The 45,711-nt window shown below is 60.7% G+C and carries 47 protein-coding genes and 1 tRNA gene; 27 read left to right on the top strand and 21 right to left on the bottom strand.

From position 1 onward, the window contains the following. Nucleotides 1-8: 8 nt before the first annotated feature. Nucleotides 9-85 (top strand) — tRNA-Asp (locus ACB042_RS19520). A 264-nt stretch (nt 86-349) separates the two neighbouring features. Here ACB042_RS19520 and ACB042_RS19515 read toward each other — a convergent pair. Both ACB042_RS19515 and ACB042_RS19510 read right to left on the bottom strand, forming a co-directional pair. Next, a complete protein-coding gene (locus ACB042_RS19515) occupies nt 350-2,932 on the bottom strand; it encodes a GNAT family N-acetyltransferase (protein WP_371178960.1) in 2,583 nt (860 codons plus the stop codon). A gap of 73 nt (nt 2,933-3,005) precedes the next feature. Then, a complete protein-coding gene (locus ACB042_RS19510; RefSeq protein ID WP_005339486.1) occupies nt 3,006-3,197 on the bottom strand; it encodes a hypothetical protein in 192 nt (63 codons plus the stop codon). 180 nt (nt 3,198-3,377) lie between these two features. Here ACB042_RS19510 and ACB042_RS19505 point away from each other — a divergent pair, with 180 nt between their 5' ends. Beyond that, nucleotides 3,378-4,238 (top strand): hypothetical protein, encoded by an 861-nt coding sequence (locus ACB042_RS19505; protein WP_371178959.1) that lies wholly within the window; start codon nt 3,378-3,380, stop codon nt 4,236-4,238. Here ACB042_RS19505 and ilvY read toward each other — a convergent pair. After that, nucleotides 4,227-5,120: an HTH-type transcriptional activator IlvY gene (gene ilvY / locus ACB042_RS19500; protein ID WP_110304577.1), complete on the bottom strand. Its 894-nt coding sequence runs from the start codon at nt 5,118-5,120 to the stop codon at nt 4,227-4,229. The genes ACB042_RS19505 and ilvY overlap by 12 nt on opposite strands. Nucleotides 5,121-5,341: 221 nt before the next feature. Between ilvY and ilvC the strand changes: the two genes are divergently transcribed. After that, entirely contained in the window at nt 5,342-6,823 is a 1,482-nt protein-coding gene (gene ilvC / locus ACB042_RS19495; protein ID WP_041210772.1) for a ketol-acid reductoisomerase, read from the top strand. A 156-nt stretch (nt 6,824-6,979) separates the two neighbouring features. Here ilvC and pgi read toward each other — a convergent pair whose 3' ends face one another. The 5 genes from pgi to coaBC all read right to left on the bottom strand — a co-directional run bounded on the left by pgi (nt 6,980) and on the right by coaBC (nt 12,387). Beyond that, on the bottom strand, nt 6,980-8,629 hold the full coding sequence (gene pgi, locus ACB042_RS19490; RefSeq protein WP_123174042.1) for a glucose-6-phosphate isomerase: 1,650 nt from the start codon (nt 8,627-8,629) through the stop codon (nt 6,980-6,982). Nucleotides 8,630-8,976: 347 nt separating this feature from the next. After that, nucleotides 8,977-9,813: a mechanosensitive ion channel domain-containing protein gene (locus tag ACB042_RS19485; RefSeq protein WP_005339493.1), complete on the bottom strand. Its 837-nt coding sequence runs from the start codon at nt 9,811-9,813 to the stop codon at nt 8,977-8,979. A 165-nt stretch (nt 9,814-9,978) separates the two neighbouring features. Then, nucleotides 9,979-10,575, bottom strand: a complete 597-nt coding sequence (gene slmA / locus ACB042_RS19480) for a nucleoid occlusion factor SlmA (protein WP_005339495.1) — start codon at nt 10,573-10,575, stop codon at nt 9,979-9,981. Nucleotides 10,576-10,644: 69 nt separating this feature from the next. After that, entirely contained in the window at nt 10,645-11,103 is a 459-nt protein-coding gene (gene dut, locus ACB042_RS19475; RefSeq protein WP_005339498.1) for a dUTP diphosphatase, read from the bottom strand. 81 nt (nt 11,104-11,184) lie between these two features. Continuing rightward, nucleotides 11,185-12,387, bottom strand: a complete 1,203-nt coding sequence (gene coaBC / locus ACB042_RS19470; RefSeq protein WP_042030379.1) for a bifunctional phosphopantothenoylcysteine decarboxylase/phosphopantothenate--cysteine ligase CoaBC — start codon at nt 12,385-12,387, stop codon at nt 11,185-11,187. Nucleotides 12,388-12,445: 58 nt separating this feature from the next. Between coaBC and radC the strand changes: the two genes are divergently transcribed. The 6 genes from radC to ACB042_RS19440 all read left to right on the top strand — a co-directional run bounded on the left by radC (nt 12,446) and on the right by ACB042_RS19440 (nt 16,120). Continuing rightward, the gene (gene radC / locus ACB042_RS19465) at nt 12,446-13,132 is read left to right on the top strand and encodes a DNA repair protein RadC (RefSeq protein ID WP_371178958.1); all 687 of its coding nucleotides are present in this window, start codon (nt 12,446-12,448) and stop codon (nt 13,130-13,132) included. Nucleotides 13,133-13,268: 136 nt separating this feature from the next. Next, nucleotides 13,269-13,505 carry a 50S ribosomal protein L28 gene (gene rpmB / locus ACB042_RS19460; protein WP_005307492.1) on the top strand — a complete coding sequence of 79 codons (237 nt, stop codon included), beginning with the start codon at nt 13,269-13,271 and terminating at the stop codon, nt 13,503-13,505. An 11-nt stretch (nt 13,506-13,516) separates the two neighbouring features. Then, entirely contained in the window at nt 13,517-13,684 is a 168-nt protein-coding gene (gene rpmG, locus ACB042_RS19455; protein WP_005307500.1) for a 50S ribosomal protein L33, read from the top strand. 93 nt (nt 13,685-13,777) lie between these two features. Continuing rightward, the gene (locus tag ACB042_RS19450; protein ID WP_371178957.1) at nt 13,778-14,233 is read left to right on the top strand and encodes a hypothetical protein; all 456 of its coding nucleotides are present in this window, start codon (nt 13,778-13,780) and stop codon (nt 14,231-14,233) included. Between the two features lie 24 nt (nt 14,234-14,257). Then, nucleotides 14,258-15,070 (top strand): bifunctional DNA-formamidopyrimidine glycosylase/DNA-(apurinic or apyrimidinic site) lyase, encoded by an 813-nt coding sequence (gene mutM, locus ACB042_RS19445; protein ID WP_021231536.1) that lies wholly within the window; start codon nt 14,258-14,260, stop codon nt 15,068-15,070. A 114-nt stretch (nt 15,071-15,184) separates the two neighbouring features. Beyond that, nucleotides 15,185-16,120, top strand: a complete 936-nt coding sequence (locus ACB042_RS19440) for a VirK/YbjX family protein (RefSeq protein ID WP_236368483.1) — start codon at nt 15,185-15,187, stop codon at nt 16,118-16,120. 105 nt (nt 16,121-16,225) lie between these two features. Here the strand turns inward: ACB042_RS19440 and coaD are convergent, their stop codons facing one another. After that, entirely contained in the window at nt 16,226-16,708 is a 483-nt protein-coding gene (gene coaD / locus ACB042_RS19435; protein WP_040069411.1) for a pantetheine-phosphate adenylyltransferase, read from the bottom strand. 134 nt (nt 16,709-16,842) lie between these two features. Here coaD and ACB042_RS19430 point away from each other — a divergent pair, with 134 nt between their 5' ends. Next, the gene (locus tag ACB042_RS19430) at nt 16,843-17,880 is read left to right on the top strand and encodes a glycosyltransferase family 9 protein (protein WP_371178956.1); all 1,038 of its coding nucleotides are present in this window, start codon (nt 16,843-16,845) and stop codon (nt 17,878-17,880) included. A gap of 51 nt (nt 17,881-17,931) precedes the next feature. On the opposite strand, the gene ACB042_RS19425 is transcribed toward ACB042_RS19430, so the two are convergent. Then, entirely contained in the window at nt 17,932-18,708 is a 777-nt protein-coding gene (locus ACB042_RS19425) for a glycosyltransferase family 2 protein (protein WP_371178955.1), read from the bottom strand. A gap of 276 nt (nt 18,709-18,984) precedes the next feature. Here ACB042_RS19425 and waaF point away from each other — a divergent pair, with 276 nt between their 5' ends. Beyond that, the gene (gene waaF, locus ACB042_RS19420) at nt 18,985-20,019 is read left to right on the top strand and encodes a lipopolysaccharide heptosyltransferase II (protein WP_371178954.1); all 1,035 of its coding nucleotides are present in this window, start codon (nt 18,985-18,987) and stop codon (nt 20,017-20,019) included. A 1-nt stretch (nt 20,020) separates the two neighbouring features. Further along, nucleotides 20,021-21,286, top strand: coding sequence for a lipid IV(A) 3-deoxy-D-manno-octulosonic acid transferase (waaA, locus tag ACB042_RS19415; protein WP_371178953.1), 1,266 nt, complete (start codon nt 20,021-20,023; stop codon nt 21,284-21,286). A 78-nt stretch (nt 21,287-21,364) separates the two neighbouring features. Here waaA and ACB042_RS19410 read toward each other — a convergent pair whose 3' ends face one another. The 3 genes from ACB042_RS19410 to ACB042_RS19400 are packed head-to-tail and all read right to left on the bottom strand — an operon-like array spanning nt 21,365 to nt 23,442. Continuing rightward, complete coding sequence (locus tag ACB042_RS19410; protein WP_005357405.1) at nt 21,365-22,624, bottom strand: PTS ascorbate transporter subunit IIC; 1,260 nt, start codon at nt 22,622-22,624, stop codon at nt 21,365-21,367. Between the two features lie 51 nt (nt 22,625-22,675). Then, nucleotides 22,676-22,963 carry a PTS sugar transporter subunit IIB gene (locus tag ACB042_RS19405; RefSeq protein WP_005356014.1) on the bottom strand — a complete coding sequence of 96 codons (288 nt, stop codon included), beginning with the start codon at nt 22,961-22,963 and terminating at the stop codon, nt 22,676-22,678. Between the two features lie 35 nt (nt 22,964-22,998). Next, nucleotides 22,999-23,442: a PTS sugar transporter subunit IIA gene (locus ACB042_RS19400; RefSeq protein WP_005356016.1), complete on the bottom strand. Its 444-nt coding sequence runs from the start codon at nt 23,440-23,442 to the stop codon at nt 22,999-23,001. A gap of 251 nt (nt 23,443-23,693) precedes the next feature. Here ACB042_RS19400 and ACB042_RS19395 point away from each other — a divergent pair, with 251 nt between their 5' ends. The 4 genes from ACB042_RS19395 to ACB042_RS19380 all read left to right on the top strand — a co-directional run bounded on the left by ACB042_RS19395 (nt 23,694) and on the right by ACB042_RS19380 (nt 26,399). Then, nucleotides 23,694-24,716 carry a LacI family DNA-binding transcriptional regulator gene (locus tag ACB042_RS19395; RefSeq protein ID WP_064339009.1) on the top strand — a complete coding sequence of 341 codons (1,023 nt, stop codon included), beginning with the start codon at nt 23,694-23,696 and terminating at the stop codon, nt 24,714-24,716. Between the two features lie 32 nt (nt 24,717-24,748). Next, nucleotides 24,749-25,729: an MDR family oxidoreductase gene (locus tag ACB042_RS19390; RefSeq protein WP_371178952.1), complete on the top strand. Its 981-nt coding sequence runs from the start codon at nt 24,749-24,751 to the stop codon at nt 25,727-25,729. Between the two features lie 74 nt (nt 25,730-25,803). Beyond that, on the top strand, nt 25,804-25,929 hold the full coding sequence (locus ACB042_RS19385; protein WP_005339521.1) for a hypothetical protein: 126 nt from the start codon (nt 25,804-25,806) through the stop codon (nt 25,927-25,929). 137 nt (nt 25,930-26,066) lie between these two features. After that, nucleotides 26,067-26,399, top strand: a complete 333-nt coding sequence (locus ACB042_RS19380) for a DUF2799 domain-containing protein (RefSeq protein WP_058057059.1) — start codon at nt 26,067-26,069, stop codon at nt 26,397-26,399. 18 nt (nt 26,400-26,417) lie between these two features. Here the strand turns inward: ACB042_RS19380 and ACB042_RS19375 are convergent, their stop codons facing one another. Both ACB042_RS19375 and ACB042_RS19370 read right to left on the bottom strand, forming a co-directional pair. Continuing rightward, nucleotides 26,418-26,582, bottom strand: coding sequence for a hypothetical protein (locus tag ACB042_RS19375; RefSeq protein ID WP_005339525.1), 165 nt, complete (start codon nt 26,580-26,582; stop codon nt 26,418-26,420). Between the two features lie 112 nt (nt 26,583-26,694). After that, entirely contained in the window at nt 26,695-27,129 is a 435-nt protein-coding gene (locus ACB042_RS19370) for a flagellar basal body-associated protein FliL (RefSeq protein WP_040069400.1), read from the bottom strand. A 145-nt stretch (nt 27,130-27,274) separates the two neighbouring features. Between ACB042_RS19370 and ACB042_RS19365 the strand changes: the two genes are divergently transcribed. Further along, nucleotides 27,275-27,811 carry a chorismate lyase gene (locus ACB042_RS19365; RefSeq protein ID WP_005339534.1) on the top strand — a complete coding sequence of 179 codons (537 nt, stop codon included), beginning with the start codon at nt 27,275-27,277 and terminating at the stop codon, nt 27,809-27,811. After that, nucleotides 27,808-28,677, top strand: coding sequence for a 4-hydroxybenzoate octaprenyltransferase (ubiA, locus tag ACB042_RS19360; protein WP_005339536.1), 870 nt, complete (start codon nt 27,808-27,810; stop codon nt 28,675-28,677). The genes ACB042_RS19365 and ubiA overlap by 4 nt, the downstream gene beginning before the upstream one ends. Nucleotides 28,678-28,746: 69 nt before the next feature. On the opposite strand, the gene plsB is transcribed toward ubiA, so the two are convergent. After that, nucleotides 28,747-31,170 carry a glycerol-3-phosphate 1-O-acyltransferase PlsB gene (gene plsB / locus ACB042_RS19355; protein WP_019446525.1) on the bottom strand — a complete coding sequence of 808 codons (2,424 nt, stop codon included), beginning with the start codon at nt 31,168-31,170 and terminating at the stop codon, nt 28,747-28,749. 204 nt (nt 31,171-31,374) lie between these two features. Between plsB and lexA the strand changes: the two genes are divergently transcribed. The 4 genes from lexA (at nt 31,375) to dinF (ending at nt 34,899) form a co-directional block, all read left to right on the top strand. After that, nucleotides 31,375-31,998 (top strand): transcriptional repressor LexA, encoded by a 624-nt coding sequence (gene lexA / locus ACB042_RS19350; RefSeq protein WP_005339540.1) that lies wholly within the window; start codon nt 31,375-31,377, stop codon nt 31,996-31,998. 484 nt (nt 31,999-32,482) lie between these two features. Further along, nucleotides 32,483-32,698, top strand: coding sequence for a hypothetical protein (locus ACB042_RS19345; RefSeq protein ID WP_019446524.1), 216 nt, complete (start codon nt 32,483-32,485; stop codon nt 32,696-32,698). 210 nt (nt 32,699-32,908) lie between these two features. Further along, complete coding sequence (locus tag ACB042_RS19340; protein WP_236269672.1) at nt 32,909-33,535, top strand: SCO family protein; 627 nt, start codon at nt 32,909-32,911, stop codon at nt 33,533-33,535. A gap of 2 nt (nt 33,536-33,537) precedes the next feature. Continuing rightward, complete coding sequence (gene dinF, locus ACB042_RS19335) at nt 33,538-34,899, top strand: MATE family efflux transporter DinF (RefSeq protein WP_371178951.1); 1,362 nt, start codon at nt 33,538-33,540, stop codon at nt 34,897-34,899. A gap of 13 nt (nt 34,900-34,912) precedes the next feature. On the opposite strand, the gene trmL is transcribed toward dinF, so the two are convergent. The 3 genes from trmL to ACB042_RS19320 all read right to left on the bottom strand — a co-directional run bounded on the left by trmL (nt 34,913) and on the right by ACB042_RS19320 (nt 37,499). Next, nucleotides 34,913-35,377: a tRNA (uridine(34)/cytosine(34)/5-carboxymethylaminomethyluridine(34)-2'-O)-methyltransferase TrmL gene (gene trmL, locus ACB042_RS19330; RefSeq protein WP_005339545.1), complete on the bottom strand. Its 465-nt coding sequence runs from the start codon at nt 35,375-35,377 to the stop codon at nt 34,913-34,915. Between the two features lie 74 nt (nt 35,378-35,451). Next, nucleotides 35,452-36,822, bottom strand: coding sequence for an ATP-binding protein (locus tag ACB042_RS19325; protein ID WP_040069397.1), 1,371 nt, complete (start codon nt 36,820-36,822; stop codon nt 35,452-35,454). Next, nucleotides 36,804-37,499: a response regulator gene (locus ACB042_RS19320; RefSeq protein ID WP_005339549.1), complete on the bottom strand. Its 696-nt coding sequence runs from the start codon at nt 37,497-37,499 to the stop codon at nt 36,804-36,806. The genes ACB042_RS19325 and ACB042_RS19320 overlap by 19 nt, the downstream gene beginning before the upstream one ends. A gap of 85 nt (nt 37,500-37,584) precedes the next feature. Here ACB042_RS19320 and ACB042_RS19315 point away from each other — a divergent pair, with 85 nt between their 5' ends. From ACB042_RS19315 to ACB042_RS19300, 4 genes are all read left to right on the top strand, one after another. Next, a complete protein-coding gene (locus tag ACB042_RS19315) occupies nt 37,585-38,496 on the top strand; it encodes a cation diffusion facilitator family transporter (protein ID WP_005339551.1) in 912 nt (303 codons plus the stop codon). A gap of 8 nt (nt 38,497-38,504) precedes the next feature. Further along, complete coding sequence (cysE, locus tag ACB042_RS19310; protein WP_371178950.1) at nt 38,505-39,284, top strand: serine O-acetyltransferase; 780 nt, start codon at nt 38,505-38,507, stop codon at nt 39,282-39,284. 20 nt (nt 39,285-39,304) lie between these two features. Next, on the top strand, nt 39,305-40,585 hold the full coding sequence (locus ACB042_RS19305; protein ID WP_371178949.1) for a hypothetical protein: 1,281 nt from the start codon (nt 39,305-39,307) through the stop codon (nt 40,583-40,585). A 246-nt stretch (nt 40,586-40,831) separates the two neighbouring features. After that, nucleotides 40,832-41,041, top strand: a complete 210-nt coding sequence (locus tag ACB042_RS19300) for a cell division protein ZapB (RefSeq protein ID WP_005339554.1) — start codon at nt 40,832-40,834, stop codon at nt 41,039-41,041. A gap of 72 nt (nt 41,042-41,113) precedes the next feature. Here the strand turns inward: ACB042_RS19300 and elbB are convergent, their stop codons facing one another. After that, on the bottom strand, nt 41,114-41,764 hold the full coding sequence (elbB, locus tag ACB042_RS19295) for an isoprenoid biosynthesis glyoxalase ElbB (RefSeq protein WP_371178948.1): 651 nt from the start codon (nt 41,762-41,764) through the stop codon (nt 41,114-41,116). 400 nt (nt 41,765-42,164) lie between these two features. Here elbB and polA point away from each other — a divergent pair, with 400 nt between their 5' ends. Next, entirely contained in the window at nt 42,165-44,930 is a 2,766-nt protein-coding gene (polA, locus tag ACB042_RS19290; RefSeq protein WP_371178947.1) for a DNA polymerase I, read from the top strand. 88 nt (nt 44,931-45,018) lie between these two features. Here polA and ACB042_RS19285 read toward each other — a convergent pair whose 3' ends face one another. Then, the gene (locus tag ACB042_RS19285; protein WP_371178946.1) at nt 45,019-45,558 is read right to left on the bottom strand and encodes a gamma carbonic anhydrase family protein; all 540 of its coding nucleotides are present in this window, start codon (nt 45,556-45,558) and stop codon (nt 45,019-45,021) included. Between the last annotated feature and the right edge of the window lie 153 nt (nt 45,559-45,711).

The following is a 45,711-nucleotide window of genomic DNA, read 5'->3' as shown; positions in this document are numbered from 1 at the left end:
CCGAATGCGGAGCGGTAGTTCAGTCGGTTAGAATACCGGCCTGTCACGCCGGGGGTCGCGGGTTCGAGTCCCGTCCGCTCCGCCACTAATATGAAGGCCTTCCCGAATTGGGAAGGCCTTTTTGCTATGGGCGATTTTTGCGCAGCGACTCACAGATTTGCACACCGGAGCCAACACGTAGCCCAGTCTGACGACTGGGCTATGGTGCTTTTAGAGTGTTGAATAGCCAATACTTGGCTTTTACCTGCCGGAAGAGAACTAAAAAGCCTGTTCTGCTCACCATTTTCTGGCTATATCCGAGCCTTATCAGTTATTTACTGCCATTTGAACGACCCTGCAGGTGGTCAAATCAGCCTTCTGCCGCCTGCTGGTTGCAGGGAAGTTCCATATTGACCACCCCCTCTTCCATTTGCACATCGATCTTGAAGCCAAGCCGTTTGGCGAGGTTGACCATGCCACGATTGCTGGGCATGGTCATGCCGGATAGCTGGCCAATCCCTTGCTCTTTGGCGTAACGGATGATCTTCTCCATCATCAGTTTGCCGAGGCCCACCCCTTTCAAGTCCGATCGCACCAGAATGGCAAACTCGGCATCGCTCAGGTCCGGAGTCGAGATAGCGCGTACCACGCCGAGGATCTGATCCTGCAGCTCGCCATCTTGCCCCACTGCCACGAAGGCCATCTCTCGGTCGTAATCGATCTGTGTCATGCGAGCCAGCTCTTCATGGCCCAGTTCGCCTACATCGGCGAAGAAGCGTTTGTACCTGTCTTCATCGGAGACCTGCAGCACGAACTGCTTGTGAGCCGGTTCATCTTCCGGCCGGATCGGGCGCAGCAGGATATGGCGCTGATCTTTAAGCCAGGCACCCTCCTCCAGTTCGGTAGGATAGGGGCGGATCGCCAGTCGGTTGCTGGCCGGGCTGGCGGGGTCAGCCAGCGTGAGGCTGGCATCCAGTACTACCATTTCGGCGTCGCACGCTTGTAGCGGGTGCAGGTCCAGTTCCTGAATCTCAGGAAAGGCGAGCAATAGCTCGGAGAGCTGGCAAAGCACTTGGCCCAAGGCATCGATATCCAGTCGTTCCGGCGTCGCCTGTTCGCGGATTTTACGGCTCTTGAGTGCACCGATGATCTGGTAACGGGCCAGCGCCTGATTGAGCGGCGGTAACGCTGCCACCATCTCCTGCGGTTCCGCACCAGATTCACCCAGCAGAATGACGGGGCCAAAGATGGCGTCTTGCTGGATACGTACCCGCAGCTCCAGGCCGCCGCTACGGCGAGCCATGCGCTGTACCAGCAGCCCTTCGATACGGGCGCCCGGATCATGCTGTTTGACCCTGTCCAGAATGGCATCTGCAGCTTGCGCCACTTCGGTCGAGGTGCGCAGATTGAGCACCACGCCGTGTACGGCAGACTTGTGCAGGATATCGGGCGAGCGCAGTTTTACCGCTACCGGATAGCCGATCTGCTCGGCGGTGAGGGTCGCCTCGATGGCGTCGGTGACGATCCAGGTTGGCAGGGTCGAGAGACCGGCGGCTTGTAAAATTGGGTGCACCAGATGGGTATCCAATCTTAGCTGTTTGCGCTCCTGCGCTTGGCGGATCAGCTGCTGGCACAGCTCGACATTGAGCTGGTTGCCATGTAGTGACGCCGGTGTCTCCATCAACTGCTTCTGGTTGCGGCGGTATTCCACCATGTGCATGAAGGCTGCCATGGCGCTTTCCGGTGTGCGGTAGGTCGGGAAGCCCGCTTCGGTAAAGAGTTTGCGCCCCTCCTGCGCCGAGTATTCACCCGCCCAGTTGGTGAGGATGTTGAAACGGCGCGCTCTGGGGTGCTGTTTCAGATGGGCAATAAGATGGCTGGCCAGTGGCGCGCTCGGTGCCGTGAGCGAGGGGGCGTGGATGATCAGGATGGCGTCGATACCATCCTCTTGCAACACGTTGTCCAGTGCCTCCTGATAGGTGGTGATGGTCGCATCGCTGCCGATATCGAGTGGCGGGCGAGCCAGCTTGCCGCCCCGCTCCAGCAGCACATCCACCGCCATATTGGCCAGCCCTCGGCCGTTGGAGATGATGGCGAGCCGCTCCCCCTTGAGGGTCATGGAGTGGCTGAGGGTTTCCACCGCGGCAAACAGTTCGTGGGTATCCCGTACCCGCAGCATGCCGGCACGGCGGATGGCGGCATCATAGACATTGTCGAGGCCGTGGGCCGGATCGTGGCGCCCGCTTTTTAGCACCAGGATCGGCTTGTTGCGCGAGGCTGCCCGCGCCGCCGAGAGAAAGTGGCGGGCGTCGTGCAACTTGTCCATGTAGATCAAGATGGCGCGGGTGACGCTGTCGCGGGAGAGTTGGTCCAGCAGCTGGCCGAAGTCGATATCGCAGTGATCCCCCAGGGAGATGAAGGCGGAGAAGCCCAGTTCATGCTGCTTGGCCCAATCCAGAATGGTGGTGCTGACGGCGGCGGATTGCGACAGAAAGGCGACCTGCCCCGGCTTGGCGGCAATGGGTGAAAAGCTGGCGTTAATCCCCTGGCCGGGCAGCAGCATCCCCATGCTGTTGGGGCCGAGCAGGCGAATGCCATATTGTTGGCAGACCCGTTTCAGCTCCAGCCGCTCCTCGGGGGAAAAGTCGGCGGCCAGTATGATGGCAGCCCCCGCGCCCTTTTGGCCGAGCGCTTCCAGCAATGGCAAGACTCGCTCCCGCCTGGTGCAGATGATGGCGAGATCCGGGGTCAGTGGCAGGCTGGCAATATCGGGATAGGCCAGCACGCCGGCGATGGACTTGTTGCGCGGGGTGACGGGGAGGATGGGCCCTTTGAACTGGCCTGCCAGCAGGTGGCGCACGATCACATGACCCGCCTTGAGCGGGTCGGTCGAGGCGCCGATCACGGCGATTGAGTGGGGTTTGAACAGCCGATCCAGACCGCTTGCTTTCATGGGCACTCCCGACAAAAGGGGGAAGATACCAGTCTAATACGCCTTTGCTGCGGGTTCTGTGACCGGATCCTGATCACCGTTTGTTCAGTGCATTGGCCCGCAGATAAAAGCGCAGTTCGCCTTGCACCCGACGAATGGCACCCAGGTGGCGTTCCTGCAGATAGATATCCTGCTCCCGATCGAGCGCCGTACTGGGCACGCCCATGCTTTGCAGATACTCGTCAAACAGGGTTGAACCCTTGATCTCTACCAGATGCTGTTTCATGGCTCTCCTCCCTGCGCCTTGGCGTTTGTTGATGAACGCTCAGTCTGCGATGACCTGTCGGGTTTGCCTATTGTCACTTTTGACACGAGAGCGCTCACACATCTTTCAGAGAGGGCGCCGTTGAGACGCTGGCTGGCGTTATAGTATGGCGAGGAGCACGAGGCACGGATGGTGCACAGGATGATCAGAGTTTGGTGGTGGTGCATGGCACTGTGGACGGTTGGCGTATCGGCAACCGAGCAGCCTATCCGCGCCTGGAATCTGCTGCTGGATCATCCCAACCCCGCCGTCGTCCAGTTGCTGCGCCTCTCTCTCGATCTCACCGTGCCCGAATATGGCCCTTACCAGCTGGTCTCCAGCCCGCAGATGGAGCAGGGGCGGGCGGTGAAGGAGCTGCGCAGCGGCGAGCTGGTTCAGATCGGTGTTTTTGCCCCCGATGGTGAGCGAGAACGGGAGTTGCTGGCAATCCACATTCCGCTGGCCAAGGGGCTGCTGGGATGGCGGGTGTGTCTGGTTCGGCAGGGGGATGAGGGGCGTTTTGCCGCGATCGGATCGTTGGCGGACTGGCATCGCGCCGGGCTCTCCATCGGCCAGCACAGATCCTGGCCAGACACCCAGTTGCTGCGGGCTAACGGCCTCAAGGTGACGGTGGGCAATCTTTATGAGGCGCTCTTCAACATGCTGCGCAAGAAGCGCTTTGACTGCTTCCTGCGCTCGGTCATCGAGGTCGAGGATGAGCTAAGGCAGCATCCCGATCTCGCCATCGAGCCCCGTCTGGTGTTTCGCTATCCGCTGGCGCTGCTCTTCTTTGTCTCGCCAAAATATCCGGAGCTGGCCCAGCGCATCGAGCTTGGCCTGCTGCGGGCGCGGCAGTCTGGTGCTTTTGACCGGGTCTTTGAAGAGGGATTTGGCAGCACCATTCGGCGGTTGAAACTGGATGAGCGGGTGCGCCTCGAGTTGCACAACCCCGACTTGCCGCAGCCCAGTCGCGTCATGATGGTCGATCCGGCCCTTATCTATAATCCGGTGTCAGCGCAGTGAGCCCTGATTCTGCGCGGTATCCCAGAAGGCGCGGATCAGCGGCTCCTCCAGCCGCTTCTTGAGCACCCCGATCCCCACATCAAATGGCTTGAAGGCGGGTTTGAGGTCGATGATCCGCACCTTGTCGCCGAGCGGGCTGTGGTCGATTACCGCCGCTGGCACCAATCCTACGCCACAGCCGAGCGCCACCATGGCGACGATTCCCTCGTTACCCGCCACTTCGGCATAGATGTTGGGCGCTATCCCCTTGTTGCGAAACCACTGATCGCTGCGTTTGCGGGCCAGCCCCTGCTCGGAGAGGATGACTGGCAACTGCTCCCAATCAGGTTCTCCCTGACGGAACCACTGGTTCAGTTGCGGGGCGTTGCGCGGCGCGATAAAGACCAGCGGCACCAGCTGCAGGCTGGCGAACTCCAACTTGGCGGGCAGGGCGTCGGGGCGGGCGGCGATGGCGAGATCGGCCTCGTCGGCCAGAATTTTGTCCACCGCCAGCGCCGGGTCACCGGTCTCCAGCTTGATCTCCAGCTGGGGATAGCGGCGGCGAAAGCGCTCCAGTACCTCGGGCAACAGAAAGTAACTGGCGGTGACCGAACAGAAGACCCGCAGACGACCTTGCAGCGGTTCATCGCTGCGTTTGAGCTCCTGCTTGAGCTGACGCCACTCCTGCAACAGGCCGCCGCCGAATTCGCGCAGCTTCTCGCCGGCGGGGGTGAGCCGCACCGAGCGGTTGTCCCGTTCGAACAGGGTGCAGCCTGTCTCCTGCTCCAGTCGCTGGATGGCGCGACTCAGGGTGGAGGGGCTGACCGCCATAGCATCGGCGCTTTTGCCGAAATGAAGGGAGTCGGCGAGGTGGAGAAACAGCTCGAGATTGCGAAGGTCCATCTTTCAGCTCCTGGCGCGGCTTGTGTGCCCGATATCCAGCGGTTGGCGGCTTATTTCTGCCATCTCGCGGTACATTCAGCAGGCAATTATGAAGGGTGAGCGTTTCAGTTATTGCAACGTACTATTTCGAATATATCAGTTCAGGCAATAAGTGTCCCGCGCTATAGTGGTTCAGACAACGCCGCTATCCGGCATGGAATCAATCGAACGGAGCAATCACCATGGCTAACTATTTCAACACCTTGAACCTGCGTCAGCAGTTGGCCCAGCTGGGCAAGTGTCGTTTCATGCAGCGCGAAGAGTTCGCGGACGGCTGCAACGTGCTGAAGGGCAAGAAGGTGGTGATTGTGGGCTGTGGTGCCCAGGGTCTGAACCAGGGTCTGAACATGCGTGACTCCGGGCTGGATATCTCCTACGCCCTGCGCAAGGCCGCCATCACCGAGAAGCGTGCCTCCTGGCAGAAAGCCACCGACAACGGCTTCGCGGTCGGCACCTATGAAGAGCTGATCCCGACCGCTGATCTGGTGCTGAACCTGACTCCGGACAAACAGCACTCCGACGTGGTGAAAACCGTGATGCCGCTGATGAAGCAGGGCGCCGCGCTGGGCTACTCCCACGGCTTCAACGTGGTGGAAGAGGGTCAACAGATCCGCTCCGACATCACGGTTGTGATGGTGGCGCCCAAGTGCCCGGGTACCGAAGTGCGTGAAGAGTACAAGCGTGGCTTTGGTGTGCCGACCCTGATCGCTGTTCACCCGGAAAATGACCCGAAAGGCGAAGGCATGGCCATCGCCAAGGCGTGGGCCTCTGCCACTGGCGGCGACCGTGCCGGGGTGCTGGAGTCCTCCTTCGTGGCGGAAGTGAAATCCGACCTGATGGGCGAGCAGACCATCCTCTGCGGCATGCTGCAGGCCGGTTCCCTGCTCTGCTACGACAAGCTGGTTGCCGAGGGCACAGACCCGGCCTACGCTGGCAAGCTGATCCAGTTCGGCTGGGAGACCATCACCGAAGCCCTGAAACAGGGTGGTATCAGCCTGATGATGGACCGCCTCTCCAACCCGGCCAAGCTGCGCGCCTTCGAGCTCTCCGAGCAGCTCAAGACCCTGATGCGCCCGCTGTTCGAGAAGCACATGGATGACATTATCGCCGGTGAGTTCTCCCGCGGCATGATGGCCGACTGGGCCGAAGACGATGCCAAGCTGTTCGGCTGGCGCGAAGAGACCGGCAAATCAGCCTTCGAAAATGCGCCGGCGTTTGCAGGCAAGATTGCCGAGCAGGAGTACTTCGACAATGGCGTGGTGATGGTGGCCATGGTCAAGGCGGGTGTGGAGCTTGCGTTCGAGACCATGGTGGCTTCCGGTATCTACGAGGAGTCCGCCTACTACGAATCCCTGCACGAGCTGCCGCTGATCGCCAACACAGTTGCTCGCAAGCGTCTGTACGAGATGAACGTGGTCATCTCCGATACCGCCGAGTACGGCAACTACCTGTTCGCCAACGCCGCCGTGCCCTTGCTGCGCGAGCACTTCATGCCGACCCTGAAGGCGGGTGATCTGGGTGCCAGCAAGGCGGAAGGGCAGAGCGTGGATAACCTGGCGCTGCTGGCGGCCAACGAAGCGACTCGCAACCACCCGATCGAGAAAATCGGCCAGGTACTGCGTGGTTATATGAAAGACATGAAGCGCATCGCCGTTGGCGGTTAAGCCCGCATCGGGCTGGAGGATGAAGGGGCGGGGATGACGATCCCCGTCGCCGGTCGGACTGGACACCCGCTCGGCCAGCCAGAAAACTCAGCCTGACAGTCATAAAAAAGCCCCGCTCATCGAGCGGGGCTTTTGCATTCAGAAAGGCTGGATAAATCAGGCTTTCCACGCTTTCCAGGTGTTGATCAGACCGTTGGTGGAGCAGTCGTGGCTGGTGACAGCCTCGTTGTTGCCCAGCTCCGGCAGGATCTTGTTGGCCAGCTGTTTGCCCAGCTCCACGCCCCACTGGTCGAAGCTGAAGATGTTCCAGATTGCGCCCTGTACGAAGATCTTGTGCTCGTACATGGCGATCAGGGCACCCAGGGTTTTCGGGGTCAGGCTCTTGAACAGGATGGAGTTGGTCGGGCGGTTGCCTTCGAACACCTTGAACGGCACCAGATCCTTGACCTGCTCCAGGGTTTTGCCAGCAGCCAGGAACTCGGCTTCGACCTCTTCCTTGCTCTTGCCGAAGGCCAGTGCCTCGGTCTGAGCGAAGAAGTTGGCCAGCAGTTTCGGGTGATGGTCACCGATCGGGTTGTGGCTGATGGCCGGCGCCAGGAAGTCGCAGGGGATCAGCTTGGTGCCTTGATGGATCAGCTGGTAGAAGGCGTGCTGGCCGTTGGTGCCCGGCTCACCCCAGATGATGGGGCCAGTCTGGTAGTCAACCGGCTTGCCGTTGCGATCCACGTACTTGCCGTTGGACTCCATGTTGCCCTGCTGGAAGTAGGCAGGGAAGCGGTGCATGTACTGATCGTACGGCAGAATGGCTTCGGACTCGGCACCGTAGAAGTTGTTGTACCACAGGCCGATCAGCGCCAGCAGTACCGGCACGTTCTGCTCATAGGAGGCAGTAGCGAAGTGCATGTCCATCTCGAAAGCGCCTTGCAGCAGGGCTTCGAAGTTCTCGAAACCGACAGACAGGGCGATGGGCATGCCGATGGCAGACCAGGAGGAGTAGCGGCCGCCAACCCAGTCCCAAAACTCGAACATGTTGTTGGTGTCGATGCCGAACTCGGCCACGGCCTTGCCGTTGGTGGAGAGGGCCGCGAAGTGCTTGGCAACGTGGGCCTTGTCACCGGCGATATTGATAAACCAGTCGCGGGCGGTCAGGGCGTTGGTCATGGTCTCCTGGGTGGTGAAGGTCTTGGAGGCCACCAGGAACAGGGTGGTTTCCGGATCGATCTTCTTCAGGGTCTCGGCGATGTGGGTGCCATCGACGTTGGAGACGAAGTGCATCTGCAGGTGGTTTTTGTAGGGACGCAGTGCCTCGGTGATCATCACCGGGCCGAGATCGGAGCCACCGATACCGATGTTGACCACGTGCTGGATCGCTTTACCGGTGTAGCCTTTCCACTCGCCGGAGATGATCTTCTCGCAGAAGCCCTTCATCTTGGCCAGTACGGCGTTCACTTCCGGCATCACGTCCTTGCCGTCGCACTCGATGGGGCGGTCGGAGCGGTTGCGCAGGGCCACGTGCAGTACGGAGCGCCCTTCGGTCATGTTGATCTTGTCGCCATTGAACATGGCATCGATCGCGCTGCGAAGATCGGTCTCTTTGGCCAGATCAATCAGCAACTTGAGGGTTTCTTCGGTGATCAGGTTCTTCGAGTAATCAACCAGGATGTCGCCGCCGAAGGTGAGGGAAAACTTGTCAAAGCGCTTCGGGTCCTGCGCGAACAGATCCTTGAGTCGGGTCTCTTTGTTTGCTGCAAAGTGGGCTTCCAGTGCCTGCCAGGCCTGGGTTTGGGTTGGATTGATATTTTTCATAGGATTCCTGAAATGCCAAGTTGTGTTTGAACCTTGCAGGCAAGGTCCCGCCAAACCTTATTATCCGAGCATTATAGCGAGCCGATCGGGCGGCCCGTGTAACAGATTTTTACCGATTGTCTTTTACCGCAATGGGTCACTGCCGGGAGCATACAACCAGAACATTGGGATTATGTGTCACGAAAGCAAGGCGGATCTTGCGCTTGCTCATGATTGGGGCCACCCCGATAGCCTGAAATTGTTTTCATCCGGTTGGCGTGGTTATGCATCGACATGGCCATGGGCTGGGGCCAGAAACGACAATGCCAGCCCGAAGGCTGGCATTGTCTGTTGCAGCAGAACCGCGATCACGCCTGCGGTTTTTGCATGTGCATCACCATCTGCGGGAAGGGGATCTCGATGCCTTCGGCATCAAAGGTCAGTTTCACCTTCTCGTGGAAGTCGAACCAGACACCCCAGTAGTCAGCGGTTTTCACCCAGGGGCGCACCACGATATTGACCGAGGAGTCGGCCAGCGCGGCAACGGCGATGGTGGCTGCCGGATCTTTCAGGATGCGCGGCTCTTCGCTTACCAGACGCTCGAGGATCTGTTTGGCCTTGCGCAGGTCAGAGCCGTAGCCGATGCCAAAGGTCATGTCGACGCGGCGGGTATCCATACGCGAGTAGTTGACGATGGTGCCGTTGAGGATGGCGGAGTTCGGGACTACTACCATCTTGTTGTCACCGGAGGTGAGGGTGGTGGTAAAGAGCTGAACGGACTGCACCACACCCGCGGTGCCCGCCACTTCGATAAACTCGCCCGCCTTGATGGGGCGGAAGATGATCAGCAGGAAACCGGCAGCGAAGTTGGAGAGCGAGCCTTGCAGCGCCAGACCGATGGCCAGACCGGCGGCACCGATAATGGCGACGAAGGAGGCTGTCTGCACGCCGACACGGCCCAGCGCGGCGATCACCACGAACACCAGAATGGCGTACTTGAGGATGCTGCCGACGAAGTGAGTGACGGTGGTGTCCAGCTTGCGGGCCTGCATCACCTTGACCACGCCACCGCTGATGAGGTTGGCAGCGATATAGCCGACCAGCAGGGTCAGCAGGGCGGCGGCGATATTGACGCCGTATTCGATCAGCAGTCCCTGATTATTGACCAGCCAGGTCTGCGCTTCGGTAATGATTTCGGGTTCCATAGGATGTCCTGTCAGGTTCTAAAAGGTTTATGGTGGATAAATCTAACACCGCAGCGCGACAGTACGGGTCGCATCTGGTACTTCTTTTCTGCCATAAAAACCTGACACAAAAAAGAAGGGAGGCCAAAGCCTCCCTTCTTTTTGCTAAATGATGCGAAAAAACCATCAGCTCTGCAGCAGTTGGCTGCGGATAAATTGCCACTGATCTTCGAAACCGGCGGTCGGCTTGAGCTTGAACTCGGAGCGCACGAACTGGCTGATACGGCCTTCGGTGTAGGCCAGCAGCAGATTGGCCAGCATGGTCTCGTCGAGCTGGAAGCCCTGACCCTCGCGTAGCCGCTTTTCGCGCAGTACCTGCTTGATCTGGGTCTCCAGCTTGTCAAACAGGATGCTGATGCGATCCCGCAGCCGATCGTGCTCACCCAGCAGGGCGTCGCCATTGAGGATGCGGGTGATGCCGGGATTGCGCTCGGCGAACACCAGCAGCAGCTGCAGGATGTGGTGGCAGCGCGCCATGGTGTCCTTCTCTTCCGCCATGATCAGATTGACCCGTGACAGCAGGGAATCCTCGATAAAGTCGATCAGCCCCTCGAACATCCGCGCCTTGCTGGGAAAATGTCGATAGAGGGCTGCTTCAGAGACGCCGACCTCGGCCGCCAGACGGGCCGTGGTGATGCGCTGACCCGGACTGGTTTCCAGCATATGGGCGAGCGCCTGCAGGATCTGATCGCGCCGACTCTGTTTCTGATTACTGCTTGCCATGGATTCCCCTAAAAAAAACAATGGCTTGATTCTGTTATTAAGCACCGCCCATCGGGCTGGTGTGGTCTGTTATTGGCGACCAGAAGAACCAAAACCGCCTTCACCCCGTTCGCTCTGATTGAACTCATCGACCAGTTGGAAGCTGGCCTGAACCACCGGCATGATCACCAGCTGGGCGATGCGCTCGCCGGGTTGCATGGTGAACTCATCTTTGCCGCGGTTCCAGACCGATACCATCAGCTGACCCTGGTAATCGGAATCGATGAGACCGACCAGGTTGCCCAGCACGATGCCGTGCTTATGGCCGAGACCAGAGCGGGGCAGAATGGTGGCACACAGACCCGGATCCTGGATGTGGATAGCCAGACCGGTCGGTACCAGAGTGGTATCGCCCGGAGCCAGAGTCAGCGGTGCATCCAGCAGAGCGCGCAGGTCCATGCCGGCAGAGCCGGGAGTGGCGTAGGCGGGCAGCGGGTACTCGGTACCGATACGGGCATCCAGAATCTTCAGTTCAATTTGTGTTGTCATGAATCGCTTTTTCAGTTGGATCTTGTGTTGGCGCCCCTCTTGGCAAGGCGGGGCGCCGTGAGTCTTGTTCTTTCGGGACGCTTAGCGCCGATAGTGACACGCAATCAGGGCAACCAGATGACGGGCCAGCGTCAGCTTGTCGGCCAGCGGCAGAGGCGCCTGGCCCCCTTGCCAGAACACGGTCAGGGCGTTGTCATCGGCGTTGAAGCCTTGCCCCTCGCGGGATACATCGTTGGCGGCGATCATGTCCAACCGCTTTCGCTGCAATTTATCGAGGGCGTATTGTTCCACATCCACGGTTTCGGCGGCAAATCCGACAGTGAAGGGTTTGTCTGAAAGGGCGCCGACGGCAGCAATGATGTCGGGGTTTTTCACCAGCTTCACCACCATCTGATCGTTGTCACCGCTCTTCTTGATCTTCTGGCTGGCGACCTGCTCGGGGCGATAGTCAGCAACCGCGGCACAACCGATGAAGAGGTCGCATTCTCCCACCCGGCTCATTACTGCCTGGTGCATCTGCTCGGCGCTCTCGACATCGACGCGGGTGACCCCTGCCGGAGTGGCCAGCGCCACCGGGCCGCTCACCAGCGTCACCTCGGCGCCTGCTTCACGAGCGGCGCGGGCGATGGCGTAGCCCATCTTGCCGGAGCTGTGGTTGCTGATGTAGCGCACCGGATCGAGCGCCTCGCGGGTCGGGCCGGCGGTCAGCAGCAGCTTGACGCCCGCCAGCAAGGGCTCGGCGGCCAGCTGCTGGCAGCAGCGCTCCACCAGTTCGAGGGGATCCAGCATCCGGCCCGGGCCCACATCGCCACAGGCCTGGCTGCCGGAGTCTGGCCCCCACAGCAGGACGCCGCGGCTGGCCAGGGTCTTGAGGTTGGCCTGGGTGGCTGCGTTGAGGTACATCTGCTGGTTCATGGCGGGCGCTAAGGCGACCGGTGCCGGGGTGGCCAGACAGAGGGTTGTGAGCAGTTCGTCGGCCATGCCGGCCGCCATACGGGCCATCAGGTTGGCGCTGGCGGGGGCGATCAATACCAGATCGGCCCACTTGGCCAGCTCGATATGGCCCATGCCCGCTTCGGCAGCCGGATCCAGCAGGCTGTCCGCCACCGGATGGCCGGAGACCGCCTGCAGGGTCAGCGGCGTGATGAACTCCTTGGCGGAGCGGGTCATCACCACCCGCACCTCGGCACCCTGATCTTTCAGACGGCGTACCAGCTCGGCACTCTTGTAGGCGGCGATCCCGCCGCTGACACCCAACAGGATGCGTTTATCGGCCAATCTCATCTGCTGTTTCTCTATCCGGCTCACTTTGACTGGTCGGCTAAGATACCACAGGCAGGGGATGACGACAGGGGTTGGCATCAAGGAGTGGCCGGAAGATGAACGCCCCAGAGAGAAGCTGCTGCGACAGGGGCCGACGGTGCTCAGCGATGCCGAGCTGCTTGCCATCTTCCTGCGCACCGGCGTCAATGGCCTGAGTGCGGTCGATCTCTCCCGTAACCTGTTGAATCAGTTCGGATCGCTGCGCAATCTGCTGGGCGCGGATCAGCGCGCTTTCTGCGAGGCCCACGGCCTTGGCCCGGCCAAATATGCCCAGTTACAGGCTGTGCTGGAGATGGCCAAGCGCCATCTGGCCGAGCAGCTGCAGCGGGGCGATGCCCTCACCTCGCCCCAGCTGACCCGCGACTATCTGCAGGCCCAGCTGCGGGATAGGCCGCGCGAGGTGTTTGCCCTGCTGCTGCTCGACAATCAGCACAGAGTCATTCAATTTGTTGAGCTTTTTTACGGCACAATCGATTCGGCGAGCGTCTGGCCAAGAGAAATCGTGCAGATCGCGCTCAAACATAATGCAGCCGCGGTGATTCTGGCGCATAATCACCCGTCCGGCGTCGCCGAGCCCAGTAGGGCCGACCGCCAGATCACGGATCGGATCACGGCCGCTTTGGCCCTGATCGATATCAGAGTGCTGGATCACTTGGTGATCGGTGATGGCATCACGGTTTCTTTTGCCGAGCGCGGTTGGCTATAACTGTGCTCTGGCACCGTATTAGTTGATCTTTGATCACGGATGCTGTATAAAATGCCGCCTTCTGTTTGCCCCGCAATCGAAGGCCAGCGGGGCAGATATTTGCTCGAGCAATGAAGTAAGATTTGGAGAGACTGACATGTCTAGAGTATGCCAAGTAACCGGCAAGCGCCCGGCAGTTGGTAACAACCGTTCGCACGCTAACAACGCCACCAAGCGTCGTTTCCTGCCGAACCTGCACACTCACCGTTTCTGGGTTGAGAGTGAAAAACGCTTCGTAAGCCTGCGCGTATCCGCAAAAGGCATGCGTATCATCGACAAGCGTGGCGTTGAAGTGGTTCTGGCTGAACTGCGCGCCAGCGGTGTTAAGGTATAAGGAATTAGATCATGGCTAAAGGTATTCGCGAGAAAATTCGCCTGAACTCCAGCGCCGGTACTGGTCACTTCTATACCACTACCAAAAACAAGCGCACCATGCCCGAAAAAATGGAGATCAAAAAGTTTGATCCCGTTGTTCGTCAGCATGTGATCTACAAGGAAGGCAAAATCAAGTAATTACTTGATGCTGCATTCCCAAAAACCCGGCTTCGTGCCGGGTTTTTTTATGCGCCGAATTCAGTACACTGCCGGTTCAAAGGGAGGCTTGCCATGTTCAAATTGAGCCGCAAAGGCTGGAATAACGTGATCATTGTGGTGGTGCTGATCGTGATCACCCTGTTGCATCGTATGGAGACTGCCCAGCAGGAGAACAGCGCCAAGCGGGCTCGCCCCTTGCTGCCGGATGCGGCCGTGGTGCTCACCTGGCAGGGGCCGAGCTGGCAGATTGAGCGGATCGGTCAGGGCTGGCGCAGCGTGCCGGATTTGGGGCTCGACACTGCTCAGCTGGATGCCCGTCTGGCGCGCTGGCAGAACTGGTTGCTGCCCCCCGGCGAGGTGGTGCGCGGTACCCCGGTGACCATCAAGGTGTGGATTGCCGGCCAGAACGATCCGGTCGAGATCGGCCTCTATCAGAACAGCGGCCAATATGGCGCTCAGCTGCCCTCTGGTCTCTGGCTCGCCCTCACTGCCGAGCAGTATCGCGATCTGCTGCGTCCTGCTCCCTGAGTTTCTTTTCCTTGCGAGGTGCCCATGCCCGAATTGCCAGAAGTTGAAGTCAGTCGTCAGGGGATCTCCCCCTGGCTCACCGGTATCAAGGTGACACGCGTGGTGGTGCGGGATGGCCGCCTGCGCTGGCCGATCCCCGGTGAGATTCAGGAGCTGGTGGACCTCACCATCCATCGTGTGCGTCGCCGTGCCAAATACCTGCTGCTGGAGACCGATTTCGGCACCGCCATCCTTCATCTGGGGATGTCCGGCAGCCTGCGTGTACTGGATATCGGCACCCCGGCCGAGAAGCACGACCACGTGGATATCGAGCTGGAGAATGGCAAGCTGCTGCGGCTCAACGATCCGCGCCGCTTCGGCGCCCTGCTCTGGACTCGCGAACCGGCCGAAGCCCATGCGCTGCTCGCCAAGCTGGGGCCCGAGCCGCTCACCGATGCCTTCAGTGCTGATTACCTGCGTGAGCGCGCCAAGGGACGCAGCACCGCCATCAAACAGTTCCTGATGGACAATCAGGTGGTGGTCGGGGTGGGCAACATCTACGCCAACGAGGCGCTCTATGCTGCCGGCATTCACCCCAAACGGGCGGCGGGCAATATCAGTGCCGAGCGGCTGGGAACCCTGGTGGCCGAGATCAAGCGCGTGTTGGCCGAGGCGATTCGCCAGGGCGGCACTACTCTCAAGGATTTCACCAGCGCCGATGGCAAGCCGGGCTATTTCGTGCAGCAGTTGCAGGTTTACGGCCGTGGCGGCCAGCCCTGTTTCCACTGCCACACCCTGCTGACCGAGACAAGAATGGGCCAGCGCACCACGGTTTTTTGCAGTCATTGCCAGCGCTGAGCGCATTTTTTGCCCCGATCCGGGGGAAGTTGTAACAGCGTATTTCCACTCTGTTGAAGATTTGCACAGCTGTCACTAGTATCCCGACCGTTCAGGCGGTTTGAGAATATAAAAATGACAGTTAAATCAATAGACTGGGAATATTTATCCCGGCAGGAGCGCTATTGCGCAAAATCCATGGCCCGCTTCCTCTATCCCGAGGGATGTGACCGGAAAACCTTCAATCGCGGCAAGTTCGTGCTGCGCAGCCTGCTCTATCGCAAGTCGCTGAGCCGGGTCTTCAGCCTGTTTCAGTGCGACTCGCTCAAGGCACTGCCAGCGGTCTATCCCGAGCTGCTCGACAAGCCGATGCGTCCCTATCGCTTCGCCTGTGCCAGCGCCCGTGAGCGGGCCGAGATGCTGGAAAATCACTATCGGTTGCTGCTGGAGTGCTACCCGCAGCTGATCGACCCCCTCTATCTGGGCGAGGGGATCGAACTTGGGCACTATCCCCAGAGCGGCTGCCGCATTCTGATGCGCCACGATGGCACCTTCCGCCGCGAGGCCGAGCTGGCGCTCTCCATCGTCAACGGCGAGGGGCAGCGCCTCTACAGCTGCGCCTTTTCGCTGGCGGGTAGCGTGGATCGTTTGATTCTGATGATCGGCTCCATGCAGGGGCCGGAGCCTGCGGTCGACAATGCCCAGGATCGGGTGCGCGAGCTGACCAAAGAGGGGCACGGCCTGCGGCCCAAATCCCTGCTGGTGCAGCTGGTGTTGCAACTGGCGCAGGCCATGGGGGCGGCAGAGGTGCTGGCGGTGCGCAAGCGGGCCCACGTGTTTCAGGCCAAGCGCTACAGCAGCAAGCAGAAAGCCAATTTGCAGGCCGATTATGACGAGCTGTGGCAGGAGTTCGACGCCCGGGATGTGGATGCCAACTTCGTCGCCCTGCAAGCCCAGCCGCGCAAGCCGCTGGAGGAGATCGCCTCCAAGAAGCGGGCCATGTACCGGCGCCGCTACGAGTGGCTCGATCTGCTGGTGCAGGAGATGAATGAGCGGTTTGCCCGTCAGTAACCGGCAAGCAGGCTGGCCTCTCCATGCGAGAGAGATACAACAAGGGCTACCCGTGGGTAGCCCTTGTTCGTAGTTGCCGTTGGGAATGGCGAGTATGGAAGGAGATCACCCTTTCTGTTTGGCTGCGATGGCCTGGGCCACCACGGGATCGACAAACTGACGAATGTCGCCACCGTGCAGCGCCACCTCTTTCACCAGAGTGGAGGAGATAAAGGAGTTCTCCTCCGCCGGGGTGAGGAAGACGCTTTCCAGCTCAGGCATCAGGCGGCGGTTCATGTTGGCCAGCTGGAACTCGTACTCGAAGTCGGAGACGGCGCGCAGGCCGCGGATCAGCACGTTGGCCTGATGCTCTTTGGCGAAATCGACCAGCAGACCGGAGAAGCCCACCACCTTGACGTTGGGAAGCGTGCTGGTCACTTGCTGGACAAGCTGGACACGTTCTGCCAGATCGAACAGCGGGCGCTTGCTCGGGCTGTTGGCGACCCCGACCACCACCTCGTCAAACAGCTTGGCGGCCCGGCCGATCAGATCGGCGTGGCCATTGGTAACGGGATCAAAAGTCCCGGGATAAATTACCCTGGTAGTCATCTTTGCGGTCCTGCAACCTGGAAATTTGGTCGCATTATAAGGTCGTCGCTTGAGAATAGCAGTGCATCAGGCAAGAATACGCCATCGCGCATCAAGCCTCCTTGCATTGGTGACAGGGAGCAAAGGGATTTTTTATGAAACGTATTCTGGTCGTTCGCAATGACAAGATTGGTGACTTCATGCTGGCGTGGCCTAGCTTCGCCATGCTCAAAGGCTCCATGGAGTGTCATGTGACTGCCCTGGTTCCGGCCTACACGGCGCCGCTGGCCCGGCTCTGCCCCTGGATTGACGAGGTGATCATCGATCCGGGCGTGCGGGCCGACAAGGAGCAACAGCGAGTGCTGCTGGCGCGGATCAAGGCGGCGGCGTTCGACGCGTCCATCTGCCTCTTCTCCAACTCCCGCAACGCCATGCTGGTGTGGAAGGCGCACATCCCTTACCGGCTGGCCCCGGCGACCAAGCTGGCGCAGGTGCTCTACAACCAGCGACTGGTGCAGCGTCGCTCCCGCTCCCAGAAGCCGGAGTCCGAGTACAACCTGGAGCTGATCCGCCGCTTCCTGGCCGATCAGCAGGTGGCCGTGGTGGAGCCCAAGACCCCCTTCCTGCAGTTCGATGACGAGACCTTGCTACAGGTGCGCGAGCAGTTGGCACTCAAGCTCAAGCTCGATGCCAGCCGCCCCTGGCTGATGGTACACGCCGGCAGCGGCGGTTCGGCCAACAACCTCTCCATCGAGCAGTACGCCCGCATCATCATCAAGCTCAATCAGGCCTGCCCCGAGCTGCAGTGTGTGCTGACCGCCGGCCCGGGCGAGGAGAAGATGGCCGAACAGCTGGCGGCCGAGTTGCTGGCCCACGGTGGCAACGGCTGGATCTACCGCTCCAGCGATGGTCTGCCGATGTTCTGTCAGGTGCTGGCTAACGCCGCCCTGTTCGTGGCAGGCAGTACCGGCCCGCTCCATATCGCCGGCGCGCTCGATGTGCCGACCATCGGCTTCTTCCCGATGCGCCGCTCCGCCACTCCGCTGCGCTGGAAGCCCCTCAACAGCGAAGGGCGTCACCTCGCCTTCAGCCCTCCGGAGGATAGCGACCATCCTGAGGATATGAGTCAACTCGATCCCAAGACCATGGTGCCGGTGATGGCCCGCTGGGCGGCGCCTTTCTGGCGCAAATAACGTATGCAGCAATGCAAACAGGGCCCCGCGGGGCCCTGTTTCGTATGACGGTTATTCCGGCTGCTGCGGTTGCTGGCGCACCCAGAGGTCGGCGTATTTGACGAAGGTAGAGTGGGCGGAGAGGATCGCCAGCAGCAGCCCCTGCTTGCCATCGAGGAAACCCGCTTTGAGCAGGTACATCTTGAGGAAGCAGCCGACAGCGTGGATCAGCCCCTGACTGAGAGAGCCCTTCTTGCCGCGGGCGGTGCGCTGGTCGGCCCAGGCGCGGGCATAACCGGCGGATTTCACCAGATAGTGCTCCAGATCCCGATAGGTGAAGTGGAGCAGGTCGCCATGAATGTTGACGATCTTCATGTTGGCCCGCACTTCTACCTTTTCGTGAACCAGCGCCTCGTTATAGCTGGTGAGCGCCTTGGGATAGAGACGCAGCACCCGATCCGGATACCAGCCGCTGTGACGGATAAAGCGGCCAAACACCCAGGAGAGGCGCGGGATCGAGTAGATGGTATCGCTGGCCGGATTGGCCATCACGTTGGCGATGGCGGTTTTCAGCTCGGGGGTGAGCCGCTCGTCGGCATCCAGCCACAGCACCCAGTCGGATTGCACGTGGGATTGGGCCAGTCGGCGCTGTTTGCCAAAGCCCGGCCACTTGGCGTTGACGAAGAAGCGGGCCCCAAATTCGGCGGCAATGGCCGGGGTCTCGTCCTGGCTGCCGGAGTCCAGAATGACGATCTCGTCCACCAGTCCGTCGAGGGAGACGAGGCACTTGCGCAGGTTGTCGGCTTCATTCTTGACGATCAGAACGGCAGCCAGAGTCGGTTTTTTCACGAATGTGGGCTCACGGTTATTGCCCGGCTGGCGGGTCGAATGCGTATTGATGGGCCATTCTAACGGAAAAACGGGTCAAAGAGAGAGCCGCCATTGCCCGTTTCTATCAGCTGTTTGCCTGTCTCGTCTCGTCCGGTTGGAAGCGGGGCACCGCTGGAAAAATGGGGTGACGGCAGCGTCTGCCAAGGATCTTCTGTTATTTATCCAGTCATTCTTGGGGCATAATCTCGCCCAGTGATGATTAACAGCCGGGCCAGTCCCGAGAGAAGACGCGTGATGAAAATATTGGTGATCGGCCCCTCCTGGGTCGGCGATATGGTGATGTCCCAGAGCCTCTACAAGGCGATCAAGGCCAACCATCCGGAGTGCGAACTGCACGTGATGGCCCCCGCCTGGTGCTGCGCCCTGCTGGAGCGGATGCCGGAGGTGGACAAGGCGATCACCATGCCCCTTGGCCACGGTGACTTCAAACTGGTGGCGCGCCGCCGCCTCGGCAAGCAGCTGGCGGCGGAGAAGTACGATCAGGCCATCGTCCAGCCCAACTCCATGAAGTCGGCGCTGATCCCCTGGTTTGCCCGCATTCCGGTCCGTACCGGCTGGAAGGGCGAGAGCCGCTACGGCCTGCTCAACGACCTGCGCAGCAACAAGTCCGCCTTCCCGCTGATGGTGGAGGGCTATCTGGCGCTCGCTTATCCCAAGGAGCAGATGAAGAGTCGGGCCGATATCCCGACCATTCCGCATCCGGCGCTCCATGTCGATCTGATAAACCAGAGCAAGGCGCTGGAGCGACTGGGGCTGGATCGCGCCCGCCCGGTGCTGGTGCTCTGTCCCGGTGCCGAGTTCGGCCCGGCCAAGCGCTGGCCGGAAGGGCACTACGCCGTGGTGGCCCAACAGCATCTGGACGAGGGGTGGCAGGTGTGGATCTTCGGTTCCAACAAGGATGTGCCGGTGGCCAATACCATCCGGGATCGGGTCAATCTGCTGACTCGCCCCAACTGCCACGTGCTGGCGGGCAAGACCAGCCTGCACGAGGCGATCGATCTGATGGCGCTAGCCAGCCGGGTCATCTCCAACGACTCCGGCCTGATGCACATCGCCGCCGCCCTCAACCGGCCGCTGGTGGGTGTCTATGGCTCCACCTCGCCTCTCTACACCCCGCCGCTGGCGGATCGGGTCGAGATCGTCCACACCGACATCGCGTGTCGCCCCTGCTTCAAGCGCACCTGCAAGTTCGGCCATCTCAAGTGCCTGATCGATCTGGCGCCGGAGCAGGTGGTCGATGCCTGCAAGAAGCTGGAGCAGAGCCAGTAAGATGCCCTACCGTCTGCTCTACAACCTGCTGATCCACTTGGGATTGCCGCTGGCGCTGCTGGCCCTCTACAAGCCGAAGAAAGGCAAGCCCGGCTTTGGCAAGCGCTGGGCCGAGCATCTTGGCCGACTGCCCGCCACCGGACAGGATGCACCACTGTGGATCCATGCGGTGAGCGTGGGGGAGACGCTGGCCATCACGCCGCTTATTCGCGCCCTCAAGGCGGAGCGGCCCGATCTGCCGATCCTGCTCACCACTACCACCCGCACCGGTGCCGATCAGGCTGCCAAGCTGGGGGATCTGGTGATCCATCGCTACGCGCCGCTCGACTACCCCTGGGCCATTGCCGCCTTTCTCGACACCTTCAAGCCGCGCGCGCTCTGGGTGATGGAGACCGAGCTGTGGCCGAACTGGCTGGCCGCCTGTGAGGCGCGCCACCTACCGGTGACCATCATCAACGCCCGCCTCTCCGAGCGATCCTGCCAGCGTTATGCCCGCTTCCACGGCGCCTTCGACGCCCTGAGCCGGCCGCTGACCCATCTGCTCTGCCAGCATCAGGATGATGCCGACCGCTTCGCCCGCCTCGGCATCGATCGTTCGCGGCTGGCGGTGACCGGCTCCATCAAGTTCGACATCCAGTTTGGTGACGAGGTGCAGGCCAAAGGTCGTGCCCTGCGCCAGCAGCTGGGGGCGGATCGGCCGGTCTGGATCGCCGCCAGTACCCATCAGGGTGAGGATGAGCAGGTGCTGGCCGCCTTCGATCTGCTGCTCAAACGCCATCCCGACGCGCTGCTCATTCTGGTGCCACGCCACCCCGAGCGGTTCGACCGGGTGGCCGAGCAGTGTGCCCCTTACGGCTGCGTGCGGCGCACTGATGGTGCTGCGGTGAGTGCGGAGGATAAGGTCTATCTCGGCGATACCATGGGCGAGCTGCCGCTGATGCTGTCGGCGGCCGATGTGGCCTTCGTCGGCGGCAGTCTGGTGAAGATCGGCGGTCACAACCTGCTGGAGCCGGCAGCCCTCGGCAAGCCTTGCCTGACCGGGCCCGCCTACTTCAACTTCAGCGACATCACTCGCCAGCTGGTGGCTCAGGGTGGCGCAGCCATCGTGGCCGATGCTGCCGAGCTGGGCGAGCGGGTGAGCCAGCTGTTTGCCGACGGCAACGCCCGCCGCGAGATGGGGGAGCAGGCCCGCGCCGTGGTGCTGCGCAATCAGGGAGCCCTGGCGCGCACCCTCTCTCATTGCCTCACCGCGTTGGAGAACGACTGAGTGTCAGCCTTTCATACAGTCCGGCCATAAAAAAACGGAGCGCGATGCGCTCCGTTTTGTTTTTGGCGGTGGCCGGGATTAGCGAACGATCAGCCCCAGCAGGATGCCGACCACACCGAAGTCGGAGTCGCTGAAGGTGGTGTTGGCGAAGCCGAGGTCGCCCAGTACCGGCAGCAGGAACACCGGCAGAATGGTGAGCAGCAGCAGGCCGTTGGCGAAGGAGCCCAAAATGGCGCCACGACGACCACCGGTGGCGTTGCCGAAGACTCCGGCAGCGGCGCCGACGAAGAAGTGCGGTACCACGCCCGGGATGATGACGGTCAGGCCCATGGCGTAGAGCAGCGCCATCCCCACCAGGCCGGCGGCAAAGCTCGACAGGAAGCCGATCAGTACGGCGTTGGGGGCGTAGGGGAAGACGATGGGGCAGTCGAGCGCCGGCTTGGCGTTCGGCACCAGCTTGTCGGAGATCCCCTTGAAGGCCGGTACGATCTCGGCGATGACCATCCGCACACCCTGCAGGATGACGTAGACACCGGCGGCGAAGGTGATGGACTGCATCAGGGAGAACATGAACCAGTGCTTGCCCTTGGCGACGCTGGAGACAAACTCGGGGCCGGCGAAGGCGGAGGTCACCAGGAAGATGATGCCCATGGTGAAGGAGATGGCCACCGGGGTATCGCGCAGGAACAGCAAGCTCTTCGGTACCTGCACATCTTCGCAGCTGTGGGCCTTGTTGCCGAACTTGGCGCCGATCAGGGCGGAGAGCACGTAGGAGCAGGTGGAGAAGTGGCCCAGCGCCACGTCATCGGAGCCGGTGATCTGCTTCATGAAGGGGTGGGCGATGGCCGGGAAGAAGACCATGGCGACACCGACCACCAGACTGCCCACCGCGATCAGCGGCACACCGCTCATGCCGCCGGCAGAGAGGATCACCGCCACCATCATCGACATGAACAGGGTGTGGTGACCGGTCAGGAAGATAAATTTCCACGGGGTCAGGCGGGCGATCAGGATATTCACCAGCATGGCGAAGAACATGATCATCGCCATCTCCTTGCCAAACGAGGTCTGGGCGATGGAGACGATGGCTTCGTTGTTGGGGACGACCCCCTTGATGCCGAAGGCATGCTGGAAGATGACGGCAAAGTCACCCAGCGAGTTGATCACCAGGGTGGCACCGGCCCCCAGAATGACGAAACCCATGATGGTCTTGACCGTGCCCTTGATGCACTCGGTCACCGGTTTCTTCTGGGCAATCAGGCCGATAAGCGCGATCAGGCCGACCAGCACGGCGGGCTCGGACAGCACGTCAAACATCAGAAAGTTGAAAAATTCCATGGTCAGCTCCTGGCAATGGAAGATGCGGCCCGCAGGCCGCATGAAGGATCCTTAGAGGGCGCCCAGTTCGCGCAGGGCGGTGGCGAGCTTCTCTTTCATCGCGGCCTTGTCGACCATGTTGTCGAGGGCCACCAGACGGCCGTTGACCCCCATGGATTGCAGCTGCTCGGCGATGTCGCGGGTGGCGACAAAGATCTCGGCGGTTTCGCTGCCGGCGGAGGCCAGATCGCGGTGATCCACCTCGGCGGTGACAGCCAGCTCTTTCAGGATGCTCTTGATGCTCATCTCCATCATCAGGCTGGTGCCCAGACCGTGACCGCATACAACCAGAATTTTCATTGTCTCTTCCTCTGTCAGGTGCGCCGTGGCGCAGATCAGTAGCGCGCCAGAATGCGCAGGATGTCGTCTTTGGTGTCGGCCGCGATAATGGCCGCCACGTCCTCTTCATTCATAAACAGCTCGGCCAGCTGGGCGATGGTCTCCACGTGGGAGTTGCTGTCGCTGGCGGCCAGGGTGATCAGCAGCCGGATCGGGTCGTTGCCTTCGGAATCGAAGTTGACACCCTGCTTGATGACGGTCAGCCCCAGACCCAGCCGGTTGACGCCGTCTTCGGGGCGGGCATGGGGCATCGCCAGACCAGGGCCCAGCACGTAGTAGGGGCCGAGCTCTTCATGAGAGCGAAACAGTGCCGCCACGTAGGAGGGCTCGATGGTGCCATTGGCCAGCAGGGGCGCCGTCGCCAGTTCGATGGCGTGACGCCAGTCGCGGGCGGCGGGTTCGATGCGGATGACATCCTCGGTCAGCAGTTGAGTCAGCATGGTGGTGATCCGGCTAGTTAAGATGGCGCCAATCTATCGATCTTGCGGTGGTGAAACTGTGAGGGTGATCGCGAAAGTTAGCGCTATCAGATAGCGCTAACATCAAACTGTGATAGCGCTATCACTTCACCCATTAACGGGAGTCATCTTGCCCCCGTGATCCGGGAAAGAGGGTAGAATCGGCCCTGAGCAAATGGTCAGTGGCGCTCTTTTGCCTTAAAGTGAGCAGCCGCAAGTCGAGGATGGGATGGATGTCAGAAGCAAAGAAGCGCCGTAGCACGGGTCGGGTGACCCTCAACGATGTGGCCCAGCTGGCTGGTGTGGGGGCCATGACGGTTTCCCGTGCCCTGCGCACGCCGGAGATGGTCTCCGACAGGATGCGCGAGCGCATCGAAGCTGCGGTGGAAGAGCTCGGCTATATCCCCAATCGGGCCGCCGGGGCGTTGGCCTCTGCGACTTCCCAGACCATCGTAGTGATCGTCCCCAGTCTGGCGGAAGCGGGCTGTGGCGAGATGATCGCGGGCCTGCAACAGACCCTGCTTGAGGAGGGGTATCAGATCATGCTGGGTGATGCCCAGCATCTGAAGCAGCAGGAAGAGAGCCTGCTGACCAGCTTTTTGCAGCACAATCCGGCGGCGGTGGTGCTGTTTGGTGGCGATCCCGGCGAGACGATCCGTACCCGCCTGAAAGCTGCCCGTTTGCCAGTGGTTGAGGTGGGTGCCATGGCCCGCAGCCCCATCGACATGAATGTGGGAGTCTCCAACTTCGATGCCGGTTATCAGCTCACCCGCCACCTTATCGAGCGGGGCTACCGCAATATCGGTTTTCTCTGCGCCCGTCAGGAGCAGTGGATGCTGCAACAGCGGATGCAGGGCTGGCAGAAGGCGCTGCTCGACAACTACCTCTCCCCCGATGCCATCATCAACACCTCGGAGCGGCCCAGCTTCAGTACCGGCGCCACTATGCTGGGTGAATTTCTGCTGCGCTGGCCCGAGCTGGACGCGCTGATCTGCGTCAACGACGAACTGGCGGCCGGGGTGCTGTTCGAGTGCCAGCGCCGCCATTTGAATGTGCCGGGCAAACTCGCCATCGCCGGATTTGACGATCTGGATGTGGCGCGCGCCTGTTATCCGACCCTTACTTCGGTCAGGATCCCCTATCGCAAAATGGGACAGGAGGCTGCCGAGCTGATCCTGCGCCAACTGGCCGGGGAGCCCGTGATGGGCACCGCGCTGGCTCTCGATTTTCAACTGCAAAAGCGTCAAAGCAGCTGATCCCCGTTTCACACGTCATCAAAGAGGCAACCATGTTCAAGGCTCTGTTACTGGAAAACCAAGACGGCAAGACTGTACCGACTCTGACCCGGCTGGCCGAGAGCCAGTTGCCGGAAGGTGAGGTGCGGGTAGCGGTCGCTTACAGCTCCATCAACTACAAGGACGGACTGGCCATCACCGGCAAGGGCAAGATAGTGCGCCAGTGGCCGCTGGTGCCCGGCATCGACTTCGCCGGTACCGTGCTCGAATCTGCCGACAGCCGCTATCAGCCCGGCGACAAGGTGGTGCTGACCGGTTGGGGTGTGGGCGAAGGGCACTGGGGCGGCATGGCCGAACAGGCGCGGGTCAAGGGGGACTGGCTGGTGCCGTTGCCCGCCGGGCTGGATGAGCGGCAGGCCATGTGCATCGGTACCGCCGGTCTCACCGCCATGCTCTGCGTGCTGGCACTGGAAGAGGCGGGTATTACTCCCGCAAGCGGCGAGGTGCTGGTCACTGGTGCAGCAGGCGGTGTGGGCTCCACCTCGGTTGCCCTGCTGGCAGCCCGTGGCTATCAGGTGGCGGCGCTGACCGGTCGTCCCGAAGAGCAGGGCGCCATGCTGACCGCACTGGGTGCCAGCCGCATCGTGCCGCGCAGCGAGCTGCTGGTGCCTGCCAAACCGCTGGAAAAACAGCTGTGGGCCGCTGCCATCGATACCGTCGGCAGTCAGGTGCTGGCCAAGCTGCTGGCCCAGATGAACTATGGCGGCGCTGTGGCAGCCTGCGGGCTGGCGGGCGGTTTCGATCTGCCGACCAGTGTGATGCCCTTTATCCTGCGTAATGTGCGGTTGCAGGGGGTCGATTCGGTGATGTGCCCGTTTGAACGTCGTCAACTGGCGTGGCAGCGACTGGCACGGGATCTTCCTGCCAGCTTCTTTGAGCAGGCGGTTACCGAGATTGGGCTGGAGCAGGTAGTGGAGGCCGCCGAGGCCATCACGCAAGGCCAGATCGCAGGTCGCACTCTGGTCAAACTTTGAACTCTCTCTGACTGGCGAGCCCGACAATTCCGGATAAAATTGGAGTGCGGGTGAACTATCCAAGGAGAGTGAAGATGGGTGGACACAAGCCGGATTACGACTCCTCTGATGATGATTGGGAGCCGGATTCCTGGGAAGAAGAGCTGGATCAGTGGGAAGATGAAAGCTGGCAGGATGATGACACTTTCGATGACCAGTGAACCACGGCATTGAACGAACAGGCGGGCTTTGGGCCCGCCTGATTTTTTTGCCGCGCTCACATGGCTGAGCGTTCGTCCTTGGTCAGGGGCGGGGCGCTGGGTAGAATGAACTGCCCAAATGACGCTCAAGGATGACTATGCGACTCACCATCATATTGTTGGCTGCCCTGCTGGGTGGCTGTGTCTCCAACGATGATCCCTGCGAGAAGGTGTGGAGTGAGGTGGGGGAGGCGGATGGCAAGCTGGGCTTCACCACCGAGCGGATCGAGTTCCATCAGGGCCAGTGTGGCAAGAAGGTGGATCCCGAACTGTGGAAGCAGGGACATCAGAAGGGATTGGCATGGTATTGCCGCCCCGAGCATCTCTATCTGGCTGGCCGTTCAGGCGAAGAGTATCGCGGCGTTTGCCCGAATGATATCCAGGCGCGCAGATTGTTCGAACAGGGGCGTCAGGGGTGGACCGATCAATAACGCCCTGACAGGGGGGCGTTACTCCTCTTTCAAACGCAGCGGCTGGCAGAGGTAACCCTTGTCATTGGCACTGCGGGCGCACTTGCTGCAGACAAACTTGGGTTTGCGGACTATCTTGCGCAACGCCTTGAGATCGGTGGGGATCTCGTGACGGCGCCATTCACACAGGGTTTTGCTGCCCATAACGACTACCTCTACGACTTGACGGCCGTATTGTAATCGATTTTCATTTCGAATAAACCGACAAAGCTCGCTTATTGGCCGATATGCCAATAAGCGATTGTTTCGGGAGGGATTACTGGTAGAGGAACTTGGTGAAGATAAGCTCGCGTACCGCTTTCTTGCCGGTCTCTTTCACCAGCAGTTCGTTGACGGTTGTCTCGCACTCCTTGCGCAGCTCTTCTCGGTTGGTCAGGGACTTCACTTGATCGGCATTTTTGCTGCCAATCAGGCGGATGATGGCATCGCGGATCAGCGGGTCATGCTGCTCCAGCAGCTTGAGATCGGCTTCGTTTTCCGCCATCAGCTCTACTGTGACCCGGATATAACCGAGGGTTTTGCTATCACTCAGGTAGTTGGTGATGATGTCGGGATCGAGTGCATGGTAGGAGAAACCGGGCTTGGCAGCCCCCTCTGTGCCCTCGGCGGGCGGCTCATCTTCAGCCAGAGCTTGCTGCTGCAGGGCGCCACAGCTCAGTAACAACACCAGCAGAATTTTGAATATCTTCATATAGATGGCTCATCAGCAAGAGATAACCCATTTTTGATGTTGCCATCGGGGCCGTCAAGCACGGATGTTCTTACATTTCGCTATTGATTTACGGATAATAAACCGGATTTTAACCTGAACACGGAAATCTCTGGATGGTGAAGCTGTGAAGTCCGAGTTGACTGTTCCCCTCACGCCGTTAAGCGGGTGGCTGGCCCCCGAATGTTGCGAATTGCCCGCCAGCTTGCGCCCCTGGCTGCTGGAGCCCGGCTCCATGACCCGGCGGCTGCGTCAGCACAATCGCCACTTTTCGGTGGAGTGGCTGGGCAATCACCCGGTCGCCCTTACTGCCGATGAGCAGTGGCTGGTGGATTCGGCCTCGCCGGCCGGTACCTGCCGCGAGGTGATCCTGCACGGGGATCGTGGGCCCGCCGTGCTGGGCTGGACCCTGTTTGCCGATGACGCATTGCAAGGGAGCGGCATTGCCGAGCTTGGCGAGCAGCCGCTGGGTGAGCGGGTATTTGGCCATGAGCCTGCCCGCCGCGATCATCTGCAGCTGGCCCGTTTCGATATTGCCGCCAATCCCCGTTGCCCGGCCGCCACTGTCTGGGGGCGTCGTTCCCGTCTGTTTCTGGGGCAGTGGCCACTGCTGGTGCACGAGCTGTTTCTGCCCTCTCTCGTCTGTGACAAGGAGCTGGAGTGAATCTGTTAACCAAGGAGCGGGGACTTGCCTACATGCAGTTGGCCCGCGTCGACAAACCCATAGGTACTCTGCTGCTGCTGTGGCCAACCCTGTGGGCCCTCTGGCTGGCCGCCGGTGGCCTGCCCAATCTCTGGGTGCTGACCGTGTTTGTGGTCGGGGTCTTTCTGATGCGCTCGGCAGGTTGCGTGATCAACGATTATGCGGATCGCAACTTCGATGGCCACGTCAAACGCACCGCCGGTCGCCCCTTGCCCACGGGCAGAGTCAAGCCGTGGGAGGTGCTGGCGCTCTTCTTCGTGCTGGCGCTCATTTCGTTTGGTCTGGTGCTGACCATGAATCCGCTCACCATCGGTCTGTCGTTTGTCGCCCTGCTGTTGGCGGTGAGCTACCCCTTCATGAAGCGCTTTATCTCCAATCCCCAGCTGGTGCTCGGGATGGCCTTCTCCTGGTCGATCCCGATGGCCTATGCGGCGCAGGCGGATGCCCTGCCGCTGGTGGCCTGGTTGCTCTTCTTCGCCAATCTGCTCTGGACGGTGGCTTACGACACCCAGTACGCCATGGTGGATCGGGATGACGACCTCAAGATCGGCCTCAAATCCAGCGCCATCCTGTTTGGTCGTTACGACAAGCGGATCATCGGCGCACTGCAACTCTCGACGCTGCTGCTGTTGCTGGCGGTCGGGCAGCTGATGACGCTGGGGGGCTGGTATTACTGGGGATTGCTGGGGGCGGCGGTGCTGTTTGTCTATCAGCAGCGGCTCATTCGCGAGCGGCAGCGGGAAGCCTGCTTCCAGGCGTTTCTCAACAACAACTATGTGGGGGCGCTGGTGTTTGCCGGTCTGGTGCTCGATTACCTGCTGGCGTGACATGTTCCCGCGCAGACTCCGATAAAAATGAAGGCCGCATGATGCGGCCTTCATTGTTTGCGTTGCAGATTAGAGCTGATTGCCTGCCTGAATGGTGCGGCGGATCTTGTTGCTCAGCAGCGGCACTATGTTGTCGGCCAGCGCCTGGAAGCGGCCGAGATCCGGCTTGCACTCAGGAGAGAGGTAACCCTCTTTGCGCAGCGTGTGGATCAGGGTGCTGAACAGCTTCTGGTCGAAGAACTCGGGGGCGTTGATACCGTGCAGGGTGCCGAGGCGCTCTGCCATCATCAGGCCGTCCGCCTCGAGCTGCTCCGCCTCGATATGGGGTTGGGCCAGCACCCGGGTCAGCACGATGGCGTAGCGTTGCAGGGTCTCCTGAATGCTCTCCGCCAGCAGCAGCAGGCGCATCTGGTTGGCCGGATTGACCCAGTAGCCGTCATCGCGGGTCTCGATCAGTTGCTGGGTCTGCAGAGCGTCGAGCAGGCTGTCGACCAGCGCTGGCAGCTCCTCCTCTTCATAACGCAGGAACAGCTCGGTCTTGAGCAGCGGATAGATGTCGATGCAACGGGCCATGATCTCGCTGCGGGAGATCCCTTCGCACCGTTCGATCAATGCTGCCACCAGAGAGGGCATGGCGAACAGGTGGAGGATGTTGTTGCGGTAGTAGGTCAGCAGGATCGCCTGATAGCGGTCGAGACTGATGATCTGCCCCAGCTTGTCCTCGCTCACCTCGAATTTGTTGAGCTCCATAGCCTGATCCAGCAGGGTCTTGGCATCCTCATCCGGAATGGTGCTCTGCGGGCTGTAGGGTACCGCCTTGAGCAGATCCAGATAGGTGTTGAGCTGGGCCTGCAACTCGTCGCGGGTCAGGGCGTGGCGCTCGGCGGCCAGCAGCGCCAGCGCACTCAGGGTCAGGCCGTTGACCGCGGCAGCGCCGTTGATGCGGGTCATCAGCAGTTCGGCCAGATTGTTGACGGTGCCCGCCATCCACTCCGGACGCTCCTCTTCCCCGATGTGCTTTTTCCAGTCGGGGATATGTTCGCTCAGGTAGCTGTTGAGGGTCAGCGGTTCGCCGAAGTTGACGAAGCCACGGCCGTAGTTACGCAGCTTGCGCAGGATGCCGAGCACCTGCAGGAAGCTCTCCTTCTCCTTGCGGCTCCCTTTGAGCTCGTTGTGGTAGGTGTTCACCTCCATCACGTGCTCGTAACCCAGATAGACCGGCACCAGAGTGACCGGTCTGTCCAGCCCGCGCATCATCGCCTGCAGGGTCATCGCCAGCATGCCGGTCTTGGGCGGTAGCAGACGGCCGGTACGGGAGCGCCCCCCCTCGGTGAAGAACTCTACCGAGTAACCCTTGGCAAACAGCAGGTTGAGGTATTCCCGGAATACCGTGCTGTAGAGCGGGTTGCCCTTGAAGGTGCGGCGAATGAAGAAGGCGCCGCCGTGGCGGAATATGGGGCCCGCCGGCCAGAAGTTGAGGTTGATGCCTGCCGCGATATGGGGCGGCACCATCCCCTGGTGGTAGATGACGTAGGAGAGCAGCAGGTAGTCCATGTGGCTGCGGTGGCAGGGGACATAGACAATCTCGTGCCCTTCCTGCGCCAACTGGCGTACCTTCTCGGCGCCATTGACCGACAAACCACGGTAGAGCTTGTTCCACAGCCAGCCGAGGAAGCTCTCGCCCAGGCGGATCAGCCGGTAGGAGAAGTTGGAGGCGATCTCGTCCATGTAGCCATGGGCACGCTTTTGCGCCTTCTCGAGGCTGATCCCCTCGCGCTGGGCCTCCTCTTCAATCGCCTGCTGGATCACCGCGGAGTCGAGCAACTGCTTGAACAGCAGGTTGCGGTTCGGCAGTTTCGGGCCGGTGGCGGCCAGCTGCTGGCGGCTGAAGTGGGTTCGGGCCACTCGTGCCAGCTTGTGGGCGATCGCCTCGTCGGTACCGTGCTTGTCGGCCATGTAGCGCAGGGAGAGGGGCGGCGAGAAGCGCACCAGATTCTCGCGACCCTTGAGGATCACGATAAGCGCCTTCTTCAGCCGGTTCGGCGCCAGGCTGCTGATGATGTTGAGGCCGGAGGCTTCTTCCCCTTCCCGACCCGGAGCGCGGCCCCAGAACAGGGTGACGGGCACCACCTGGATATCCAGCTCGGGATCCTGCTTGTGCAGATCCAGCAGCTGGTGGAACTCCTGCAGGAAGGGGAGCGGTTTGCTGCGTTTGCCAAACAGGGGAGGCGGACGGTCCAGACAGACATAGCGCGGCAGCAGCTGGCCGTTCAGTTCCAGCGGCGTGAAGGGGCCGGGCAGACCGAGATCCTCGCAGCACTGCTGCAGGGTCATCAGGTCGGTGATCGAACTGGTTTTCAGGGCATAGACGATGGGTCTGGCCGGATCCAGATTGAGTTCTGTGATGGGATTTTCCGGCAGGCTCTTGTGATTGACCAAGCCGCTGACCGGCCATTGCAAGATGGCTCTGGAAATCTTCTGTCCTAGGGACATGTGCGTCTGCTCTCCAAAAAAATGCGGCGTGAGCATAGCAAATCGACAGCCCCTTGTCGCCGAGAGGTACGATGAGTCGGCTGCGCAGGATCAAAACAGCAGTAAATGAGGGGTTGGTTGCGACAAATGTCAGCTGCGCCTTGCCTTGGCCACTGCACTGTATATACTGCCAGTGTGCTGTATAAAAAGACAGGTGCCAATTCTATGAAACCCCTTACCCCCCGCCAGGCCGAAGTGCTGGAGCTGATCAAGGTGAACATGAGCGAGACCGGTATGCCGCCGACTCGTGCCGAGATTGCCCAGAAGCTTGGTTTCAAGTCGGCCAATGCGGCCGAAGAACATCTGAAGGCCCTGGCCAAAAAAGGGGTCATCGAGATCATGCCGGGCACGTCCCGCGGCATTCGCCTGTTGCTCGAAGAGGAAGAGGTGCTGGAAGAGAGCGGCTTGCCGCTCATCGGCAAGGTCGCTGCCGGTGAGCCTATCCTGGCTCAGGAGCATATCGAGAGCCACTATCAGGTTGATCCCGCCCTGTTCCACCCGCGCGCTGATTTTCTGCTGCGGGTGCAGGGGATGAGCATGAAGAACATCGGCATTCTGGATGGCGATCTGCTGGCGGTGCACAAGACCCAGGAGGTGCGCAACGGTCAGGTGGTAGTGGCCCGTCTCGATGAGGATGTCACCGTCAAGCGCTTCCAGCGCAAGGGCAGTCAGGTATGGCTGCTGCCGGAGAATGAAGAGCTCTCCCCCATCGAGGTGGACCTCTCCTGCCAGCAACTCACCATCGAAGGACTGGCGGTCGGGGTGATCCGCAACGCCGACTGGATGTAATCATCCCCGCCAACTGCGTTTGCCACACGGCCTCCTTCGGGAGGCCGTGCTGTTTCTGGCGCACTTTCCCTGTCATATCAAACAGATCATCGGCGGCGGCATTTTTGTCCTGCGCGACCGGCTACCAATCATCCATTTCAGATATATGCTCAGATCAGTGCCCTGTCGCCGAGACAGGGCTTGGCACCTCCCTCTGACCATCACAATGCGTCGGTACGGAAGGGCCGGTAACAACGAGAATCGGGCAGTACACCTTCACGGGATATGAAGGGGGAGTGGGGAGATGCCGAGCCTTATCGGGCAAAGGGGACCACTCGTAATGGTTGCAGATAGTCGTGACGGGCCTGTTCCCAGTTCAGGCCGACGAAGCAACATGACCTGTCGGTCAAGGAGGACTGGTATGGCATCAAGATCGCCATGGGATTCAGAGGCTGGGGCTGCGCCAGCGGAATCGTCAATCACCCGTTTTGTCAAAGGTAGCCGGATGACTTGGTTTTACGGTCTCTGGCTGCACCATCGTGGTTCGCACTGGACGCTCTGGCTGGGATGTCCGAAAGAGAAGGTGGTGCGTCTGGTGCTGCTGTTCAAACGTGGTCATGGCGATCGCCAGGGGGAAGAGGGCTGGCTGGCCCCCGTGATTCCCATCGGCGTGCGGGCCATCGGCAAGATGTTGCAGCAGGGGCGTAACGCTCGCCCCTGAGCAGAAGAGACAAACAAATCCATCCATAACCGGCACCCGAGGGGGCCGGTTTTTTTATGGCCGCAACTGGCGATTAATTATGCCAAATGGTCGACTCCTGACAGGGCGTTGCACAAGGTTGAACCACCTTGGCGGCTCACTGGGGTACAATGCCCCCCTCTTGTCCGGTCACTGCTGGCCATCTGCCTCGAACTGAAAGGGTCTCTTGTTATGATGAAGCTCCGCTATCCCCTGCTCTTTCTGCTGCTGACAGCCTGCCTGATCCTGGTGTTTTACGCCACGCAGCCAGAGCAGCCGGAACAGGCTGACTACTATCCGGCGGGGCGGGACATCAATGATTTCGCCTTTACCGATGCGGACAACCAGCCGTTCACCCCTGCCAACCTGAAGGGGCACTGGACCTTCCTGTTTGTCGGTTACACCTTCTGCCCCGATATCTGCCCCACCACCCTGGCAGATATGCGCTCCGTCTATGACCAGCTGAAGAAGATGGCGCCCGACAGTCAGGTGGTGTTTATCTCGGCGGATCCCCAGCGTGACGATATTCCACGCCTCAAGACCTATACCGCTTTCTTCAATCCCGAGTTCAAGGCGGCCACTGCCCCCCACGACAAGCTGTTTCCGTTCGTGCGCAATCTGGGGCTCATCTACTCCATCGCCAATCAGGGGGAGAAGGATTACCTGATCGATCACTCCGCCTCCATCGTGCTCATCAATCCCAATGGCAAGCTGCAGGCGGTGTTCCGCCCGCAGGTGGCGCCGGGTCAGGTGCCCAGGGTGCAGATGGCCACCATGCTCTCTGATTTCGCCCGCATCCTGAAGTTGGCAGGCCACTGAGCGTGACCCCAGCTGTTGCCCCCTGGTGGCGTGATCCCTCTCGCCACCGCGCCGTCTTTGCGCTCGCCCTGCCCATGGTTTTCTCCAATATCACCACCCCCTTGCTGGGGCTGGTGGACACCTGGGTGATCGGTCATCTCGGTCAGGCCTGGTTTCTGGGGGGCGTTTCGGTCGGCGCGACCCTGATCAACCTCATCTTCTGGCTGCTCGGCTTTTTGCGGATGTCGACCACCGGCCTGACGGCGCAGGCGCACGGCGCAGCTGATGGTCGTGCCCAGCTCGATACCCTGCTGCGGGCGCTGGGGCTGGCCATTGCTCTTGGCCTGGCGCTGCTGTTGTTGCTCTTCCCCCTGTTGCCACGACTGATCGCCCTGAGTGGCGGCTCGCCCGAGGTGCAGCTCTATGCGGGCCAATATGTGGCGGTGCGGATCTGGAGCGCCCCGGCGGCGCTCTGCAATCTGGTGATCATGGGCTGGCTGCTGGGGATGCAGGATGCCCGCAGTCCCATGGTGATGTTGATCCTCACCAATCTGGTCAATATGGCGCTCGATGCCCTGTTTGTGCTCGGGCTCGGCTGGCAGGTGCGGGGTGTGGCGGCAGCCTCGGTCATGGCGGACTACTGCGCGCTGGCAGTCGGCATCTGGCTGGTACGCCGTCAACTGCGGCAACTGGCACCGACGGTGTGGCAGGATGGCTGGCAGCGCTGGCGGCAGCTCGCGCCCATGGTGCGGCTGCTCGGCCTCAACCGCGATATCTTCCTGCGATCCCTCTGTTTGCAGCTCTGCTTCGCCTTCATGACTCTGCAAGGGGCGCGGCTGGGGGATGTAGCGGTGGCCGCCAATGCGGTGCTGCTCAACTTTCTGATGCTCATCTCCTACGGACTTGATGGTTTTGCCTATGCGGTGGAGGCCATGGTAGGACGAGCCATCGGTCAGCGGGATCGGCAGAAACTGCGGGAGGCCATCGTGCTCAATCTGGGCTGGGCCGCCCTCATTGCCAGTGGTTTTACCCTGGTGTTTGCCCTCTTTGGTGCCCACCTTATCGGCTATATCACCGACATTCCGGCCGTGGTGGCGGAGGCACATCGTCAGCTTCCCTGGCTGATCGCCATGCCCTTGCTGGCGGTCTGGTGCTTCCTGCTGGATGGCGTATTTATCGGGGCGACCCGGGCGCGGGAGATGCGCAACAGCATGTTGCTGGCCGCGTTTGGCGGCTTCTTCCCGATCTGGTGGCTCTGTCAGTCGTGGGGCGTGGCCGCGTTATGGGCGGCGATGGCGGCGCTGATGGTGGGGCGCGGTCTGTCGCTGGGGGTCACTTGCTGGCGGCTGGAGCACAGCGGGCATCTGCTCGACGCCCGCCACTGATCATCGGTGGCGCTTACATGGCACCGTCGTAGCCGAGCTGGCGCCAGCTCTCGTAGACAAAGACAGACACCGCGTTGGAGAGGTTCATGCTGCGGCTCTGGGGCACCATAGGGATGCGCAGCCGCTGCTCGAATGGCAGACTCTCGATGATCTCGATGGGCAGGCCGCGACTCTCTGGGCCAAACAGCAGGGCGTCGCCAAGGGCATATTGTGCTGCCGAGTGCGCGGTGCGGCCCTTGGTGGTGCAGGCAAACACCCGTTTGGGCGCCACGGCTGCCAGAAAAGCCTCATAGCTCGGCCAGCGCTTCACCTCGGCAAATTCGTGATAGTCGAGTCCCGCCCGCTTTACCCGCTTGTCATCCCACTCAAATCCCAGCGGCTCGATCAGATGGAGCCGGTAACCGGTATTGGCGCAAAGCCGGATGATATTGCCGGTGTTGGGCGGAATTTCCGGCTGGTAGAGGACGATATCGAGCATGACGAGCTCCTGCAAAGAGATGTAAAACCAAGAAGGGGCGCCAGCATACCCAGCGTCCGTCCGGATGAAAAGGATCAGGCGATGGGCAAGCGGATGGTGATGGTCAGCCCGGTCGGGTGATTGTTGCTGGCCGCAATGGTGCCGCCGTGGCGCTGGATCGCCTCCGAGGCGATGGCCAGCCCCAACCCAGTGCCGCCAGTCTTGGCGTTGCGGGCATCATCGACCCGGAAGAAGGGTTGGAACAGCAGCGCCTGCTGCTCGTCAGGCACCCCGGGGCCGTCATCCCGAATGGTCATCACCCACTCCTGCCCCTCCCGATACCAGTCCACCTTGATGAACTCGCGGGCATATTTGAGGGCATTGCGCAGGGGGTTTTCCACCGCCCGGGCCAGCAGCTCGGGCCACATCTGGATCGACTCGGCAGGCAGCGGCGGCAGTCTGAGCTGTTTGCCGCTCTGGTTTGCCTCGAACATGGCATCTTCGAGGATGGGCTCCAGCAGGTCGGCCAGCGGCTGCACGATGGGGGCTTCAACATGCTGTTGTACTCGCGACAGATCCAGCAGATCGCCGATCAGCTTGTCCAGCCGTCCGATCTCCGATTCGATCCGCGCCAGCTCGGCGCTGTCACCCTGCTTGCGGCGGATCAGCGCCTGCGCCAGTTGCATCCGGGTGAGGGGGCTGCGCAGCTCGTGGGAGATATCGGAAAGCAGCTGTTTCTGCTTCTGGATCATGCTCTTGAGTGTCTCCACCATGCGGCTGACGTTATCCGCCAGCTGGCCGATCTCGTCGCCCCGTCCCAGGTTGGGGATCTGTACCTCCAGATTGCCAGCCGCCAGTTGGGAGACCGACTTCTGCAACTGCAGGATGGGGCGGGTCAGCCGCCAGGCGAGCAGCAGGCAGAGCGGGGTGCTGACCAGCATCGAGATGCCCAGAATGCGGATCGGGTGATCCAGCACCTGAATGAACAGGAACAGGTAGGGATTCTCGGCATTGAGGCCGAAATAAACGTGATAGCGATGGCCGTGGTGCTCCATCAGGAAGGGGCCGGCGATCGCCTTGCGATCCTCGTTGCCCAGCATGGGATTGGCCGGGTCATCGGCATCCACCATAAAGCGTACCACGAACTTGCGCGGATGGGTGGTGGACTGGATCTGCCCCTTCTCGTCGCGCAGGTAGACGTTGTCCACCGGCAGCATGGCGATCTTGTCCATCGCCTTGGCCAGATCGAAATCCTGATCCGGCTCGGCGGCGTTGAGCAGGGCCTGCACGTTGTTCTGCATCCGCGCCACTTCGTGGGTCGGCAGCGGGATCTGGTTGCGGGGATCCAGGGTCGGCAGGCTGATCACGGCGGCCAGCATCACCAGCAGCATGAACCAGAACCAGAGGAAGATGTGGGTCGAGATCCCGTTGAGGGAGTTGATGCGCTCTATTCTTGCTCTAGCCACAGGTACCCGCGCCCCCGTACGGTTTTGAAGCGGGGCTGGCCATCGGTGCGGTCCGGCAGCTTCTTGCGCAGGTTGCTCAGGTGCATGTCGATGGCCCGATCGAAGGGTTCCAGCTTCTTGCCCAGCACCTGCTCGGAGAGGTGGCTCTTGCTGACGATCTGGCCGGGATTGCGCAGCAGGCACTCCAGCAGCCCGAATTCGGTGGCGGTCAGCTCCAGCAGCTGTTCGCCGCAGCGGGCCTGCTGCAGGCCGGGTTGCAGCACGATATCCATGAAGTGCACTTCGTCGGAGGAGTTGCCGCGCTGGGGCGGGGCGCTCTGGGTACGGCGCAGGATGGCGCGTACCCGGGCCAGCAGCTCCCTGTCATCGAACGGCTTGGCCAGATAGTCGTCGGCACCCGCTTCCAGACCGTTAACCCGATCCTGGCTGTCACCGCGGGCGGTCAGCATCAGCACCGGGGTGTCGTGGGTCTTGCGCAGCTTGGTCAGCATGGCAAAGCCGTTGAGCTTGGGCATCATCACGTCCAGCAACACCAGATCGAAGCTCTGCTCCGCCAGCCGTTGCAGCCCCTCTTCACCATCCTCGGCGACCGTGACCTGAAATCCCTCCAGGGTCAGAATTTCGGTGAGCAGTTGGGTCAATTCAAGATCGTCGTCGACCAGGAGTATTCTGTTCATCTGGTGTTATTCCGCAGATTTTCGCGCCAAACTGACGCCGGGGTCAGGGTATAATAAGTTTTTCATCGCCAGAGGAAAGCCGGTTTTGAGCCATCAACAATATTCCCGTTGGGTGACCTTTGCCAGCATAGCGGCGGTTACCACCGCTACCTTGCTGATCATCGGCAAACTGATCGCCTGGCTGATGACCGACTCATCGACCTTGCTGGCGTCGCTCACCGACTCCTTCATGGATGTGAGTGCCTCCATCATCAACCTGCTGGCCATTCGCTATGCGCTTGCCCCGGCCGATGACGAACACCGCTTCGGTCACGGCAAGGCGGAGTCGCTGGCGGGCCTCATCCAGTCGGCCTTTATCTCCGGCTCCGCCCTGCTGCTGGTGATGCACGGAATTTCATCCCTGCTCAATCAGGCGCCTATTCTGCGGCTGGAAGCGGGTCTCTGGGTCAGCGGTGGCTCCATCGTGCTGACCCTGCTGCTGGTCAGCTTCCAGAGTTTCGTTATTCGCAAGACCAACAGTGTGGCCATCAAGGCCGACATGCTGCACTACCGTTCCGATCTGCTGCTCAATGCCGGTGTCTTGCTGGCGCTGGTGCTGGCGGGGCAGGGGTGGTACTGGGCCGACGGCCTGTTTGCCATCCTGATCGGGCTATTCCTGTTGTGGGGGGCGGGACACATCGGCTACGAGTCGGTGCAGGCCCTGCTCGATCGTCAGTTGCCAGCGGAAGAACAAGCGAGAATAATGGCGCTCTGCTGTGCCGTAGAAGGTGTACACGGCGTACATGACCTGCGCACCCGTCAATCCGGGCCGACCCGATTCGTACAGTTGCATCTGGAACTGGATGATCAGATCCCCCTGGTCAAGGCCCATCAGATCGCCGATGAAGCCGAACTGGCGGTACGCCAGGCATTCGAGCGGATGGATGTCATCATCCACATGGACCCCATCTCGGTGCTGACAAAAGAACAACAGAGCCCTCACCCAGAACAACAGTAGGCTGCAACATGGATGAACTGGTTGCCAAAACCTGGCACAAAATTCAGCAAGAAGCACAGAGCATGGCGGCCCAGGAGCCGATGCTGGCCAGCTTCTTCCACTCCACCATTCTCAATCACAAGAATCTGCGTTCGGCCCTCAGCTTCCAGCTGGCCAACAAACTCGACAGCGCCACCATGCCCGCCATCGCCCTGCGCGAGGTGATCGAGCTGGCCCTGCGCAGCGAGCCCGAGCTGCTGACGGTAGTGGCGGCTGACATCTGCGCCGTGCAGGAGCGGGATCCTGCGGTCGATCTCTTCTCCACCCCACTGCTCTATCTCAAGGGGTTCCATGCCCTGCAGGGTTATCGGGTCGCCAACTGGCTGTGGCGTCAGGGGCGCCGCTCGCTGGCCCTTTATCTGCAAAACCAGATCTCGGTGGTGTTCGGGGTGGATGTGCATCCGGCCGCCCGCATCGGCAAGGGGATCATGTTTGACCACGCCACCGGCATAGTGGTCGGCGAGACGGCGGTGATTGAAGATGATGTCTCCATCCTGCAGAGCGTGACCCTCGGTGGCACCGGCAAGGAGAGCGGCGATCGTCATCCCAAGATCCGCGAAGGGGTGATGATAGGGGCGGGCGCCAAGGTGCTCGGCAATATCGAAGTGGGCGTGGGCGCCAAAATTGGCGCGGGCAGCGTGGTGATCAACCCGGTGCCGCCTCATACCACGGTCGCTGGCGTACCCGCCAAGATCGTCGGCCGTCCGGAGTGCGACAAGCCTTCACTGGATATGGATCAGTGTCTCTGATCTCCCGGCCGGAGTAGTCGATGGCCAAACGTTGGTCGGGTTATCTGATTTTGGGGATGTGGCTGCTCAACCTGCTCCATCTCTATCTGGGACTCTCCCCCTGGCCTGCGGCCATTGCGGCCTGGGGGGCATCACTGCTCACCTGGCCCTGGCTGGTGGGGGCCGCCAAGCGGCAGGCGCTGGCCTTGTATGGCGCGGCGCTGTTGCTGCTCTTCTTCTCTTGGTGGCAGGGAGCGACCCTCACCGCCGGTGACTGGCTGCTGCCCAACATCAATATGCTCACCATGTTTGCCGCGGTGAGCACCCTCAACCTCGCCACCTCGGGTCTCTTGACCGGCACCACCTCCTGGATCGGGCGCAAGGGGCTGTGGAGCACCATGGCCAGCCTCAATCTGCTGGGGGCGGTCATCAACCTCTCGGTGCTTTTTATCATCGGCGATCGGCTGGAGCGCAATGGCACCCTGGAGCGGCGTCAGGTGATGGTGCTGAGCCGGATCTTCTGTGCCGCTGCCTTCTGGTCACCCTTCTTTGTCGCCATGGCGGTAGCACTGACCTATGCGCCGGGCTTGCAGCTCTCCCATATTCTGCCGTTCGGGATCCTCGCCGCCTTGCTGGCGATGGGGCTGACTGCCTGGCAGGTAGAGCGGATCGGAGTGGCCGACTTTGCCGGTTATCCACTGCGGCTGCAGACCCTGGGGTTGCCGGTCACGCTGGCGCTGCTGGTACTGCTCATCAAGCAGATCTGGCCCCAGCTCGGCATTCTGGCGGTGATCGCACTGGTGGCCCCGCTGCTGGCGTTGCTCTTTATGCCGAGGGCCGGGCGCAAGGCGGCCCTCAAGCGGCAGGTGGTGGAACGCTTTCCCGCCATCGGCGGTCAGCTGGTGCTGTTTCTGGGGGCCGGTTTGCTGGCGGCAGGCATCAACAGTGCGCTGTCGGTCATCGATCTAGGCTCCGGTCACGGCTTGCCGCTGTTCAACCACTTTGGCTGGCTCGAAGCATCCCTCACTCTGCTGCTGATCCTGCTGGTGGCCATCGTCGGGGTGCATCCGCTTATCAGTATCTCCGGGCTGGCGCCGCTGCTCTGGCCGCTGGCGCCGGATCCCAGCCTGCTCGGCATGTGTTTCCTGCTGGGATGGGGGCTTGCCACCGGCACCAGTCCGCTCTCCGGCTCCAATCTGGCACTGGCCTCCCGCTACAACCTCAGTGCCGGGCTGATCCTGCGCTGGAACCTGCTCTACGGCCTGCTGATGTATGTGGTCGCCTGTCTGTTGCTGGGGGCTTATATCGCCTTGCATAGATAACGGCGATTCCGTCGAGAGGGTGCAAATGATGCGCGGGCGGCGAGGCCTTTTACGCACGGTTCAGTGTGTTGTCGCGGCTCGGGCGCAGGATGCGAGAAAAATAGACGCATATTTAGACAATACATCTATGGAAGGCGCATTTTACAGCGCACTGGCTTGTTTGTGCCGATGCGCTCGGGGTATGCTGGCTTCACGCGCTTGAATCGCCCTCTGTGGGGCATCGCAATTGAACAAACAGGTATGCATATGTCACTAGAAGTCCTTGAGCAACTCGAATCCAAAGTACAATCCGCCGTCGACAACATCTCCCTGCTGAAGATGGAGCTGGACGAGCTGAAAGAGCAGAACAGCAAGCTGCAAGACGAGAACCATCAGCTGCGCAACGAGCACACTGCATGGCAGGAGCGTCTGCGTGCCCTGCTGGGCAAAATGGATCAGATGGGCGAAACCATCTAATTCATCGCCTTCAGGCAGAATTGAAAACGGGCCGCTCCATGAGCGGCCCGTCTGTTTTTGGCAGGGTGAGGATTATAGCGCCAGCAGTTGCTTGACCGTCTTCTCGATGCCGTCTGCCGCTTCGACTATGTTGTTGGCCAGCATGTAGGCGGGGGTGGAGATCACCTTGCGCTCCTGATCCACCACGAATTCGTTGACCGGGCAGTTGAGATGGCTGCCACCCATCGCCTCAATGGCGTTGGCGGTACCCTCGTCATGGCCGATGGTCGCCAGCGTCCCGGCACCATAGATCAGCGGGATCATGGCGGGTGCGATGCAGATATAGGCGGCCGGTTTGTTGGCGTTGGCAAAGCTCTGGCACGCTTTCAGCACATCGGGCTGGATCTGGCACTCGGCCCCTTTGATAGCGAAGTCGCACAGGTTCTTGGCCGCGCCAAAGCCGCCGGGCACCAGCAGCGCGTCGTAATCGGCCGCATCCAGCTCGGCCACATCCTTTATCTGGCCACGACAGATGCGGGCCGCTTCGACCAGCACATTGCGGCTCTCTCCCTCGCTCACTTCACCGGTCAGGTGGTTGATGACATGGAGCTGCGCCACGTTCGGGGCGAAGCACTGGACGGTGGCTCCCTGACGGGCCAACGCCAGCAGACTGATGACGGCCTCGTGGATTTCGGCCCCGTCAAAGACACCGCAGCCACTCAAAATCACGGCCACTTTTTTCATGGCAAACTCCTCGTTGTTGAAAATGTGAGCCAGGATGGATTGTTGTACTTTTGTATGGTTATCGCTCGCCCTCCGCTGGTCAAGTCATCTTGCTGTGCTAGGATTGTTTCGTTTTGGATCCTGCCGTACCTACTCCCTTAAATCTTTTTCCACATTGATCGAGATCATTCTAACTGTCTCGCGATCGGTTTTTACGATCTCAATTAATTGTTTTTAATAGATTTTTGTATTCTTATGCACAGCTTTATCACTGTGCGCTCTGATGCGCCCCATTTTTGAACACAGAGTTATCCACAGACTGAGTCCCTTTATCAGGCGCTGTGTGCTGTTGCTGCGCCCCTTGGTGTGAGGGGGGCCCTGTGGCATCCTAGCGGCTGTTTATCTCTGGCAGGACGATTTCATGGCCCCTAGCAACCCCCTTATTCTGGTCGACGGCTCCTCTTATCTTTACCGCGCCTTCTTCGCCTCCCAGCAGGCTGATCTGCGCACATCGACCGGTTTGCCGAGCGGCGCCGTCCGTGTCATGGCCAACATGATGCGCAGCCTGCGCAAGCAATATCCTGACTGTCATGTGGCCGTGGTGTTTGATGCCAAGGGCAAGACCTTCCGCGATGACATCTATCCCGAGTACAAGGCGACCCGTGCCAGCATGCCGGACGATCTGCGCAGCCAGGTTGCCCCGATCCACCAGATGATCAAGGCGATGGGTTTCCCCTTCCTGATGGTGGAGGGGGTGGAGGCCGACGACGTGATCGGCACCCTGGCCCGTCAGGCGACCGAGAAGCAGCTGCCGGTGCTGATCAGCACCGGTGACAAGGATATGGCGCAGCTGGTCTCCGACCATGTCACCCTGATCGACACCATGAAAGATGTGAAGACCGATCGGGAAGGGGTGATCGAGAAGTTCGGCGTACCGCCCGAGCTCATCATCGACTATCTAGCCCTGATGGGAGACAAGGTGGACAACATCCCCGGCATGACCGGCGTTGGTGAAAAGACTGCACTGGCCCTGCTGCAGGGGATCGGCAGCATCGACGAGATTGCCGCCAATCTGGACAAGGTGGCCGCGCTCGGCTTTCGTGGCTCCAAGGCGTTCGCCGACAAGTTCCGCGAGCAGGAGGAGCAGGTTCGTCTCTCCTATCGACTGGCGACCATCAAGACCGACGTCGAGCTGGAACAGAGTCTGGAAGAGCTGTTGCTCAAGCCGGTCGACAAGGAGTCCCTGCTGGCGGTCTATCGCGAATACGAGCTGCGCAACCTGATCAAGGAGCTGGAATCTGGTGGTGAAGAGGGCAGCGAGAGCGCCGGACAGGACGAAGCTGGCGATGAGAGCGCCGCTCCGGTTGCCGCCATCGAAACCGACTACCGCTGCATTCTGGACGAAGCCGAGTTTGACGGCTGGCTGGAACAGCTGAAAGCGGCACCGTTGTTTGCCTTCGATACCGAAACCACCAGTCTCGACTATATGGAAGCGCGGATCGTCGGCGTCTCCTTCGCGGTTGAGCCGGGCAAGGCTGCTTATGTGCCGTTTGGCCACGACTATCTGGGGGCACCGGTACAGCTGAGCGAGGCCGTGGTGTTGGGCAAGCTCAAGCCGCTGTTGGAAGATCCGACCCGTCTCAAGGTGGGGCAGAACCTCAAGTACGACCGCAACGTGCTGCTCAACCATGACATCGACCTGCAGGGTATCGCCTACGACACCATGCTCGAGTCCTACGTGCTCAACTCCACCGCCAGCCGTCACGATATGGATTCGCTGGCCAAGCGTTACCTCGGGGTTGAGACCACCTCCTTTGAAGATATTGCGGGCAAAGGGGTGAAACAGCTCACCTTCAACCAGATCGAGCTGGAGCAGGCCGCCCCCTATGCGGCGGAAGATGCCGATATCACCCTGCGTCTACACCAGACCCTGTGGGGTCAGCTGGAGGCCGTGCCGGGTCTCGCCAAGGTATTCAGCGAGATCGAGCTGCCGCTGTTGCCGGTACTGGCGCGGATGGAGTTGCTCGGCACCACCATCGATCCCAAGCTGCTGCACCAGCAGAGCCAGGAGATCGAGCTGCGCTTGGCGGAGCTGGAGAAGCAGGCTCACGAGCTGGCCGGGCAGGAGTTCAACCTCTCCTCGCCCAAGCAACTGGGGGAGATCCTCTTCACCAAGCTGGGCCTGCCGATCATCAAAAAGACTCCGAAGGGTGCGCCATCCACCGCAGAAGAGGTGCTGGCCGAGCTGGCGGAGACCTATGAGCTGCCGCAACTGCTGATGGAACATCGCGGTCTGGCCAAGCTCAAGTCCACCTACACCGACAAGTTGCCGCTGATGATCAAGCCCCGGACCGGGCGGGTACACACCTCCTATCATCAGGCGGTAGCGGCTACGGGCCGTTTGTCATCATCTGATCCCAACCTGCAGAACATCCCGGTGCGCAACGAGCAGGGGCGCCGGATCCGTCAGGCCTTTATTCCGAGCGCCGGTTACAAGCTGGTGGCGGCGGACTACTCCCAGATCGAGCTGCGCATCATGGCGCACCTTTCCGGTGACAAGGGGCTGCTGACCGCCTTTGCCGAGGGCAGGGACATCCACAAGGCGACTGCCGCCGAGGTGTTCGGCGTGGCGCTCGATGCGGTCACCACCGACATGCGCCGCAGCGCCAAGGCGATCAACTTCGGTCTTATCTACGGCATGAGTGCCTTCGGTCTGGCCAAGCAGCTGGGGATCGGCCGCGCCGAAGCACAGAAGTACATGGATCTCTACTTCGAACGCTACCCGGGCGTGCTGGAGTATATGGAGCGTACCCGTCAGCAGGCGGAAGCCCAGGGATATGTCGAGACCCTGTTTGGTCGTCGCCTCTATCTACCGGATATCAAGTCCCGCAACGCCGGTCTGCGCAAGGCAGCCGAACGGGCCGCCATCAACGCCCCGATGCAGGGCACGGCCGCCGATATCATCAAGCGCGCCATGATCAACGTGGACAGCTGGATCCGCGGTATCGGGGATGAGTCGATCCGCATGCTGATGCAGGTACACGATGAACTGGTGTTCGAGATCCGCGAAGAGAAGCTGGAGGAGTACACCGCCACCATCAAGGAGAAGATGTCGGCTGCTGCCGAACTACATGTGCCGCTGCTGGTTGAAGCGGGTACCGGCGACAACTGGGATCAGGCCCACTGATCTCCGGTCAGCCGTTTTGCACTGCTATATAGCTATATAAGAAGCGAAGCCCGGCATCATGCCGGGCTTCCTGTTTCTGCCAGCCCTATCAGGTCTCTTGCAGATACTCATTCTTGAGCAGCACATAGTTGTCGGCCGAGGTCTTGAGAAAGGCGATCTCGGCGGGCTTGAGCGGGCGAGCCTGTTTGACGGGATTGCCTATATATAGAAAGCCCGATTCGAGTCGCTTGCCCGGTGGCACCAGACTGCCAGCTCCGATCATCACATCATCCTCGACAACTACCCCATCCAGAATGATGGCCCCCATGCCGACCAGCACCCGGTTGCCGATGATGCAGCCGTGCAGCATTGCCTTGTGGCCGACCGTGACATCCTTACCGATCAGCAGCGGATAGCCGTCAGGATTGCCAGCACTCTTGCGAGTCAGGTGCAGCACAGTGCCATCCTGAATATTACTGCGGGCACCGATGCGGATATGGTTTACATCCCCCCGTGCCGCCACCATGGGCCAGATGCTGGCATCGTCGGCCAGCTCGATATCTCCCACCAGTGTCGCGCAGGGATCTACATACACCCGTTTGCCCAGTTGCGGGCGTTTTCCCTTGTAGGGTCTCAGTCGCAAGTCCATCTTGGCCTCCTTGTTTTCGGCCATTCTAGCAATCTGGAACCGGTTTCTGTGGATAAGTTTGTATAAAAGCTGTGTTTGGATATGAATAACTAAAAAAGTGCAGTTTTTTGCAATTTTATTGCAGATAAGGGGTTGCCAGAAAGAATCTGTTCC

The organism is Aeromonas sp. S13(2024) (genome assembly GCF_041402405.1).
Lineage (GTDB): Bacteria > Pseudomonadota > Gammaproteobacteria > Enterobacterales > Aeromonadaceae > Aeromonas > Aeromonas veronii.
Note: the sequence above shows the minus strand (reverse complement) of the source record. Positions and strands in the feature narration are given on the sequence as shown.

Coding starts and splice junctions, on each gene's coding strand:
- coaD (WP_040069411.1), bottom strand. CDS start 16,708: ATGACTACCAGGGTAATTTATCCCGGGACTTTTGATCCCGTTACCAAT.
- ACB042_RS19345 (WP_019446524.1), top strand. CDS start 32,483: ATGACTTGGTTTTACGGTCTCTGGCTGCACCATCGTGGTTCGCACTGG.
- pgi (WP_123174042.1), bottom strand. CDS start 8,629: ATGAAAAATATCAATCCAACCCAAACCCAGGCCTGGCAGGCACTGGAA.
- dut (WP_005339498.1), bottom strand. CDS start 11,103: ATGACAACACAAATTGAACTGAAGATTCTGGATGCCCGTATCGGTACC.
- lexA (WP_005339540.1), top strand. CDS start 31,375: ATGAAACCCCTTACCCCCCGCCAGGCCGAAGTGCTGGAGCTGATCAAG.
- ACB042_RS19320 (WP_005339549.1), bottom strand. CDS start 37,499: ATGAACAGAATACTCCTGGTCGACGACGATCTTGAATTGACCCAACTG.
- polA (WP_371178947.1), top strand. CDS start 42,165: ATGGCCCCTAGCAACCCCCTTATTCTGGTCGACGGCTCCTCTTATCTT.
- ACB042_RS19515 (WP_371178960.1), bottom strand. CDS start 2,932: ATGAAAGCAAGCGGTCTGGATCGGCTGTTCAAACCCCACTCAATCGCC.
- ACB042_RS19370 (WP_040069400.1), bottom strand. CDS start 27,129: ATGAAGATATTCAAAATTCTGCTGGTGTTGTTACTGAGCTGTGGCGCC.
- ACB042_RS19300 (WP_005339554.1), top strand. CDS start 40,832: ATGTCACTAGAAGTCCTTGAGCAACTCGAATCCAAAGTACAATCCGCC.
- ACB042_RS19430 (WP_371178956.1), top strand. CDS start 16,843: ATGAAACGTATTCTGGTCGTTCGCAATGACAAGATTGGTGACTTCATG.
- radC (WP_371178958.1), top strand. CDS start 12,446: ATGACGACAGGGGTTGGCATCAAGGAGTGGCCGGAAGATGAACGCCCC.
- elbB (WP_371178948.1), bottom strand. CDS start 41,764: ATGAAAAAAGTGGCCGTGATTTTGAGTGGCTGCGGTGTCTTTGACGGG.
- ACB042_RS19410 (WP_005357405.1), bottom strand. CDS start 22,624: ATGGAATTTTTCAACTTTCTGATGTTTGACGTGCTGTCCGAGCCCGCC.
- cysE (WP_371178950.1), top strand. CDS start 38,505: ATGGATGAACTGGTTGCCAAAACCTGGCACAAAATTCAGCAAGAAGCA.
- rpmG (WP_005307500.1), top strand. CDS start 13,517: ATGGCTAAAGGTATTCGCGAGAAAATTCGCCTGAACTCCAGCGCCGGT.
- ilvC (WP_041210772.1), top strand. CDS start 5,342: ATGGCTAACTATTTCAACACCTTGAACCTGCGTCAGCAGTTGGCCCAG.
- ACB042_RS19510 (WP_005339486.1), bottom strand. CDS start 3,197: ATGAAACAGCATCTGGTAGAGATCAAGGGTTCAACCCTGTTTGACGAG.
- coaBC (WP_042030379.1), bottom strand. CDS start 12,387: ATGAGATTGGCCGATAAACGCATCCTGTTGGGTGTCAGCGGCGGGATC.
- trmL (WP_005339545.1), bottom strand. CDS start 35,377: ATGCTCGATATCGTCCTCTACCAGCCGGAAATTCCGCCCAACACCGGC.
- mutM (WP_021231536.1), top strand. CDS start 14,258: ATGCCCGAATTGCCAGAAGTTGAAGTCAGTCGTCAGGGGATCTCCCCC.
- ACB042_RS19375 (WP_005339525.1), bottom strand. CDS start 26,582: ATGGGCAGCAAAACCCTGTGTGAATGGCGCCGTCACGAGATCCCCACC.
- ACB042_RS19385 (WP_005339521.1), top strand. CDS start 25,804: ATGGGTGGACACAAGCCGGATTACGACTCCTCTGATGATGATTGGGAG.
- plsB (WP_019446525.1), bottom strand. CDS start 31,170: ATGTCCCTAGGACAGAAGATTTCCAGAGCCATCTTGCAATGGCCGGTC.
- slmA (WP_005339495.1), bottom strand. CDS start 10,575: ATGGCAAGCAGTAATCAGAAACAGAGTCGGCGCGATCAGATCCTGCAG.
- ACB042_RS19395 (WP_064339009.1), top strand. CDS start 23,694: ATGTCAGAAGCAAAGAAGCGCCGTAGCACGGGTCGGGTGACCCTCAAC.
- ACB042_RS19390 (WP_371178952.1), top strand. CDS start 24,749: ATGTTCAAGGCTCTGTTACTGGAAAACCAAGACGGCAAGACTGTACCG.
- ACB042_RS19380 (WP_058057059.1), top strand. CDS start 26,067: ATGCGACTCACCATCATATTGTTGGCTGCCCTGCTGGGTGGCTGTGTC.
- ACB042_RS19505 (WP_371178959.1), top strand. CDS start 3,378: ATGATCAGAGTTTGGTGGTGGTGCATGGCACTGTGGACGGTTGGCGTA.
- ACB042_RS19285 (WP_371178946.1), bottom strand. CDS start 45,558: ATGGACTTGCGACTGAGACCCTACAAGGGAAAACGCCCGCAACTGGGC.
- ACB042_RS19450 (WP_371178957.1), top strand. CDS start 13,778: ATGTTCAAATTGAGCCGCAAAGGCTGGAATAACGTGATCATTGTGGTG.
- ACB042_RS19440 (WP_236368483.1), top strand. CDS start 15,185: ATGACAGTTAAATCAATAGACTGGGAATATTTATCCCGGCAGGAGCGC.
- rpmB (WP_005307492.1), top strand. CDS start 13,269: ATGTCTAGAGTATGCCAAGTAACCGGCAAGCGCCCGGCAGTTGGTAAC.
- ACB042_RS19340 (WP_236269672.1), top strand. CDS start 32,909: ATGATGAAGCTCCGCTATCCCCTGCTCTTTCTGCTGCTGACAGCCTGC.
- ACB042_RS19305 (WP_371178949.1), top strand. CDS start 39,305: ATGGCCAAACGTTGGTCGGGTTATCTGATTTTGGGGATGTGGCTGCTC.
- ilvY (WP_110304577.1), bottom strand. CDS start 5,120: ATGGACCTTCGCAATCTCGAGCTGTTTCTCCACCTCGCCGACTCCCTT.
- ACB042_RS19405 (WP_005356014.1), bottom strand. CDS start 22,963: ATGAAAATTCTGGTTGTATGCGGTCACGGTCTGGGCACCAGCCTGATG.
- waaA (WP_371178953.1), top strand. CDS start 20,021: ATGCCCTACCGTCTGCTCTACAACCTGCTGATCCACTTGGGATTGCCG.
- ACB042_RS19400 (WP_005356016.1), bottom strand. CDS start 23,442: ATGCTGACTCAACTGCTGACCGAGGATGTCATCCGCATCGAACCCGCC.
- waaF (WP_371178954.1), top strand. CDS start 18,985: ATGAAAATATTGGTGATCGGCCCCTCCTGGGTCGGCGATATGGTGATG.
- ACB042_RS19485 (WP_005339493.1), bottom strand. CDS start 9,813: ATGGAACCCGAAATCATTACCGAAGCGCAGACCTGGCTGGTCAATAAT.